Genomic DNA, 57,671 nt, shown 5'->3' on the forward strand with positions numbered 1-57,671 from the left:
ATCAACGTTCCGCCATCCTGACAGGGGGTCCCTTTTGCGCGCCGATAAGGGGTCCCGTTTGCACGCCGATTGACACCGCAGGGATACGAGACCAATCAGTCATGACGGGCCTCCCTGCCGGTGGGGGTAGGACGGGATTTTAACGGAATGCTGCCTGCATCCGGCAAATTTTTACTCGGCGCGAATTTCCCGAATAGGTCCGAACATGTTGATGTTTGCGACCTTCTGCCGCTTTCGGTTACACTGCTGCTGTTCACGGTGATACTCCGGCGGCAGGACATGGTAGACGCCCGGTCCTGCCGCTATTCATGAGGAAAAGATCAGGCGGCGATCCGCTCGCTGGTGCTGTATCGCGCCCCGGTCGCCAGCCATGCCAGCACGTCGCGTTCAGCATACCGGACGATTCGGGTTCCGGGCGGAGCGAAATGGCGAAGGGGAATGCCGCGCCCTCGGTAGCCTTCGAGGGTATCGACCGATACGCCGATAAGCTTGGCGCATTCCTTGGGATCGAGGGGACGCCCTTTGGGCGTATAATTGAACAGCTCGCAAAGCTGCTCGAAAGAGAGATCAGACATGCACGCAACTCCGGTGCGTTCTGCCAATGGCAGTTTCGTCATGCCTCCGAGTTTTGTGTCGTCACCTGCCCCAGTCAGCTTCGGGGGTGTCCGGGGCCTAGGGGGCTTTCACCCTTGCGCCTCACCGGCTTGCGTCTCTGGGATTTTCCTCGTGGGCACGCCCCAGCGCGGCGCCGTCACCCGTGAGTGACGGTGAAAACCTTATGCTACCGGCAGTCAGTCGCGCAAGCTCTTATTTTTGCTTGATAAGCACATGCTTAGGTCGCGAGGTGGACACCTTATAACAGGGCCGTGTGAGTGCGATCGGCACCCCGCCGCCCCTGCACTGGCGGCGCGCTGCGATCGGGGCTGCAACCCCGGCTGTAGCGGCCCCAGCCATGCGTCACCCGGCGGCGTGCAGGGGCACTACGTTCATACCATTCGCCTGCGCCGCTTGCTGCTCAATCCAGTCCGCAATGCGCTGGGTTTCCGGCTTGAGATATTGGAGGCGTGAGGTTTCGAGGTAGTGCTTTGCCGTGACCGAGCCATTGGGAATGTGATTCGTCAGCAACTCAATCTTCGTGAAATCCACGGCGCAGTTGGCAACGCCGATGGTGATGTAGGTCCGGCGCAGATCGTGGTTCATGATCTTCGTCCCGGCGACCTCGCTGATCTTCCGGCGCGTGTCGCGCGGGTCGATAATATGGCCCGACTTGCTCCACGACGCAAAAACATGCGGGTTGCCCTGAACCCGTGCCCGCGACTCCAGCAGCGCGACCGCCTGTGACGACAACGGGAGCCACACGGGATTGCGGTTCTTCGGGTCCGGCAGGTGGAACCATCCCTCTTCCAGATTAACCTGATCCCATGTCAGGGACGCCGCTTCCTTGAGGCGGCAGCCGGTGAGGAGCAGGAACATCGACAGATCGATGGCAGCAAGCGTTTCCCGGTTGTGCGTCTCGCCTCGCCATTGCTCCAGAGCGTTCCACACCGCACCGATCTTGGCATCGGGCACGCGGCTGGTACGCGGCTTCAACCGAATCCAATCGTCCTTGAGCGCGCTGACCGGATTGTGCGTGATGACGGGCAACCCGTCCGACCGCCTATAGCGGCGGCTGGCGAAGTTAATTAGGGCACGCAGAACGGCAAACGCCTGATTTGCTTGGCCCGGAGCACCTACCTTGCCGCGCAGGCCCTTCGTCAGCATCTCGCGATACCGCTTCCGCACATCGTCTTCGGTGATGGAGGCGATGGGTTTGGACAGCCACGCTTCAAAGGTAGTGGTGACATGGCGCTCGATCACGTCCGCGCTCGAACCCTTGAGCTTGCCTGGTCGATCCTTGTAGGCGTCTGCCACATCGCGGAGTGTCACCGCCACGGCGGCGTCGTGCTTCTTGGCATCGCGCGGATCGATCCCCTCGCGCATGTCCTGCAACAGCTTCTGTGCCCGCTTGCGCGCCGCGTCCTCGGTGTAGGTGCCAAACGCGCCGATGGTGAACTGGATCGACTTACCGGCGACCCGGCCCATGACAATGAACACCCGGCGCGGCAGCTTGCCCGGTTCGATTGGCGGAGCGACCCGCAACCCGTAGCCCTTAACCGTCTCATCCCAGTGGACCTGATACCCTTTCTCCGGCGCTCGGACCTTGTCGATAAACGCCTTGGTGAGCTTCACCATATGACCTCCTTTTAGCGCATTTCTAGCACGCGGCACTGTGCTACGACGTGCTGTCACGAGCTTGCAAGGGGGTTATATTATTGATTCATAAGGCATTTTAAGGCATCTGCGTGCAGCTACGAGTTACTGCCGGGTCAAGTGTCCCAAACTTGAAAACCGCCGTGGGTGCAAGCTCACCGTGGGTTCGAATCCCACCCTGTCCGCCAGTTCGATCTTCCCCCTATCGTGGCGCAGCAATCCGGCCCGAAGCGGGATTGCGGCATCATGGGCCGTAAGTGCAGCAAGTCACGGCGGATTTTCTCCGGACCCCAGATTGCGGACCGCTCACAATTCTGACAGCTTCCAGAAACGATTCCCGGTATCGCATATTGCGGCATCCGATCGGAATCCTCGCCTGAGGCCGGATTGAACACGCGGATGAACGACGCCCCGACATACGTCTTCAAACCGCATGAGCGGCCAACGCTGCCCGGATCGCCCGCCAATCCCGACCATCCCCAATCGCGCCGGATGGGCTATTTCGCGATCGGCAGCCTGATCGGCATCACCGGCGGACTGGGCAATGCGCTTGTCACGGTGAACCTCAATTTCGCGCAGGGAACGCTGGGGCTCTATACGAATGAAAGCGCGTGGCTGACCGCCGCCTATTTCATGACCAATGTGACGGCCAATCTGCTGCTGGTGAAATATCGCCAGCAATTCGGCCTGCAATCCTTCGTCCGATATGCGCTTGGCACCTATGCGCTGACCACGCTGCTCCATCTTTTCCTGCACGGCTTCTGGACGTCCGTCCTGGTGCGGGCGATGAGCGGCATCTCCGCCAGCGGCCTGTCGACGCTTACCATCCTCTATTTCATGCAGGGCATGTCCGCGCCCCGGCGCCTTGCCGGCGTCATGATGGGCATTGCCATCCCCCAGCTGGCGACGCCCCTGGCCAGGGCGATCTCGCCCCGCCTGCTCGATTGGGGGGACTGGCACATGCTCTATTGGTTCGAGCTTGGCATGGCGCTTCTCAGCCTTGGCGCCGTGATGACGCTGCCCCTGCCGCCGAGCGACCGCGAAAAAGTCTTCGAACCGCTCGATTTCCTGACATTCTGCCTGTTGGCGCCCGGTCTCTGGCTGCTGATCGCGGTGCTTTCCGAAGGGCGGATCGAGTGGTGGACCGAGCGCGCATGGATGGGATACGCCCTGGCCGCCAGCGTCGCGCTGATCGCGACCGCCCTGATTGTCGAGCATCTGCGGGCAAATCCGCTGATCAACACCCGCTGGCTGGGCCGGCGCGAAGTGCTGCGGCTGATGCTGGTCGCCGCTTCGGTGCGCATCCTGTTGTCCGAGCAGGCCTTTGGATCGGTCGGCCTGTTGACCGTGCTCGGCATGCTGAACGACCAGATGGTCGTCCTCAACCTCATCATCGTGGCGGCGTCGCTGCTCGGCCTTGCGGTCGCGGTGCTGACATTCAGGCCGGACAATGTCTCCCGCCCCATCACCGTCGCGGTCATCCTGATCGCGGTGGGGGCGTTCATGGATGCGGACACCACCAACCTCACGCGGCCCAGCAGCTTCTATCTGAGCCAGGCGATCATCGGCTTTGCCTCCCTGCTGTTTCTCGCGCAGGCGATGGTGATCGGTATTGCGCGCACGCTGCTCGCCGGCAGCAGGCATTTCATCAGCTTCGTCGTGCTGTTTTCGATCAGCCAGTCCATGGGCGGGCTCGCCGGCAACGCCTTGCTGGGCAGCTTCCAGACGGTGCGCGAGAAATTCCATTCGCACGAAATCGTCCAGTCGATCATGATGACCGACCCCCTTGTCGCGGCCCGCATAAGGGGCGGCGCGGTCCTTTATGGCGGCACGATATCCGATCCCGTGCTGCGGAGCGCCGCTGGCGCGGGGACGCTGGCGCAGCAGGTCGCGCGCGAGGCGAATATTCTCGCCTTCAACGACGTGTTCTTGCTGGTTGGCGTGCTGGCCGTCCTGGCCGCGCTATGGGGTTTTGCCATTCGCTGGTCGATCTGGCGGCGCGGCGAGATTTCGCCGATCCTCCTCCTCCAGCAGAAATTGATGCAAGCAGCAGCGCAAACGCCAGAATCGAAGACCAAGGGGCAATAGCATGAACGACAAGGCGACGCCGCAGGAAGAGAGTGCGCTACAGCAGCAGGCGGCGACCACGGCCGAGGCCGATCCGCAGGTCGATCCCTCCCCTTCGGGATGGCGGCCGCCCGCCAAGAACCGGACGACCGTTGTCGCCATCGGCGTGCTCGCCGTGATTGCCGTGCTGGCGATCCTCTATGCCTGGCGGCTGCCACCCTTTGCCGGGCTGAAGGAAGCGACCGACAATGCCTATGTGCGCGGCCGGGTGACGATCATCAGCCCGCAGGTCAGCGGCTATGTGACGACGGTTCCGGCTCAGGATTTCGCAGAGGTGAAGGCCGGGCAGATTCTCGCGACGATCGACGACCGGATTTATCGCGCGCGCGTGGCGCAGGCGCAGGCCAATGTCGCGGCGCAGGAGGCGGCGCTGGCCAACTCGACACAGGCCCAGCGATCGCGCGAGACCGCGACGCAGAGCCAGGACGCAGCGATCGCCACCGCCCGCGCCCAGTTGGAGCGCGCGCGCGCCGACATGCGCCGCGCCGATGCGCTCGTCGCCGATGGTTCCATCTCCGCCCGCGAGCATGACCAGACCAGGGCGGCGCTGCTGGCCAGCGTCGCGGCTGTGCATCAGGCCGAGGCAGGGCGTGCAATCGGTACGCAGGATGTGCGGACGGTCATCGTCGGCCGCTCCGGGCTGGAGGCAGCGGTCGCGGCGGCCAAGGCCCAGCTTCGGCTGGCCCAGATCGATCTCGACAACACCGTGATCCGCGCGCCGGTGGATGGGCAGCTTTCCGAGATCGGGGTGCGCAACGGGGCCTATGTGACGCCGGGCACGCAGCTGCTGTTCCTGGTGCCGCACGATGTGTGGGTGATCGCCAATTTCAAGGAAGCGCAGACCCACGACATGCGCATCGGCCAGCCGGTTTCGTTCCGGGTCGACGCCCTTGGAAATGCCAGGCTGCATGGCCGCATCCAGAATCTCGCGCCGGCCGCGGGTTCCGAATTCGCCGTCATCAAATCGGACAATGCCACCGGCAATTTCGTGAAGGTGGCCCAGCGTATTGCGGTGCGGATCGGGATCGACCCCGGCCAGTCCGTGGCGCGGCGCCTGCGCCCGGGCATGTCGGTCGAAGTGTCGATCAACACGCGCGCGGCGGGCGACGAATGAGCGTGCGGGGCGCCAGCTTGTCGCTGATCGTCATGCTGGCCGGATGCGCCGGCCCGGCGGTGAAGACGGAGAAGATCACGGCGGTGCAGCCTGCCCCGGGCTGGCGCACGCCGATCCAGAACAGCGCGCCCATCGACGCGCAATGGTGGCAGGGCTTCGGCGATCCGGTGCTCGCCGGCCTGGTCGAGAAAGCGCTGGCCCATAATCGCGACATCGCGATTGCCGCGGCAAGGGTGCGGGAGGCGCAGGCCAATGTGCGGCTAGCGCGATCGCAGCTGCTTCCCACGCTCGATGCCGGGGCCGGGGCCGGGCGATCGCGTTCGGTATCGGCATTCGGCACGCCGCTGGAGCAGAACTTCGCCCAGCCCCAGCTTCAGACGGCTTATGAGATCGACCTGTTCGGCCGGCTGGCGGATTCGACATCTGCCGCCCGCAGCGCCTATCTCGCCAGCGAGGCCGCGCGCGACACCGTGCGGCTGGCCATAACCAGTGCAACCGCCAGCCAGTATATCAGCCTTCTGGGGCTCGACGCCCGGCTGGAGATCGCGCGCAAGACGCTGGCGGCAAGGGCCGATTCTCTCCGCATCGCCACGTCCCGCGATCAGGCCGGCTATGCGCCCAAGCTGGAATTGCGGCAGGCGCAGGTGGAATATGACGCGGCGGCCCAGATCATCCCGCAGATCGAAGGCGCGATCGCCCGGACGGAAGACAGCCTCAGCCAGTTGACCGGCGACGTGCCCGGCGCAATCGCGCGTGGCGCCAGGCTGGACGCGCTGGCCACGCCATCCATACCGGACGGCCTGCCATCGCAACTGCTCGATCGCCGCCCCGACATCGCGCAGGCGGCGAACCAGCTGGCGGCGGCCGACGCATCCCTTTCGGCCGCCCGCAAACGCTTTCTGCCACAGATCCGCCTGACGGGATCGGCCGGCGCGGCCTTCTCGTCGGCGCTGGTCGATCCGATCACCATCTGGTCGATCGGCGGCAGCATCCTTGCCCCGCTGTTCGAGGGCGGGCGGTTGCGGGCGCAGGCCGACGTCGCGGCATCGCAACGCGACCAGGCGGCGCTCGCCTATCAGCGCACGGTGCTGACCAGTTTCCGCGAGGTCGAGGATGCCCTGACCACCGTGACGCACCTCGATGCGCAGATGACGCTGGCGCGGCATCAGCGCGACACGCTTGTGGATACATTGCGGCTGGCGACCAATCGCTACCGCGAGGGCTATTCAGCCTATCTGGAACAGCTGGACGCGCAGCGCGGCCTGCTCAATGCCGAGCTTGTGCTGGCCGGCCTCCAGACGGATGTCCTGACGGCGCGGGTGCAACTCTATCAGGCGATGGGCGGGGGATGGAGCGCGGCTTCGCAAGCCGCCGCCACACAGCGCTGAGGACCGTCGATCTTGTCGCACTTCATCTGACCGCCGGCTTGCGCCGGAACGCAAGATCAGTGGTTCCGGCGACTCACGACATTCCGGATGGCGGTGAAGGCGAGGCAGGCCAGAACGATGCTGCCGGAGGTGTAGAGCAGCCATTCCCGGTCTCCGGGTTTGAAATGCGGCTTGCCTGCCGGCCATTCTCCCCGCGAAGCGCCGCCGCCACCGCCCCAGCTGCCTTCGGGAGGGCGCATATCGAGCATCAGACGCACTCCCCGCCAGCGCGCCAAAAACGGCCGATGGCCAGCGCGCCCGTCAACATCTCTCTCCGGTTCATATTCTGTGCTCCCAAGAGAACATCCCTCTTTTTGACATAAGAGCGCGCTACAGGCCAGCAGCTTTGCATTGGACCATGGTCGCGCGCGGTGCCGCGCGACGGCGAAGGCCCTTGCCCTGCCCGCTCCGGACATCAGAGCATGATCCGATCAGATTGGATCGGATCATGCTCTCTTTGTCTTTTATTTCCCGCATTTTCCGGGTCGTCAGGTGTTTCCACCTGACTTGAAAATGCTCTAGGGAAACGCGGTCGCATCGCGCGTGCCGGGGGCAAGGTCTTGATCCGTTCACGATTTGGAACATTCCGTGGGCTGGTACGCCTCGCGCTCTCCTATCCGCAACAGCATCTGGTGCGCGGCGCCGTCCTTCCGCCAGCGCGGGAGGCTGTCACCCGGCTGGTGTTCGTCTGTCACGGGAATATCTGCCGCAGCGCCTTTGCCGATGTGGTTGCGCAGCGCAGCGGCCTGCGCACAGCGTCTTTCGGCCTGTCGACCTCCAGCGGCAAGGCGGCGCACGGCCCGGCCATGGCGGCTGCCTGCTTGCTGGGCCATGATCTTGCCGCGCATCGCACGACCCGCGTCGAAGATTATACGCCTGCGCCGGGCGACCTGCTGCTGGCCATGGAGGTGCGGCAACTGGTGCGGCTTGCCAACGACCCCCGCCTGTCCCACCTGCCGCGGATGCTGCTGGGGGGCTGGGCGCAGCCGCCCTTCCCGCACCTGCACGACCCCTATGAGCTGAGCCCGGCCTATATGGCGACCTGCCTGCGCCGGATCGAAAGCGCGGTGCTCAACCTTGCCGAGGCATTCCCCGGCGCGCGGCTTTCCTGAGCATCAATCCGACATCCGAGAAAAACGGCGCCGGATCGCGAAGGCTCCAGACATAATAGCGGCTGCGCGGGTCCAGGAAACCGAGCATGTAGCGGGCCAGATCGCGGAGCGGGCGCCGACGGAAGAAGGGATCGGCAATGCGGCCGGGCCGGAAGAGCGTGCGCAGCAATCGCCGCGTCTCGGGCACCATATAGCGGGCCTGCAGGCCGGCGCGCGGCGGCGGGGCGGGATCGCAGGGGCCGTCCTGCATCGCCCGCCGCCACAATTCCCACGCGAAATGGGCGCCGCAATGACTGGCGAGCGGCAGGCTGCCCCAGAAGCGGCCATTCACTTCCATCAGCCAATAGGTGCCGGTCGCCTCGTCGAGGCGATATTCGACCATGGCCGGCCCTTCCCAGCCGATCGCCCGGAGCAGCGCGACCGATTTGTCCATCTGCGTCCGGTGGCGGGCAAGCGGCTCGGCCCGGCAGAGCGTGGAGGTACCGCCTTCTGGGGGCCATTCATGCAGCCGGCGATGCTGGAACAGCAGTGTCGGTTCGCCACCGGCCATATGGATCATCTGCCCCAGCCCGACGCCGGGGCAATAGCGCTGCACCAACGGCCAGACGCCCAGCGGCGCATAGCGGGCGAGGATTGCGCGCAGTTGCTGGGCATCCGTCGCGAATTCGGCCTTCACAAAGGGGATGCCAAGCGCATCCAGCCTGTCCATCACCGCCGGCGGATCGGGCCATTTGAGCACGACGGGATAGCTGAGCGTCGCGGCGCGCGCAGGATGATCCTGACCGGACAGGGGGAGCCAGCTTTCCGGCACCGAGAGACCAAGGCTGTCCGCTACCTCCAGGGTCCGGCTCTTGTCGAGCACAAGGCCGAGCGGCCCCGCGCGCGGCGTCAGGATCTTACACCCCGCCACGACCTCCGGCATTGCGGCCAGCGCCAGCAGGTCCCCTTCCGATATCGCGACGAGCGCCCCCGCCCCTGTCTCTGCAATGCGCCCGGGCAGCCAGTCGGCAAGGGCGCGCCCTTCCGGCCTCATCGAGAAGGATGCACAATAGCGGGAGGCGCGCCCGATGGCGTCAGGGCTCCGGCCGATGCCATGCACATGCAGGCCATGGGCGCCCAGTTCACGCACCACGGTCAGGCCGATGGGGGTGTCCACGCCAAGGACGATGACGTTCCTGCGATCCGTCATGCCGGCTTCAACCGATGTTCGTAGCGCCATGTCGCGACCGCCTGCGCCGCGATCCGCAATGCGGTGCGCGCACGGCTGGGGCCAAGCCGCGCGCCCTCCATGCGGCGATCGGCCAATGCCGGGTCCAGATCGCCAAAGCCGGCGGTCTTCAACCCGGGATGCGCGGCGATATGGGCGCATAATGCCTCGAACCGGCGGATCACCGCCCGGTTGGGCCGCTGCCGGTCGCGCGAAAGCATCTCGAAACTGTGCGTCACGATGACGAAGGTTGCTACGCCGGTCGCCGCCGCATGGTCGAGCGCGGCGCGCATCTCCCGGGCGGACATGGCGCAGACCTGCGCGGGGCGGAAACCGCCGGGACGGTCCTCGATCCCCGACACGGGCAGTTCGATGATGCCAAGCCGGCGGGTCGCCGCCATGATCCCGGCATCCACCCCGATGGCGCAACCGCGGCCAAGATAGGCGGGATTGACACTGCTGTCCCATGCGATGCCGAGGGAAGCCAGCGCGCGCAGGCTGTCGTCATTGGCGCCATAATTGCCTGCGCGAAAGGCGCTGGGCGTCGGCGCGCCCGCCTGCACCAGCAGATCGTGGGCCAGGCGCAGCAACAGGGTCTGGTCCGCCAGCGAGAAATCGGCAAGGTTACGGCCCCGCCGGCCGCCAACCGGAGAAGGCGCCGCCCATTCCAGCCATTCGGTGTGGATGTGCAACTGCACCTCATGCCCCCGCGCGACGATCGGCCGGACGATGTCTTCCAGCCATGCCGGGCCATGGGCCAGCGCGGGCATCGGATCGACGAAGAATATGCCTTTCAGGCCATGGCGTTCCAGAAGGTCCATCTGCCAGCCGATCCCCCAGGCACCGCCCTTCGCCCTGCCCCCGATCGAGCTGTCGACATTGGCCCGCGCGGAAGCACCTCGCGCCTGCAAGGCCGCCGAAAGCTCGGTGTCGATGGTGATGAGGACGCTGGTCAAGCCTCTACGCTCCGCAGGATCATGCGGCCGACATAGGGGGGAGAAGTTAAGGTTCGCTGATCCCGCCGCTTGCCACGCACGTTCCGGCATTGCGGCATGATCGCTTAATGCCTGATTCATGTCGAATAAGCATGGGATGCCGCGCATGACGGCGCTACCGTCGCCGCCATGATGGATTGCGCGAAGACATGACCCCTATAGCATTGCTTGCCGTTGCCGCTGCATCCGCCCAGCCCGCGCCCCAGCCGGCAAGGCCCACCTATATGTTCGAAACCGGTACGTCGCTGCTGCAGAAGTGCGAAAACAAGGCGCCGGAATATGCCCTTGCCTGCACGGCGTACATCGTGGGCGCCATAGATGGCATCCGTAAGGATATCTTCATCGGCAGGGCGCAGGCCAATTGCTGGCCGGGGCAGGTCGGGGCGGAAAAGGTGCGCGGTGTCGTGATCGCCTATCTCCGCAAATATCCCGACCAGCGGCGCATGCCTGCCTCCGTGATCGTCAGCATCGCGATGAACGACGCGTTTCCCTGCAATAAATGACGGGCGCCGGGACGGTGTAGCGGCTCCACGCTTTTGCGACTATCTGCTGGCCAAAGAAAATGCCGGCGACGGCATCCCCTCTTCAGGAAAGGATGCCATCGCCGGCCATGATCTGATCCGTTCGCCCCCCAAATCAGGTCCGGACAGGCCGCGAGCCTGTCGAAGGACTGTCCTTCCCTTTCGAAGAAAAGAACAAGGCTTCGACAGGCTCAGCCCGAACGGGAACAGGCGATCCGCATATCTCGCATGATCCGCCCTAAAAGGCCGCGCGCGCCTTACGCACTCTAGATATGCAGCGGCCGTCCATAGGCGGCCAGCACCGATTCGTGCATCGCTTCGGAAATGGTCGGGTGCGGGAAGACCGTGCCCATCAGTTCCGCCTCGGTCGTCTCCAGCGTCTTGCCGATGGTATAGCCCTGGATCATCTCGGTCACTTCGGCGCCGACCATATGCGCTCCCAGCAGTTCGCCGGTCTTTGCGTCGAACACGGTCTTGATGAAGCCCTCGACCTCTCCCATCGCAATCGCCTTGCCATTGCCGATGAAGGGGAACTTGCCGACCTTCACGTCGTAGCCGGCTTCCTTCGCCTTCGCTTCGGTCAGGCCGACGGAGGCCACCTGCGGCCGCGAATAGGTGCAACCCGGAATGTTGAGCACGTCCATTTCATGCGGATGCTGGCCGGCCATCGCCTCGACGCAGATCACGCCTTCATGCATCGCCTTGTGCGCCAGCCACGGACCGGCGGTGACGTCGCCGATGGCAAAGATGCCGTCGACATTGGTGCGGCCATAGCCGTCGACCTTCACATGGCCGCGCTGGTCGAGCGCGACGCCAAGCGCTTCAAGGCCGATATTCTCAAGGTTGGGCACGATGCCGACCGCCACGATCACATGGCTGAAATCGAGCACGCTTTCCTTGCCGTCCTTGTCCTTGATCGTGGCCTTCACGCCCTCGCCCGCCGTATCGATCTTCGACACGCCGGCCCTGGTCATGATCTTGAGGCCGAATTTGGTCAGCTGCTTCTCCATGAAGCTGCTGACTTCGGCGTCTTCGACCGGAAGGATGCGGTCCAGCATTTCCACGATGGTCACATCCACGCCCAGGTCCGAATAGAAGCTGGCGAATTCGAGGCCGATCGCGCCCGAGCCGATAACGAGCAGCTTCTTGGGCATTTCGGCGGGGACCAGAGCGTGGCGGTAGGTCCAGATCTTGTTGCCGTCCGCCTTGGCGAAGGGCAGGTCGCGGGCGCGGGCACCGGTTGCGACGATGATGTTCTTCGCCGCAAGGTCGGTGGTCTTGCCGTCCTTCTCCACCGACAGCTTGCCCTTGCCGGTCAGCGTGCCGACGCCTTCATAGACGGCGATCTTGTGCTTCTTCATGAGGCCGCCGACGCCCTTGTTCAGCTGATCGGCAACGCCGCGCGAGCGCTTCACCACCGCCGCCAGATCGAAGGCGGGCTTTTCCACCGACAGGCCGTAGGCGCTGGCGTGGGTCATGTAATGATAGATTTCGGAGGAACGCAGCAGCGCCTTGGTGGGGATGCACCCCCAGTTGAGGCAGATGCCGCCCAGCTTCTCGCGTTCAACGATGGCAACCTTCATGCCCAGCTGCGATGCGCGGATCGCCGCCACATAGCCGCCGGGGCCGGAGCCGAGAACGATAAGGTCGAATGTGTCAGCCATGGTCTAAACTCATCCCTGGAATGAAAAAGAAGGATCAGGCCGCCGCCTCTGGCAAGGGCGGCACCGAACGGGGCCTGCGATCTTCGGCAATCGCCACGAAGGTGAAGGTCGCCTGCGTCACACGATAGGATTGATCGTCATGCCGGGCACGCCGCCATGCCTCCACGCCGATGCGCATGGATGTGCGGCCGACGCCGACAAGCGAGGCGAACACCGACACCTCGTCGCCAACCACGACAGGGCGCAGGAATTCCATGCCCTCCACCGCGATCGTCACCGCCCGCCCCTTGGAATGGCGGGCAGCGACCGATCCGGCGGCCGAATCCATCAGGCTCATCAGCCAACCGCCGAAGATGTCGCCATAGGGATTGGTGTCGGCGGGCATGGCGATGACGCGCACGGCAGGGTCGACCTGCGGTGGCGCCTCGTCGTTCTGGCTCATCAGGCCAGCATACCCAGCGGATTTTCCACCAGTGCCTGGAATGCCTGCATCAGTTGCGCACCGACGGCGCCATCGATGGCCCGGTGGTCGAAGCTGCCGGTCGCCGTCATCACCGTGGCGATGGCAATCGCGTCATTCACCACATGCGGGCGCTTGTCCCCCGCGCCGACGGCTAGGATCATGCCCTGGGGCGGGTTGATGACCGCATCGAACTGCTTGATGCCGAACATGCCGAGGTTGGAGATCGACGCGGTGCCGCCCTGATATTCCTCGGGCGCCAGCTTGCCGTCGCGGGCGCGCGCCGCCAGATCCTTGGCTTCCGTCGCGATCTTCGAGAGCGCCTTGCCGCCGACATCGGTGATGACCGGGGTGATGAGGCCGCCGGGGATCGCCACCGCCATGCTGATGTCCGCACGCCCGAATTTGATCAGCGTGTCACCGCCGAACTGGACATTGGCGTCGGGCACCTGCGTCAGCGCGACGCCCAGCGCCTTGATCAGCAGATCGTTGACGGACAGCTTGATGCCGCGCCCCGCCAGACCGGCGTTCAGCTCGCCGCGCAGCTTCAGCAGGCGGTCGAGGTTGCAGTCCAGCGTCAGGTAGAAATGCGGGACATTCTGTTTCGATTCGGTCAGGCGACGCGCGATCGTCTTGCGCATGTTGCTGAGCTTGATGCTTTCCGACGGGATGCCGGCGGGCGCCGCAACAGATGCCGGTGCGGCAACCGAGACTGGCGCTGGAGCCGGCGCTGCGGCGGTGGATGCCGCGGGCGCTGCGCCCTCCAGGTCGGCCTTCACGATGCGGCCATTGGGGCCGCTGCCCTTGACCGACGCGAGGCTCAGGCCCTTCTGCTCGGCGATACGCCGGGCGAGCGGGCTGGCCGAAACCCGGTCTCCACCCGCTGGCGCGGCAGGAGCCGAGACAGGCGCTGCGGCAGGCGTCGCAGCCGGAGCAGCTTCGGCCTTGGCCGGAACCACTGCGGCCGCAACCTCCGCCTTCGGGGCGGCGGCTTGCGCGGGCGCGGCCTGGACGGCGCCGGCATCCTCGCCTTCAGCGGCAAGAATGGCGATAACGGTACCAACCTTCACATTTTCGGCGCCCTCGGGCACCATGATCCTTGCGATCGTACCTTCATCGACGGCTTCGAATTCCATCGTCGCCTTGTCGGTTTCTATTTCCGCCAAGAGGTCGCCGGATTTTACCTCGTCGCCTTCCTTGACCAGCCATTTGGCCAATGTGCCCGTTTCCATAGTGGGCGAGAGGGCGGGCATCTGGATATTGATCGCCATGATGGGTGCAGCTCTTTCATGATGATGATCGGGAGAGAACGCCGCCTTAGTTGACGCTTTGCCGCGCCCGGTCAAGGGTGTGGCTTGTGTCAGATCGGACTTTGCCTCACATTTCGCGAAAGAAAAGGCAGGCGCGCGACATGCGGACATATCTGGTAGTGGTGGATGAGACGCGGGAGGCGGAAACCGCATTGCGCTTTGCCGCGCGGCGGGCCGCCAAGACCGGCGGCGCCGTGCATATCCTGGCACTCGTACCGCCATCCGAATTCGTCCAGTGGGGCGGGGTTCAGGCGACCATCGAGGAGGAAGCGCGCCAGCGCGCCGAAGCCCTGGTAACGGGCGCAGCGGGCGCTTTGACGGAGGTTTCCGGCGGCGCCCGGCCGATCATCACCGTGCGCCAGGGGGAGGCCGTGCCGGTGGTGCGCGCGGTGCTGGACGAATATAGCAATATCGCCGCGCTCGTGCTCGGCGCGGCCGCGATCGGCGCGCCCGGGCCGCTGGTCAGCCATTTCGCCGGTGCGGAGGCCGGACAGCTCCCCTGCCCGATCATGGTGATTCCCGGCTCGCTCAGCAATGAGGCGATCGACCGCCTCAGCTGAGACAAGCGTCGACAAGCGCCCTATTTCCTGTGCTTGCCGCGCGGATTGCCACTGTGGCGGATGTTCGCCGGGCGTCCGCGCCGCTGCAGGGGCCGGGGGCGCTTGCCATCGTGCCGCATGGGCAGATGGCTGGCCCCTTCGGGCAACTCGAACCGCAACGCACCGTTGATCGGGTCCGCTTCCACCAGCCGCAGCGGCAGATGCTGGCCCACCGTATAGCGATCGCCGCTATGCGTGCCTTCCAGCGCGCGCCCGGCTTCGTCGAAATAGAAGCGTTCGGCGCCCAGCGTCGATACCGGCACCAGCCCGTCGCCGCCCAGGCCGTCCACCGTCGCGAAGAAGCCGAAATTCTGGACGCCGGTGATGCGGCATTCCACGACCTCGCCGACACGCGTCGCCAGGAAAGCGGCGACATAACGGTCGATCGTCTCGCGCTCCGCCTCCATGGCGCGGCGCTCATGCCGGCTGATGAGTTCGCCAACCTTGCCCATATTGGCGAAATCTTCGCCGCTGAGCGATGACTTCTCCGGGATATCCTTATGCTTGGGCGCGGGCATTTCCAGCCCATGGGCGCCGACCAGCGCGCGATGGACCAGAAGGTCGGAATAGCGCCGGATCGGCGAGGTGAAATGCGCATAGCTGCCCAGCGACAGCCCGAAATGCCCGGCATTTTGCGGGCCGTAATAGGCCTGCGTCTGGCTGCGCAAGATCTGCTCCATGATGAGCGCGCGCGATTCGTGCCCGGCCAGCTTGTCGATCAGGCGATTGAAGGTCGCCGGCTTGATCACCTGGCCCAGCGCGAATTCGATATCGAAGGTCTTGAGATATTCCTTGAGCGCGACCAGCTTCTCCCGGCTCGGCGGCTCGTGGATGCGGTACATGACCGGCGCCTTGCGGGCCTCCAGCGCCTTTGCCGCCGCGACATTGGCGGCGATCATATAATCCTCGATCAACCGATGCGCATCCAGCCGTTCGCGCACCGCGACGCTGACGATCCGCCCGGCATCGTCCAGCACCACCCGCCGTTCGGGCAGGTCGAGATCGAGCGGCGCGCGCGCATCCCGTGCCTTGGCCAGCGCCGCCCAGCAGGCCCAGAGCGGCTTGAGCGCCGCTTCCAGCAGGTCGTTCGGCTCGGCGCCGTCAATCGCCGCCTGGGCGCGCTCATAGGGGATGTTCGCCGCAACACGGATCAATGCGCGGGTGAAGCGCCAGTTCGTCACCCTGCCATGCGCATCGATGACCAGATGGCAGGCCATCGCCGCCCGGTCCTCGTCGGCGCGTAGCGAGCACATGTCGGACGACAGCTGGTGCGGCAGCATCGGGACGACACGGTCAGGGAAATAGACGCTGTTGCCCCGCTTGCGCGCTTCCCGATCGAGCGACCCGCCCGGCCGCACATAATGGCTGACATCGGCAATCGCGACGATGGCGCGGAAGCCGCCGGGGTTGGCCGGATCGTCATCCGCCGCCGCCCACACCGCATCGTCGAAATCGCGCGCGTCGACCGGATCGATGGCGACGATGGGCAGATGGCGCAGGTCCTCGCGCTTGGCCTCGTCCAGCGGCAGGCGCGCGACCAGCGCCGCTTCCTCTTCCGCGCTGTCGGGAAAGGCGAAGGGGATGCCATATTTATGGATGGCGATCAGGCTGAAGCTGCGCGGCGCAAAGGGATCGCCCAATATGTCGGTGACGCGCGCCGAAATGCGCGGCGGCCTCCCCGTGGCCTCCGCCAATACCAGATCGCCCGGCTGCGCCTCGCCCAGGTCGCTGATCGGCGTATCCTTGCGGGTGCGCTTGTCGACGGGGCGGAGCCAGGGCTTGCCACCCTCCCCATTCTCCACCACGCCCAGCAACAGCTCCGCGCCCTTGGCCAGGCGCTTCATCGGGTGCGCGACCCAGCCCCTGCCCGCTTCCTCCGTGCGGGCGAGGATGCGGTCGCCCACCGTCATCGCGCCCATCCGGCTGCCACGCTCGATCACGCGCAGGCGGGGGGCGGGAATGCCCTCGGCCTCCCATCGTTCCGGCACGGCGATCAACGTGCTGCCGTCGACATCGGCGATGCGCAGCACCGTCACCTTGGGGATGCCGCCCATCTTGTGGAAAGCGCGGGCCGGGCCGATATCCAGCAGGCCCTCGTCCGCCATGTCCTTGAGCAGCGCCTTGAGCGCGATCTTCTCCTGCCCTTTCAGGCCGAATGCCTTGGCGATCTCGCGCTTGCCGGCCGGCGTTTCGGAGGTCGTGATGAACTCCATGATCTGCTCACGCGTCGGGAAGCCGGCGGGCTTCACCTTTGCGGGCTTTTGGCGATCGGGCGAGGGTTTCTTGGGAAGGGCCATGAAACTGCTATAGGCATGGCGACGCATGGTTGCGAGTCTCGCCTGTCACCGGCACAACGGCGGCGTGATCCATGACCTCATCATCATCGGCGGCGGCATCAACGGCTGCGCGATTGCGCGGGAGGCGGCGATCAACGGCCTGTCGGTGCTGCTGGTCGAGCGGGACGATATCGCGTCGCACACCTCCTCGGCCTCCACCGGCCTTATCCATGGCGGCCTGCGCTATCTGGAATATCGCGAATTCCGGCTGGTGCGCGAAGCGCTGCAGGAGCGGGAGCGGCTGTTGCACGCCGCGCCGCACCTGATCGCGCCGATGCGTTTCGTGCTGCCGCATGAGCACAGCATAAGGCCCTGGTGGCTGGTGCGGCTGGGGCTGCTGCTATACGACCGGCTGGGCGGCAGGATCAGCCTCCCCCGCTCGCGCGGGCTGCGCCGGGACGACAGCGCCTATCGCGCGCCGCTCCGGCATCGGGGCAAGGGTTTCGTCTATTCCGACTGCCGGGTGGACGATGCCCGGCTCACCCTGGCGAATGCGCTGGATGCTGCGCAGCATGGCGCGGCGATCCGCACCCGGACGGCGGCGATTGCTGCGCAGCGATCCGGTGCAACATGGCAGGTCGCATTATCGGACGGTACGCAGGAGAGCGGCCGCGCGCTCGTCAACGCCGCCGGGCCATGGGTTGCCGAGACGCTGGGGCTGATCGGCGTGCAAAGCCGCAGCGGCGTCCGCCTGATCCGGGGGAGCCATATCATCGTGCCGCGCCTGTATGAAGGCGACCACGCCTATATGCTGCAGCAGCCCGACAGGCGCATCGTCTTCGCCCTTCCCTATCAGCGTCGCTGGACCGTCATCGGCACGACCGACATCGCCGTCGACCGGCCGGAGGATGCCGGCATTTCCCCCGCCGAGACGGCCTATCTGTGCGCCGCGGCCTCATCCGCCTTCACGACAGCCGTCACGCCCACCGATATCATCGCAAGCTATAGCGGTGTACGATCGCTCTATGACGATGGCGCATCGGAAAGCCGGGCCGTGACGCGAGACTATGTGCTGGAACTGGACCGGGATGGCCCGCCCGCCCTCTCCGTCTTCGGCGGCAAGATCACGACGGCGCGCCATCTGGCGGAGACGGCGTTCGACCGGCTTGCGCCAGCCATGGGATGGATGCGCGGGAAAAGCTCGCGGGGGCTCGCCTTTCCCGGCGGGGATATTGCCGACTTCGCCGCATTCCTGGCGGATGTCGCACACCGCTGGCCCTTTCTTGGCGCAGAACGCGCGCTGCGCATGGCCCGCGCCTATGGCACCATGTTGCACGCTATGCTCGCTCAGGTCGCCAGCGAAGCGCAGATGGGCATGGCCTTCGGGGCCGGCTTCACGGAAATCGAGGCGCACTGGATGCACGAACGGGAATTCGCCCTGACCGCCCAGGACTGCCTGATGCGGCGCAGCAAGCTCGGCCTCGCCATGACCGACAAGGAACGCGCCGCCTTCCGGCACTGGTGGAACGACGCCTATCTTTCCACGCAGCCGGCATAGGCTGAATGGCGATCCGGCCTAGTAGGACCGGCCGACCAATACCCGTTCCACCGCAGCATCCCCGGTGAAGACGCAGGCGCCATCCGCCGCCGCCGCATCCATCGGCACGTTGCGCAGCGTCAGCTTCTCGCCCTTAAGCCACGTGACCACCTTGTCCAGCGCCTCGCCCGTCGGCTTGCTCCACTGCACTTCCGCCCAGCCGGGCTTGGGGCCGGCATCGAAATGCGCCTTCAGCGCATCGAGCGACGCGATGCCGCGTGTGATGTTGCTGTCCAACCGCGCACGGGCGTCTTCATGCAGGCTGCGCTGGATGTCCTCCAGCATGGACACGGCGCGGGCGATGAATTCCCCGCGCGGCAGGATGGCGCTGTCGAGCTTGCCCTCGGCCGTATAGAGCCGGTCGCGGCGCAGAACGGACACATTGCCCGCAGCCAGATCGCGTCCGCCGACTTCGACGATGATCGGCGCGCCCTTCTTCACCCAGCCCCAGCGCTTGGTCGCGGCCTTGGCCGGCTTGCGATCGAGATGCGCACGCACGGGCTCGCGGAAAGCGTCGAAGCTGTTCAGTTCGACCGTGATCTCGGCGCAATAGGCCAGGATCGCCTCGTCATCCGGCGTGTCGCGCAGCATGGGCACGATCACGATCTGGTGCGGCGCGATGCGCGGCGGCGCGCGCAGGCCATCGTCGTCGCCATGCACCATGATGACGCCGCCGATCATGCGGGTGGAAACGCCCCAGCTGGTCGTCTGCGCCAGTTCCTGCTGGCCTTCGCTGTTCTGGAAGCGGATGTTCTGCGCGCTGGAGAAGGTCGTGCCCAGGAAATGCGAGGTGCCGGCCTGCAGCGCCTTGCCGTCCTGCATCATCGCCTCGATCGAATAGGTCGCGACGGCGCCGGGGAAGCGCTCATTCTCCGGCTTCTCGCCGGCGACGACGGGCAGCGCCAGGCAATCCTCGGCAAAGCTGCGATAGACTTCCAATATCTTCAGCGTCTCTTCACGCGCTTCCGCCTCGGTGGCATGGGCGGTGTGCCCTTCCTGCCAGAGGAATTCGGTGGTGCGCAGGAACATGCGGGTGCGCATTTCCCAGCGGACGACATTGGCCCACTGGTTGATGAGGACCGGCAGGTCGCGCCAGCTCTGCACCCAGCGGGAAAAGGCGGCGCCGATCACCGTTTCGGATGTCGGGCGAACGACCAGCGGCTCTTCCAGCTTCGCCTCCGGGTCCGGCACCAGCTTGCCGTCCTGCTGGATCAGCCGGTGATGGGTGACGACCGCCATTTCCTTGGCAAAGCCGTCCACATGCTCGGCTTCCTTCTCGAAATAGGAGAGCGGGATGAACAGCGGGAAATAGCAGTTCTCATGCCCCGTCGCCTTGATCTGCTCATCCAGCAGCTTCTGGATGCGTTCCCAGATGCCATAGCCCCAGGGACGGATGACCATGCAGCCGCGCACGCCCGATTCCTCCGCCAGATCGGCCTCGCTGACGACAGCCTGATACCAGGCGGCGAAATCCTGTTCGCGGGTGACGGAAAGTGCGTGTTTCACGGGATATGATGACCTGAATCTGATGCGATGGAAGCCGCCGCAATAGGCGAAGGCCGCACCCCAAGTCGAGCCCGGATGCGGCCTTTCCCTGTCGCTATCGCGCGAAACGGCGGCAGCGCGCGGACATGCCGCGCGTAAATCCGCACAATCGGCCTATTCTACGAGCTTCTCGATCTTGGCGTTCAACGATGCGAGCTGCGCCTTGAGCTGGGCGATCTCATCGTCCTTGTTGTCGGCGGCGGGTGCGGGCGTCGACGCGCCGGGGATGGGCATGCCGGGGATCGGCATGCCGCCCTTGAACGCGCTGGCCGCCGCTTCGAACATCTGCAGGTTGCGCTTGGCCATTTCGGCCAGTGGACCGCCGGCAAAGGCGCCCTGCATCGCTTCCTGGAACTGCTTCTGGTTCTTGCGAAACGCCTCCATCGAGGCTTCCAGATATTGCGGCACCATCGACTGCATCGAATCGCCATACATGGAGATCAGCTGGCGCAGGAAGTTGACCGGCAGCATGTTCTTGCCGCGCTGTTCCTCCTCCATGATGATCTGCGTCAGGACATTGTGGGTGATGTCGTCATTCGTCTTGGCATCGACGACCACGAATTCCCGGCCCTCGCGCGTCATCTGGGACAGCAGGTCCAGCGTGATGTACGTCGATGTTTCGGTATTGTAGAGCCGCCTGTTGGCGTACTTCTTGATGATCACGGGTTCCGAATCGTTACCGGACTTTGCCTTCGCCATATTACAAGCTCCCACCCCACATCCCGTTTGGATAACCCAATGCCTGCCGCACTGCAACATGGGCCTCGCCCACTTCCGCTTTTCCTGAACATTTTATGGCGGGAGACGGAGGGCGATCCCGCGCTGCGGTTGCGTGCGATGGAGGGATTGCGGCGGTATCAGGGCGCTAACCGCCCGCCCCGGCCCCCGATGCCTGCTGCGTCCGCGCAGGTCGGCGCCACGAAATTGCTGCATTATGGATCAGTTAAAGAGGCGACAAACGACAATCGCCGCGCGCCCGTCCTGCTCGTTCCCTCGCTGGTCAATCCGCCATATGTGCTTGATCTGGCCGAGGGCCAGTCCCTGCTCCGCTTCCTGGCTCATGCCGGTCATGACCCATGGCTGATCAACTGGGGCACGCCGGCACAGGAGGATGCTGCGCTGACGCTGGCGCAGCATGTCGAGCAGCGGCTGCTCCCCCTGATCGCGAAACTGCCCGCGCCGCCGGTGATCGTCGGCTATTGCCTGGGGGGGATCATGGCGCTTGGCGCCGCGGCCATCGCCGCAGGGACGGTCGCCGTGGCGACGATTGCCGCGCCATGGGATTTCGGCCGGATGGACGACAGCGCACGCACGCAGGTCGCCAGTCTATGGGCGGAGGCCGCGCCGCTATGCCAGCGCCTGGGCTATGTACCGATGGAAGTGCTGCAATCGGGCTTCTGGAGCCTCGACCCTGCCCGGACGGTCCGGAAATATGCTGCGTTCGCAGACATGGTTCCAGGCTCCGCCGCCGAGCGCGCCTTTCTGGCGCTGGAAGACTGGGCCAATGCCGGGCCGCCCCTCACCTATGGCGCGGCAAGCGAGTTGTTCGAACAACTCTATGGCGCCAACAGCACGGGGCTTGGGACTTGGCAGGTCGCCGGCCGGCCGGTCCTGCCCGAAAGCCTCGCCTGCCCCACCCTTGCCATCAATTCTACGACGGACCGGATCGTCCCCGCCGCCACCGCGCCCATCCTCTCCGAGCAATGGTCGCTGGCGCAGGGGCATGTCGGGATGATCGTGGGAAGGCGGGCATCCGAAATGCTCTGGAATCCGTTGTCGCGGTGGCTGGCAAATCTGGGCGCCTGATGATAATGGCGGGCTGCCTTTCGCATCTGCGAAACTGATCTGGAGCCTCACATCATGACTGACATCGTCATCACCGCGGCCAAGCGTACCGCCGTCGGCAGCTTCATGGGCGCGTTTGGCAACACGCCTGCGCACGAACTGGGCCGTACCGCCATCCTCGCCGCGCTTGCACAGGCTGGCGTTGAACCGGGCGAAGTGGACGAAGTGATCCTTGGCCAGGTGCTCGGCGCCGGGCAGGGCCAGAATCCGGCGCGGCAGGCGGCTGTCAATGCCGGCATCCCCGTGGAGCGCACCGCCATCGGCATCAACCAGCTGTGCGGCTCCGGCCTGCGCGCGGTTGCCCTTGCCGCGCAGTCGATCGGCATGGGGGACACCCGGATCATGGTCGCGGGCGGTCAGGAAAGCATGTCGCTCGCGCCTCATGCGCAGATGCTGCGCGCTGGCGTGAAGATGGGCAATGTCTCGCTGGTGGACACGATGGTCCATGACGGCCTGACGGACGCCTTCAACAATTATCACATGGGCATCACCGCCGAAAATCTGGCGGAGCGTTACCAGATCACGCGTGAAGAACAGGATGTCTTCTCCGTCGCCAGCCAGAACAAGGCCGAGGCGGCGCGCGCCGCCGGCCGTTTCGCCGATGAGATCGCCCCCGTCACCGTCAAGGGGCGCAAGGGCGATACGATCGTAGATCAGGACGAATATATCCGCGTCGGCGCCACCATCGCGGCGATGCAGGGCCTGCGCCCGGCCTTCAAGAAGGACGGCACCGTAACGGCCGCCAATGCCAGCGGCGTCAATGACGGCGCGGCCGCCCTGGTGCTGATGAGCGCCGATGATGCCGCCCGGCGCGGCAGCAAGATCCTGGGCCGCATCGCGTCCTGGGCGACCTGCGGTGTCGACCCGGCCTATATGGGCATCGGCCCGGCCCCCGCTTCGCGCAAGGCGCTGGAAAAGGCCGGCTGGTCGCTGGCCGACCTCGACCTTATCGAAGCGAACGAGGCCTTTGCCGCGCAGGCGCTGTCGGTCGGCAAGGAATTGGGCTGGAATCCGGAGAAGGTGAATGTGAACGGCGGCGCCATCGCCATCGGCCACCCCATCGGTGCTTCGGGCGCCCGCGTGCTCACCACGCTGCTCTACGAGATGGAAAAGCGCGACGCGAAAAAGGGGCTTGCGACCCTGTGCATCGGCGGCGGCATGGGCATCGCCATGTGCATCGAACGCTGACACGCCAAAGGTGCCGGCCTGGGGAACATGCCCCGGCCGGCACATGGCCATGGCTGGCGAACGGACACAGGACAATGCGTGGGGGATATGTGGGGACAATGGCATGATCGAGACGACGCCGACGGACCCTTCCTCCCATATCTATATCTCCCAGCGACTGCGCCTGCACTATGTCGATTGGGGGAATGCCGGGGCGGAACCCGTCATCCTGCTACACGGCGGGCGCGATCATTGCCGCAACTGGGACTGGGTCGCACGCGATCTGTGCCGCGACTATCATGTCATTGCGCCCGACCTGCGCGGCCATGGGGACAGCCAGTGGTCGCCCGATGGCAGCTATTCCCTGCCGGTCCACATCTATGACCTGGCGCAGTTGATCCATCAGCAGGATCTGGCGCCGGTGACGATCATCGCCCATTCCTTCGGCGGTCACATCGCGCTGCGCTATGCCGGAATTTACCCCGAAACGGTCAAGAAGCTCGTCGTGATCGAAGGGCTTGGGCTCCCGGCCAGCGTGGCGGAAGCCCTGGCCGCCATGCCGGTCGATGCGCGCATTCGCGACTGGATCGACGCGCAGCGCACATTGGCGGCGCGCCAGCCACGCAAATATGCGTCCATCAATGAAGCGCTGGAGCGGATGCAGGCCGAGAACAGCCATCTGAGCGCCGCGCGCGCACGCCATCTGACCGTGCATGGCGTCAGCCAGAACGAAGACGGCACCTACAGCTGGAAATTCGACAATTATGTGCGGTCCATCTTTCCGGTGGATATCTCGACCGAGCAGCTCCGCCAGCTCTGGGCGCGGATCGCGTGCCCGACGCTGCTGATCCACGGCAATGAAAGCTGGGCCGAGCATCCCGTCAAGAGCGGCATGGCCGACTGGTTCCCCGATGCCCGCGTGATCGATTACGACCGCGCAGGCCATTGGGTGCATCATGACCGGCATGATGATTTCATGGCCGATGTCCGGAACTTTCTGACCGATTGAGCATGCAGGGCGGCAGGAATATCCCGGCGACGCGTCATCCTGCAGAAATATGAAGAATTTACGCCTGTCAGCCGTTGCCGCTGCGGCTCAACCGGCCTAGACGCAGCGACGAATATTAAGCCCGGAGGACCATGGACGACATTCTTCGCCGCGCCGCGCTGGACTATCACCGGCTCCCCAAACCCGGCAAGCTCGAGATCGAGCCGACCAAACGCATGGTCAATCAGCGCGACCTTGCGCTGGCCTATTCCCCCGGCGTCGCTGCGCCCTGCGAAGAAATTGCTGCAGACCCCGACAAGGCGCGCGACTATACCGCGCGCGGCAATCTGGTCGCGGTGATTTCCAACGGCACGGCGGTCCTGGGCCTGGGCGCCATCGGCGCGCTGGCATCCAAGCCGGTGATGGAGGGCAAGGCCGTCCTCTTCAAGAAGTTCGCCGATATCGACGTGTTCGACATCGAGGTCGACACCACCGACCCGCAGCGCTTCATCGAGGCGGTGGAGCTGCTGGAGCCGACCTTCGGCGGCATCAACCTTGAAGACATCAAGGCCCCCGAATGCTTCGCCATCGAGGCCGAACTCAAGAAGCGGATGAACATCCCCGTCTTCCATGACGACCAGCATGGCACCGCCATCGTCGTCGCGGCGGCGGTGCGCAACGCGCTCGTCATGCAGGGCAAGCCGCTGGAGGAGGCCCGGCTGGTGACATCGGGTGCCGGCGCGGCCGCGCTCGCCTGTGTCGACCTGCTCGTCTCCATGGGCCTGCCGGTCGACAATGTGACGCTGACCGACAAGGACGGCGTCATCCATTCGGGCCGCGAGGGCATGCTGCCCAACATGGCGCGCTACGCCCGCATGACGGACGCGCGCGCCCTGCCCGATGTGCTGCCGGGCGCCGACGTGTTCCTGGGCCTCTCCGCGCCGGGCGTGCTGAAGGCGGAGTGGCTGCCGCTGCTCGCACCCAAGCCGCTGATCTTCGCGCTTGCCAATCCGGAGCCGGAAATCCTGCCGGAGATCGTCAAGGCCCATAGGCCCGACGCCATCGTCGCCACCGGCCGCTCGGACTATCCCAATCAGGTCAACAACGTCCTGTGCTTTCCCTATATCTTCCGTGGCGCTCTGGATGCCGGCGCGACGGAGATCAACGAAGCGATGAAGGTCGCGGCGGCGGAAGCCATCGCCTCGCTCGCGCGTCAACCGGCGCATGAAAGCGTGGCCCAGGCCTATGGTGGCGAGAAGCTGATCTTCGGCCCGGAATATATCATTCCCACGCCCTTCGACCCGCGCCTGATCGTGGAGATCGCCCCCGCCGTGGCAAAGGCGGCGGCGGACAGCGGCGTCGCCCGGCGCCCGCTCGACATCGAAGCCTATCGCAAGACCCTCGAACGGCGCAACGCCCGTTCCAGCCAGGTCATGCTGCCGGTGTTCGAGGCCGCGCGCGGCACCCGCCCGCGCATCGTCTATGGCGAGGGTGAAGACCCCCGCGTGCTGCGCGCCATTCAGGATGCGCTGGACGATGGCCTTGCCCAGCCGGTCATCGTGGCGCGCCGGCGCATCCTGGCGCAGAAGCTGCCGGACCTTGGCCTGCGCTTCCAGCTCGACCGGGATGTCGAGGTCATCGACCCGGAAACCGACCATGAGGTGCTGCGTCCACTGGCCGAAGCCTATCGCCGGATCGCCGGGCGCAAGGGCGTGGCATCGAGCGAGATCGAGCGTCACGTCTATCGCCGCCCGACCATCACGGCGGCGATGCTGCTGCGCACGGGCCATGTCGAAGCCGCGCTGGTCGGCGGCAATTCCGACTATTGGAACCAGATCAAGCATGTCATGCGCATCATCGAGATGGCGCCCGATATCCATCGCGCCTTTGCGCTCAGCGGCCTGATCCTGGATGCCGGCGCGCTGTTCATCACCGACACGCATCTCAACCCCGATCCGAGCGCCGAGCAGATTGCGGAGATGACGATCCTGGCCGCGCAGGAAATCCGGCGCTTCGGCCTGGAGCCGCGTGCGGCGCTGCTCTCCCATTCCAACTTCGGCTCGTCCATGAGCCCCAGCGCGCGCAAGATGCGGCATGCTCTGAGCCTCATCAGGGCGGCGGCGCCCGATCTGGCCGTGGATGGTGAAATGCATGCCGATGCCGCCCTGTCGCAGCCCCTGCGCGAGCGGCTGGTGCCCGACAGTGGCTTCGAAGGCGCGGCCAATCTGCTCGTCATGCCCAATCTGGATGCGGCAAACATCACGCTGACGGCGCTCAGCGCATCGTCCAGCTCGCCCACCATCGGCCCGATGCTGATCGGGCTGGCGCAACCGATCCATGTGCTGACACCGGGCATCACCGCCCGCGGCATCCTGAACCTCACCACCATCGCGGCGGCCGAGGTGACGCGCACCGAGCGGACGGCCTGACCGAAACGGCAGAACGAAGAGCGCCGCCAGCCCCTCAGGGTTTGGCGGCGCCTTTCATTTTATAAGAGGTCGTACTCCTGCGAAGGCAGGAGCCCAGAGCCTCTGCAAAGCAATGCCACCCTGGGCTCCTGCCTTCGCAGGAGCACCGCGAGGCAAGGTTTGTGGGGAGGCGTGAATGATCCGATATCACCCACGCCTCCAACAGGCTCAGGCTGCGGCCTGTTCCTCCACCGGCAGGCGGATCATATAGTCGAAGGCGGAAAGCGCGGCTTTCGATCCTTCGCCCATTGCGATCACGATCTGCTTGTAGGGCACCGTCGTCACGTCGCCGGCGGCGAAGATACCCGGCTGCGACGTTTCGCCGCGATGATCGATCTCGATCTCGCCCCGTTGCGACAGCGCCACCGCATCCTTCAGCCATTCGGTATTCGGCACGAGCCCGATCTGGACGAAAATGCCCTCCAGCTCGACCTGGTGCTCCACATCATTGCTGCGGTCCTTGTAGCTGAGGCCCGTCACCTTCTCGCCATCGCCATGCACTTCGCTGGTCAGCGCCGATGTGATGATCTTGACGTTCGGCAGGCTGGCGAGCTTGCGCTGCAGCACCGCGTCGGCACGCAGCTGGCTGTCGAACTCGATCAAGGTCACATGGGCGACGATGCCGGCAAGGTCGATCGCCGCCTCGACACCGCTATTGCCGCCGCCGATCACCGCCACGCGCTTGCCCTTGAACAGCGGGCCGTCGCAATGCGGGCAATAGGCCACGCCCTTGTTGCGATACTCGTCCTCGCCCGGCACGTTCATCTGCCGCCAGCGCGCGCCGGTGGAGAGGATGACGGTGCGGGCCTTGAGCGACGCGCCGTTCGCCAGCTTCACTTCATGCAGGCCGCCCAGCACGCGCGCGGGGATCAGCTTTTCGGCGCGCTGCAGGTTCATGATGTCGACATCATAGTCGCGCACATGCTGCTCCAGATGCGCCGCGAGCTTGGGCCCTTCGGTGTGCGGCACCGAGATGAAATTCTCGATCGCCATGGTGTCGAGCACCTGCCCGCCGAAACGCTCGGCCGCGATGCCGGTGCGGATGCCCTTGCGCGCCGCATAGATCGCCGCCGCGGCGCCAGCGGGGCCGCCGCCGATCACCAGCACGTCGAAGGCTTCCTTCTTCGCGATCTTTTCGGCCGCGCGCTTTTCCGCGCCGCTGTCGATCTTCGCGACGATCTGCTCCAGCTCCATCCGGCCCTGGCCGAAGGGTTCGCCGTTCAGGAAGACGGTGGGCACGGCCATCACCTTGCGCGCCTCGACCTCGTCCTGAAACAGGGCGCCGTCGATGGCGGTATGGGTGATGCGCGGGTTGAGTACGCTCATCAGGTTCAGCGCCTGCACCACGTCGGGGCAGTTCTGGCAGGAGAGCGAGAAATAGGTTTCGAAGGCGAAATCGCCGTCCAGATCCTTCACTTGCTGGATCACGTCCTGCGCGGCCTTCGACGGATGACCGCCGACCTGGAGCAAGGCAAGCACCAGCGAGGTAAACTCATGCCCCATGGGAATGCCGGCAAAGCGCACGCCGATATCGGTGCCGACCCGACGGATCATGAAGCTGGGCCTGCGCTTGTCATCGTCCTTGCGCACCACCGACACCTTGTCGGAAAGCGACGCGATATCATTGAGCAGGCCTTCCAGCTCGACCGACTTGGCGCCATCGTCCAGCGACGCCACCAGCTCGATAGGCTGGGTGATATTCGTCAGATAGCTTTTCAGCTGTCCCTTCAGATTTGCGTCCAACATCGTCTTTGCTCCTCAGGCGCCTTGGGCGCACAAAGCCGGGCCGGGAACGGGATGACCCGAAGGCGCCCGGCACGACATATCATGTCCGTTTCGATACCCGCCGGACCGGGCCTGCGCCCATGGTCCGGCGGAACCGTATAGCGTCAGATCTTGCCGACGAGGTCCAGCGACGGGGCCAGGGTCTCTTCACCCTCTTCCCACTTGGCCGGGCACACTTCACCGGGGTGAGCGGCCACATATTGGGCGGCCTTCACCTTGCGCAGCAGCTCGGTCGCGTTGCGGCCGACGCCTTCCGAAGTGATTTCCATGAACTGGATCACGCCTTCGGGATCGACCAGGAAGGTCGCACGGTCGGCAAGGCCGACGCCCGGGCGCATCACGTCGAAATTGTTGGTGATCGTGCCCGACTGGTCGCCCAGCATGAAATAGCTGATCTTGCCGATCGCCGGCGAGGTGTCATGCCATGCCTTGTGGCTGAAATGCGTGTCGGTCGACACCGAATAGACCTCTACGCCCAGGCCCTGCAGCGTGGGATAGATGCTGGCCAGGTCTTCCAGCTCGGTCGGGCAGACGAAGGTGAAGTCGGCCGGATAGAAGAAGAAGATGGCCCACTTGCCCAGCACGTCCTGCTCGGAGACGTCGACAAACTTGCCTTCCTTGTAGGCGGTTGCCTTGAAGGGTTTGATGGTCGTGTTGATCAAGGCCATAGGGGGCTCCGTATGTGGTTGTTGATTGGAGCCCCCATGTAGTCTGCCGACCCGCCCAAGGGAAATTGACAATCCTGTTCGCTGAGACAGGGAAAATCGATCAATGGCAGTCAAACCGTCATGGAAATCCATCATTGCAGCGCGCGCCGCCGCACTGCACAACGGCCATGATCGCATTCAACCCTGGACCCTATGATGCCCCATTTGCGCACGCTCCTTCATGCCTGCATCACGGCGCTCCTGTGCCTCGCCGCGCCGCTGGCGGCGGAAGGAAGCGCGGCGGACCCGCAACGCTTCACCATCGCCGTCATCCCCGACACCCAATATTATGTCGATTTTACCCATCAGACGGAGGCCGGCTTTCCCTTCGACGCGCGCGAGATGTTCTATGACCAGATGCGCTTCATCGCCGACAATGCGCGCTCGGCGGGCGGCCAGATCGCCTTTGCAACCTGCGTGGGCGATGTATGGCAGCATGCGCTGGGCACCATCGACCAGCCGCATCGCGACAAGGGGCTGAAGGCGCTGGACATGGTGCCGCGCGACGCGCTGCCGCCGGGCGATGAGCGGACGAAGACCATCGAACTGCCCGTCGCCCGCAAGGGTTTTGCGATGATCGCGGGCAAGCTGCCCTTCGCGGTGGTGCCGGGCAATCACGACTATGACCATAATTGGCAGGACAGCCGCTACCTGCCCGGATCGTCGACCCGCCCCCCGACGGACCCCGCCCTGCCCTATGGCCTGCTCCATTATGGCGGGCTGGAGAATTTCAACAGCGTCTTCGGAGCGACCACCCCCTTCTTCAAGGGGCAGAAATGGTATGTCGCCGCCTATCATGGCGGAGCGGACAGCGCGCAGGTCTTCACCGCAGGCGGCTATCGCTTCCTGCATATCGGGCTGGAACTGGCGCCGGAGGACGATGTCATCCGCTGGGCCCAGGGCGTGATCGACGCACACAAGGGGCTGCCCACCATCATCACCATCCACAATAATATCAGCCCCGATGGGGTGCGAACCGACATCCCCATCGTCGATTTCAAGCTGACTCACCCGGAGCATAACGACCCGGAGGAGTTATGGGCGAAGCTGATCGCGCCCAATGACCAGATTTTCCTGATCCTTTCCGGCCATCAATATGGCCAGGCCCATATTCTCGACCGCAACCGCGCCGGGCATGAAGTGCATCAGGTGCTGGCCGACTATCAGGAGCGCCACCAGACGCTGACCACCGCCGACCCGGACAGCAAGCGCGGCCATGTCGGCATAGGCGACGGCTGGCTGCGGCTCATGGATTTCGACATGCGCGGCACGGTACCGCGTATCGGCGTTCGCGCCTATTCCACCCATTACAAGGCCCAGTCCGGCCAGTTGCCCGCCTATGCCGCCTTCTACAAGGCTGACGAGAAACCCAGGCTGTCGGACGCCGCCTTCTTGGCGGAGGATGGCTTCGATATCGACCTTGGCGATTTCCGGGCACGCTTTGCGGCGGCCCGGCTACGCTGAAGCATTCCGAAGTCGGCTGGAACAGCCGACGGCTCGCAGGATACGGAAAACAAAAGACAATCACGGCGGTGAATGATTCCATCTCATCGTCCACCGCCTAAGGGCGGTTCAGTCTTCGCCGATCTCTTCGGGCAGAATCTCCGTGTCGATCGTCTTCTGCAGGTCAGCCCCATAGCGGTTGCCCTTTACCGCACCGGGCGAGAATATGGCGTCCACCCGGGCGAGCAAGGCAGCGTCGAAAGACATGGTCGCCGTCGCCAGATCCTCTTCCAGATGGGCGATGCTCCGGGTGCCGGGAATGGGGATGACGTCTTCCCCCTGCGCCAGCACCCAACCGATCGCAAGTTGCGCCGGGGTGCATCCCGCGTCCCGGGCGAGATCGGCGAAGGCGGCGTAGAGCGTCAGATTATGGACGAGATTTTCTCCCTTGAAGCGCGGCAGGATGTTGCGCAGATCGCCGTCCTCGAAATGATCGTCGCGGACGGCCCCGGCCAGAAAACCGCGCCCCAGCGGAGAAAAGGCGACAAAGGCGATGCCGTTGTCCCGACATGCCTGCAGCGCCCCGGCTTCCGGGTTGCGGACCCATGGCGCATATTCGCTCTGCACCGCGGTGATCGGCGTGGCGGCGCAGGCCCGGCGGATCGTCGTGCCGGACATTTCGCTGAGGCCGATGCCGCCGATCTTCCCCGCCTCGCGCGCGCGGGCGAGCGCCCCCACGGACTCCTCCACCGGCACGGCCGGGTCCAGACGATGGAGATAATAGAGATCGATATGATCGGTGCGGAGCCGCACAAGCGCCTCGTCCAGGGTCTTCAGGATGCTTTCGGGCCGGCCGTCCAGCACCTGCTGCCCGTCGCGCCGGTCGAGCACGCATTTGCTCGCCAGCGCGAATTCCTGCCGGCGGTGCATCACGGCCTTGCCGATCAACAGTTCATTGGTGCCCGCCCCATAGACCGCGGCGGTATCCAGAAACGTCACGCCAAGGTCGAGCGCGCGGTTGAGCAGGGCCGTGCCCTCCTCGTCGCTTACAATATGGCCGTAAATGCCGTGGCTGAGGTTCATGCAGCCAAGGCCGATGGAGGAAACGGCACGGTTGCCGAGCATGCGGGTGGGTAGCGTGGCCATGGTGGGGGCTCCTGTATGCGGTAGGTCTGATTTCGGGCTGTTCAGAACAGATGCAGCCATTGCCCGATCAGGCGGGCCGCAACGTAGAGGATCAACAGCGCCGTCACGCGCCGCACCAGCGACGCAGGCAGCAGCCGAATGCCGACATGGCTGCCGATCTGCCCCCCGACAAGCACGGCGATGGCCAGCAGCCAGTAGCCTTCAAGCGCCTGCGCCCGTCCCGGATCGCCGAGCTTCATCAACTGGCCGACCAGCCCGGCAATGCTGTTCACCAGGATGAAGACGCTGGCGGAGGCAGCGATCCGCTTCGCCCGGGCCCAGCCGACAAGGTGCATGATGGGCGACAGGAAGATGCCGCCGCCAATGCCCACCAGCCCGGACAGGAAACCCACCCCCGCGCCTATGAGCGGGGTCAATATCCGGCTCTGCGTTTCGGGCAGGTCGTCCTGGCGCTCGGGCTGGAACAGCAGCAGCAGTCCGGCTGCGGCCAGCGAAAGCCCCAGCAATCCCGTAAAGGCGCTTTCCGAGATCGGCGTGCGCCCGCCCGCCCAGGCAAGCGGCGCAGACAGGATGAGGATCGGCCACAGCCGCCGCCACGGCACCAGCCCCGCACGGTGAAAACGGATCGTGCCGCCCACCACGACGATGATGTTGGCCAACAGCGCAATCGCGGGCAGGATGCGATAGTCGACCCCCCACAGCGCAAGCAGGGCATTATAGGTCGAACCACCGCCGAACCCAACCGACGCATAGAGCAGCGCCGTCAGTCCGAAAAGTGCTGCCAGCAGGGTCATGCCCGTTCCGGGCGGCTCAGCTCAGCGCGCCGTGGCAATGCTTGTACTTCTTGCCCGATCCGCAGGGGCAGGCAGCGTTCCGGCTGATTTCCTGATCGGCGAAAGGATCGTCGCCAGCCGCCACAGGGGTCGCGCGCAGCATCGGCGGCAGCATGGTCGTCACATGGCCGCTCGCGCCATCGCGGTCGGCGGTATCGTCAAGGCCGGTGAACGGGTCGATATGGCTGGTGATGAAATCCGGCAGCACCGGCAGGTCGAATTCCGGCGCCGGCTCATCGAAGCGGAACTGCACGCGCGCGATGGTGCGGGTCACATCCTCGCGGATATTGGCCAGCATCCGCTCGAACAGCGCGAAGGCTTCCTGCTTATATTCGTTGAGCGGCGTCTTCTGCGCATAGGCGCGCAGATGGACCACCTGCCGCAACGCATCCAGCGTCGCCAGATGTTCCTTCCAGTGATGGTCCAGGCTCTGGAGCAGGATGCTCTTTTCGACCATGTGCCAGTTGTCGGCATCGATCGGCCCGGTGCTCTCGGCGACCTGCGCATCGGCCAGCGCGGCCAGTCGCTCCTCGATCATCTCGGGGTCGACGGCGTCTTCCTGCAGCCAGCTGTCGACGTCCGCCTCGACATTCAGGATGTCGGCGGCGCGGGTCTTGAGCCCTTCCACGTCCCACTGTTCGGGATAGGTGCCCGCCGGGCAGCTCGCGCCGACGATGTCGTTCACCGTTTCGCGGCGCATGTCGACCACCACGTCATCGACGGTGTCGGCGTCCATGATGTCGCTGCGCTGTTCATAGATGACCTTGCGCTGGTCGTTCATCACATCGTCATATTCGACGACCTGCTTGCGGATATCGTAGTTGCGCGCCTCGACCTTCTTCTGCGCGGTCTCGATCGCCTTGGTCAGCCATTTGGACGGGGGCAATGCCTCGCCATCCTCCAGGTTGGAGCGGATCATCTTGGCGAACATCGTATCCGGGCCAAAGATGCGCATCAGGTCGTCGTCAAGGCTGAGGTAGAAGCGCGACAGGCCCGGATCGCCCTGACGGCCCGAACGGCCACGCAGCTGATTGTCGATGCGGCGGCTCTCATGCCGCTCGGTGCCCAGCACGAACAGGCCGCCGGCAGCCAGCACCTCCGCCTTCTCGGCGGCGATCTCGGCCTTCATCCGTTCGATGGCGGCATCGCGCTCCGGCCCCTCGGGCATGTCGCGCAATTCGTCTTCCATGCGGAACTCAAGATTGCCGCCCAGCTGGATGTCGGTGCCGCGACCGGCCATGTTGGTGGCGATCGTCACCGTGCCCTTGCGGCCGGCCTGCGCGACGATATGCGCCTCGCTCTCATGGAAGCGGGCGTTCAGCACCGCATGCTGCACGCCTTCCTGGTGCAGGAATTCCGACAGCATTTCCGATTTTTCGATGGAAACGGTGCCGACCAGCACCGGCTGGCCCTGTTCGGCATGCACCTTGATCGTCTTGGCGATGCCGCGGAACTTGTCTTCCAGATTCTTGTAGAAGCTGTCTTCCTCATCCACCCGCTGGACCGGCCTGTTGGTCGGGATGGTGACGACGTTCATCTTGTAGATTTCGAAGAATTCGGTCGCCTCGGTGGAGGCGGTGCCGGTCATGCCCGCGATCTTGGGATACATGCGGAAATAATTCTGGAAGGTGACGGAGGCCAGCGTCTGGTTCTCCGGTTCGATCTGCACGCCTTCCTTGGCCTCGACCGCCTGGTGCAGGCCGTCCGACCAGCGGCGCCCGTCCATCATGCGGCCGGTGAACTCGTCGATGATGATGACCTTGCCGTCCTTGACGATATAATCGATGTCGCGGCGGAACATGGCCACGGCGCGCAGCGCCTGGTTCACATGGTGGACGACCTGCGTATTCTCGAAATCGTAAAGGTTGCTGCCTTCCAGCAGTCCGGCCGTTTCCAGCAGGCGCTCGACCTTCTCCGTGCCGTCCTCGGTCAGGGTGATGGAGCGCTGCTTCTCGTCCTTCTCATAGTCATTCTCATCGAGCTGCTTCACGATCGCGTCGACGCGGACATAAAGTTCCGACTTGTCGTCGGTGGGGCCCGAGATGATGAGCGGCGTGCGCGCTTCATCGATCAGGATCGAGTCCACCTCGTCCACGATCGCGAAGTTGAAGGGGCGCTGCACCATGGAGCTGCGCTCATATTTCATGTTGTCGCGCAGATAATCGAAGCCAAGCTCGTTGTTCGTCGCATAGGTGACGTCGGCGTCATAGGCGGCGCGGCGATCCGGCTCGTTCATATTGGGCACGATCACGCCGGTCGTCAGCCCCAGGAAACGATAGACCTGCCCCATCCACTCGCAGTCGCGCGCGGCGAGATAGTCGTTGACGGTGACGACATGGACGCCCTTGCCCTCAAGCGCGTTGAGATAGGTGGCGAGCGTCGCCACCAGCGTCTTGCCTTCGCCCGTGCGCATCTCGGCGATCTCGCCCCGATGCAGCACGATGCCGCCGATCATCTGCACATCGAAATGGCGCATGCCCAGCACGCGCACGGCCGCTTCACGCACCACGGCAAAGGCTTCGGCCAGCAGGTCGTCCAGCGTTTCGCCAGCGGCCAGGCGCTCGCGGAAAATCACCGTCCGGCCGGCCAGATCCTCGTTCGAAAGCGCCGAAACTTCGGGCTCGAACGCGGCGATCGCATCCACTGTCTTCTGCAGCGACTTGACGTAGCGCTCGTTTGAAGAGCCGAAGATGGTTTTGGCCAATGCGCCGAACATGCGGTTTCCTAAGTTTCTGGGGCACGCGGCACCCCTGCAAACGCCGCGCAGACATGCGCCGCGATGTAGGAGTGCATCGGGGGATAGTCAATTCCGCCGGAGGCGATCACCGGCCGGGAAAATACGTTCTACAGCACGTCGCCGAACATGAACCACAGCAGCGCGAACCACGCCAGCAAACCGACAATGCCGATGGGTACGGCGGCGCGACGTTTCACCGCCTCCATCCAGCCATCCTCTTCGTCATTCCCCTGCCCGTGCATATCGTTCATTTTTCCCCGCTTAATCATATCGACCCGTCTTGGCAAAAATCCGGACGCCCCGGCACATCCCATGCCACCATCAATCCGGCCGGACTCATTCCGGAATGCGCCACGTCACCCTGCGGTCTGCGATCGCCTCTGCCCGTCGCCCGGCGCCGTCACGCGCCGGGATGTAGCGCGCGCGATCCGTGATGGCCCGACAAGCGGCTTCATCCAATATGCCGTGGCCGCTGCTCTTGACGACATGGCACCGCACCACGCGCCCTCGCCTGTCGATGGTGAAGCGCACGGCGCTGGTCCCCTCCCAGCCATTGCGCAGCGCCTCTGCCGGATAATCGTCGCTCATCAGCCAAGATGAGGCAGGCGCTTTCGGCTCCGGCGGACGGGGGCCGTCGGCAATATCGTCCATATTTTCCCGGCCCAGAAGCGCCACAAGCGGGGCCGGCAGCGCAAAGCTGCCCAATTGCGGCAGTGCCAGCGCCACCAGCACACCTACAATCACGATCGCCCCGATCGCCATCAGCGCTTCCAGCATGCGTGCCCTTATCTGCGATTGCATCACATCTTTCCCCCGGTTCCCCCGTGACTTGCCCGATTGCACGGCGGCCTGCAAATCTGCGGCATCGGGCGTCGGGAATGATTGACCCCTCGCCCATTTCCGCTATCCCGCTGAGCCATGACGACGCGCTCCCCTCTCGCCCCCGCGACCTTCCCCGAACTGCCCGCCATCGGCGGCGTCACGCTGCGCACGGCGCGGGCGCGATACAAGAATTGGGATCGCTGCGACCTCACCTATGTCGCGCTGGCGGAAGGCACCGCCGTCGCCGGTGTCACGACCCAGAGCAGATGCCCTTCGCCCGAGGTGGAATGGTGCCGCGATGCGCTGCCCCTCGGCCATGCCCGCGCGCTGGTGGTGAATGCCGGCAACAGCAACGCCTTCACCGGCAATCGCGGCCGTGCCGCCGTGGAAGCGATAGCGGCACGCGTCGCCGCGCATCTCGATTGCCAGCCGAGCGATGTGTTCGTCTCCTCCACCGGCGTGATCGGCGTGCCCCTGCCCATCGACAAGGCCGAAGCGGGGCTGGATGCCGCCTTTGCGGCCCCCCCCTGCAACTGGGAAGAGGCCGCCGCCACGATCATGACGACGGATACCTTCCCCAAGGCGTCGGTTGCCCGCGCCGTGGTGGATGGCCGCACGGTGACGCTGGTCGGTATCGTCAAGGGCTCCGGCATGATCGCGCCGGATATGGCGACGATGCTAGGCTATATCTTCACCGATGCGGCCGTGGACCCGGTCTTCCTGCAGCAGATGCTGTCGGCGGCCAATCGCAGCAGCTTTTCCTGCATCACGGTCGACAGCGACACGTCCACGAGCGACACGGTGCTGGCCTTCGCCACCGGGGCGGCCGGCAATGCGCGGCTCGCCTCTTTCGAGGATGCCGGCGCGGACGCCTTTACGGCGGCGCTCTCGCAGGTCTGCCGGGAGCTGGCGCATCTGGTCGTCCGCGATGGCGAGGGCGCGTCGAAGTTCATCAGCATCACGGTCGAGGGTGCTGAAAGCAACGCCAGCGCCCATCGCATCGCCCTGTCCATCGCCAATTCGCCGCTGGTGAAGACCGCCATTGCCGGCGAGGACGCCAATTGGGGCCGGATCGTCATGGCCGTGGGCAAGGCGGGCGAACCGGCCGAGCGCGACAGGCTCGCCATCCGCTTCGGCGCGACTCAGGTGGCGAAGGACGGCCTTGCCGTCGAGGGCTATGACGAAGCGCCCGTCGCCGCGCATCTCCAGGGGCAGGAGATCGACATCGGCGTCGACCTGGGCCTGGGCGAGGGCCGCGCGACCGTTTGGACCTGCGACCTCACCCACGGTTATATCGCGATCAACGCCGACTACAGGAGCTGACCCCATGGCGCTGCATGAGCTTTACCGCCCGGTCGCGGCGCTGATGGCGCGTGTCGCGGCGGATGTCGTCCTGCCGCGTTACCAGAATCTGGCCGCGCATGAGATCAGCGAAAAGGCCGCCGACGACTATGTCACCATCGCGGACAAGGAAAGCGAGCAGCGCCTCAACGAAGGGCTCCTCGAAATCCTGCCCGAAGCGGGGCTGATCGGCGAGGAGGCCTGCGCGGCGGACCCGTCCATCCTCGATGATGCCGGCATCGGCCTCAAATGGATCATCGACCCGGTCGACGGCACCGGCAATTTCGCGGCGGGCCACCCGCCCTTCGGCATCATCGTGGCGCTGGTGGACAATGGCATGCCGCTGGCCGGATGGATATTCGATCCCCTCTCCGGCCGCGTCTGCCATGCGGCGCGGGGCGGCGGCGCCTTTGTCGATGAAGGACAGGTCTTCGCGACGGAAGCCAATGCCGACAGGCCGGTCGTCGCCCTGCCCGTCTATTTCCTCTCAACCGAACAACAGGCCGCGATTGCCGCGCGCGCTGGCGACCGCTTCACGCTGGTCGACATCCCCCGCTGCGCCGCCGAGCAATATCCGCGTCTGGCGCTGGGGCAGAATGACATCGCGCTGTTCGAACGCTCCCATGCCTGGGATCATGCCGCCGGCGCGCTGTTCCTCAACGAAGCGGGTGGCCGCCTGTCGCGCCGCGATGGCAGCCCCTATCTGGTCGGCGGCGCGCCCGGCGGCCTGATCGGCGCTTCCTCCCCGCGCATGTGGGACATGGCCGCGCGCTATCTCCTTTAATCCCGTTTCATCCAGGACAGGACCATTCATCCATGCTGACCATCTGGGGACGCCTCAATTCGCATAACGTCAAGAAGGTCGCGTGGCTCGCGCAGGAGCTGGATCTTCCCTTTGTGCGCCATGATGTCGGCGGCCAGTTCGGGATGGACGACGCCTATCTGCGCCTCAATCCCAATGCGCTGATCCCGACGATCGAGGATGACGGCGTGATATTGTGGGAATCCAACGCCATCCTGCGCTATCTCGCGGCACGTCATGGCGGCGAGATATTCTGGCCCGCCGACCCGGCGAAACGGGCTATCGGCGACAAATGGATGGACTGGCAGTTCAGCTTTGCCGATGCGCAGCGCGACCTGTTCGTCAACCTCATCCGCCGCGCGCCGCAGGATCGCGATCGGCAGGCGATAGCGCGCTCCATCGCGGCGGTGAACAGGCAGATCCTGCTGGTGGAAGAGGCGCTTGCGAACAGCGCCTGGCTGTCAGGCGAGGCATTCGGCATCGGCGACATCCCGATGGGCGTCTATGCCCATACCTATTTCTCGCTGGTGCAGGAGCGCCCGGCGCTGCCCCATAGCGAACGCTGGTATGAGGCGCTGAAACAGCGGCCGGGCTATGCCCGGTCGGTGATGATCCCGCTCACCTGAGCGGCAAGCGGGATCATCTTGGCAGCAGATTAAAGCTCGCCTTCCAGCCAGCCCTTGAGCTGACTCTTGGGAGCGGCGCCCACCTTGGTCGCGGCGACCTGACCGCCCTTGAACAGGATCATCGTGGGAATGCCTCGCACGCCATATTTCGTCGGCGCGTCCGGATTTTCGTCGATATTGATCTTGGCGATCGTCACCTGCTCACCCAGTTCGTCGGAAATCTCTTCCAGCGCGGGGCCGATCATCTTGCACGGGCCGCACCATTCGGCCCAGAAATCCACCAGTACCGGCTTGTCGCTTTCCAGCACGTCGGTCTGGAAGCTGCTGTCCGAAATCGCCTTGGTCGCCATCGAAATACTCCTTCAAGTTGCGCATTATCTAAGGTGGAGGTGCGCCGGGCTCAACGCCTTAGAGCAACAAATTGTCCTGCGCGGGCGCAAAGCCCGGCTTGTGCGGGGCCAGCAGCGCCGGCGGCAGGACGATCAGCGCCGGCGCTGCGGTGTAGAGCAACGCGGCCTCCACCGCTTTTCCGGGGAAAATGACCTCCAGCGCCGCGACATAGGCCGCCATCTGGCGCAGATGCGGCAACGGCACCTGATCGGCGCTGGCCGGCACCCGACGCCCGGTCTTGAAATCCACGACCTGCACCTTGTCCGCGCCGACGCACAGCCGGTCCACCGTGCCCGCGATCACCGCTTCGCCCACCACTGCGGCGATGGGCGCTTCGGCCAGCGCCTCCGGGGAGAAGAGCGCCGCGAGGTCCGGCACTTCGATCACGCGCAGCACCTGGCGGACGATGGCGGCGCGGACCTCGCCGTCACCGACGCCGGCGGAGCGTTCCAGCCAGCGGAGCGCCGCGCCCTCCCGCGCCGCTGACGGGATCGCCGGCAGCCGCTCGAACAGTGCATGGAGCAGGCGCCCACGCTCTGCCGCCTGTCGCATCGCGGCGCTGGGTGGCGGATCGGGCGTATCGTCCTCCGGCTGGGCCGATGGCGCGAGCGGGCGCGGCGGACGCGCCTCGATCGGCGCTGGCGCGCGCAGCCATGCCGGTTCTTCCACCGCGTCATTCGCATCCTGCGCCCGCGGCTGGGCCGGACGGGCCCGAAGGCGCTCGCGCCCCCGCCAGCGCCTGACCGCGCCCCACATCGCATCCGCTTCCCATTCCGCCCCCAGATCGGCCATCGCCCGGTCGATCTGCGCATGCCAGCTCGCTTCGGCGGCAACCCCCTTCGCGCGCGGGGCCAGCGCACCGGCGACGACCAGCCGTTCTTCCGCGCGCGTCATGGCAACATAAAGCAGCCGCCAGTGCTCCTCCCGCTCCTCGCTCGCCGCCTGTTCCGCCGTCTCGCCCACCGGGCCGAAACGCTCGCTCTTGCGCGGCGCGACGACCGGCAGGCCCTCCCAACTGAGCGCGTCCGCGCGATTGCCCGCATCGGGGTCCTTTGCCGCGTCGGCCAGGATGACGAGCGGCGCCTGCAGTCCCTTGGCGCCATGGACGGTGAGCAGCCGCACTGCGTTGCCCTGCGCGGCGGCATCGCGCACGATATCCACATCGCCCCGGTCGAACCAGTCGATGAACCGCTGGAGCGAGGGCTGGCCATCCGACTCGAAGGCGAGCGCGGCATTCAGCAATTCCTCGATCGGATCGCGCGCCTCTATGCCCAGCCGGCCGATGAGCTTGCACCGCCCGTCCATCGCACCGGACAAGATGCCTTCCAGATAGCGATAGGGCGTGGTGAAATCGGCGACGCGCAGCAGATCGTAGAGCGGCGCCAGCACATCGTCGGCCACGCTCGCGCGCAGATGGCGCCAGAGCCCGCCCTTGCGCCCGGCGGCGCGATCCATCAAATCCTTCTGGCTCCAGCCGATGAGCGGCGAGACCAGCAGCCCGGCAAGGTTCAGGTCATCCTCCGGCTGGACGGCGAAACGCAGCGCCGACAACAGGTCGCGCACCGCCAGCGGCGCATTCAGCCGCAGCCGGTCGATGCCCGCCACCGGCACGTCCGCTTCATACAGCCGCGCGACGATCAGCCGCGCCAGTTCCGTCCGGCTGCGCACAAGGATCATGATGTCCCCCGCGCGGATCGGCCGGCCCTTGCTTTCCAGCATCGTTTCGCTGTCGATCCAGTGCCTGATCTGGTCGGCGATGCGCTGGGCCAGGATGCGGTCCTGCTCGGCGTTCCAGTTCTCCTCGCCACCGGCTTCGCCTTCGGAAGCCGGGGCGCCCTCATCCTCCTCCCCGGCAATGGTGGAGACAGGCTTCCACAGCAGCACTTCGCCGGGAAATTCATTGGCGCTGAAATGCCGGATTTCCAGCGATTCCAGCCCCAAGGACTCCGGTCGTAACGTGGCGACAGTCGCATCCACCACGTCCAGCACCGCCGGGGTCGACCGAAAGCTGCGGTCGAGCGACAGGTTGTGGAAATTATGCCGGGCAAAATCGGCGAACACGCCGAAGCGCTGGCGCGCCCGCTCGAACTCGCGCGGGCTGGTGCCCTGAAAGCCGAAGATCGCCTGCTTGAAATCGCCGACGGTGAAGATCGTCCGTACCGTATCGCCGCGCGCACCCTCGCCCGCAAAGAAGTCGGCGCTGATCGCTTCGACAATCTCCCATTGCGCGCGATTGGTGTCCTGCGCCTCGTCGATCAGGATATGGTCGACCTGCTGATCCAGCTTGTACCTGATCCAGTCGGCCATGCCGCTATCCTGCAGCAGCGATGCCGCCCGCGCGATCAGGTCATCGAAGTCGACCGCGCCGGCATGCCGCTTGGCCTGCGCATAGATGCGGGCATAGGCGCGCCCGGCATGTAATGCCTGGGCAAGCATGTCGGCATAGGCCGCCCGGTCGCGCAGCGTGCAAAGCTCCTTGCACCGCTCCGCCAGCCGCGCCGCAATCTCCACATAGCCGGGTTCGGCGGCAACGAGCTTGGGCGATGCCTTGCGCGGTTCCCCCTTGTCGGTGCAGAAGATACCAAGCAAATCCTGGAGCAGTGCCGCCCGGCCCATGGCGTCGGCCGCGCGCCACGCCGCAATGCGGTCCAGATGACCGTCCGCCGTCGCCGTGCCCCACGCCCGGTTGGCGGCCACGATCCGGTCGAGGCCAGCCATGTCGAACCTGTCGTCGGCACAGTGCGCCGCGATGTCCGCCTCGATATCGCCGGTGGGCAGGTCGAATGCCGTGAACAGCCATGTCCGGATATCGTCCGGCAGGGCCGTGATGACGTCATAGCTGCGCGACGCGCGGATGAGGAAGGCTTCGGCTGCCGCCTCGCCCAGCCGCAAACTCAGCGCCTGAATGGCGGCGATCAGTGCCATATCGCCCTGCGCCTCAGCATCCGTCACTATGTCGGCCAGTGCCGAACGGGCCATCATCTGCTGCTCGCGCGGCTCCAGCGGCCGGAAACCCGGCACCAGCCCGGCCTCGACCGGAAAGGCGGACAGCAGTTGCTGGCAGAAGCTGTGGATGGTCTGGATGCGCAGGCCGCCGCCCGTCGCCTCCAGCACCTCGGCGAACAGGCGACGGGCGCGATCCTGCCGCTCCTGCCCCCAATCCTCGCCCAGCGCGCGCAGGTCGATGGCGAGCGACGGCCCGTCCATCTGCACCCACAAAGCCAGCCGGTTGTGGATGCGCTCCGCCATTTCCGCCGCGCCCGCCTTCGTGAAGGTCAGGCACAGGATATTCTCCGGCGGCACGCCGGCCAGCAGCAGGCGGTAGACGCGCGCCGTCAGCACATGCGTCTTGCCGGTGCCCGCGCTGGCGGAAAGCCAGACATGATCGCCAGGGCTCGTCGCCTGCGCCTGCGCGCCGGCCAGCGGTTGCAGCGCCCCCCCAGCCATTCCCCCCTCAGCCATTGTCGCCGCTCCCGCGCCCATACCATTCCTCAAGCCGCATCAGCTGGTCGTAATCCGTATAGCGCGGCAGATCGGGGTTGACGGTGGCGGTGAACGGCGCCGATCCGGTGAGCCAGCTATCGGCAGCCTCCGCAAAGGCTTCGGCGGCAAAGGCGGTGAACCGATCGGTCACGATCTTGTCGCGCTTACCGTCCGGGTCGACCGGGCTTTCGCGATAGCCAAAACCGCCCTGTTTGTTGCGCCCCAGCGACCAATATTCGAACGCGGCCGACCGCACGCACTCCCCCAGCGCGGCAAAGCCGCCACGCTCGGCGATCATGCCCAGCAGGCCCAGTTGCAATGAATAGCCGGCCTTCACCATCCTGGCGCTGGGGGGCTTGCCGCTTTTATAATCGACAATGGCGATCGCGCCGCCGGGCAGGCGGTCGATGCGGTCGGCGGTGCCCTTCAACGTCACGCCGGCGATCTGCGCCCTGCCTTCCGTTTCGATGAGGGCGATGCGCCGCCCCTCCTGCATGTCCGCGCGGGTCCGCTCCGCGATCCATGCGATGGCCTGCATGAGGCGCGGTTTCCAGAGCGTGCGCATCAGCGGATGCGCCTCCGCCTGCGCGAGGAGCTGTTCGGCGCGCGCGGCCAGCCGGTCGGGATCGCAGCCATCTTCCTGCGCCCAGAGCTGCAATATCTGATGCACCGCCGTCCCGCGCCACGCCGCGCTGGGATCGGCATCCACGGCGTCCAACCGGGACAGGCCCAGCACCTTGCGCGCGTAAAAGGCATAGGGATCGGCGCGCAGCCGGTCGACATCCGTCACCGCGACCTCTCGTGGCCGCAAATTGCTGGCCGGCACGGGCGCGGGGCGGGATTGGGGCCTGATTTCGCTGGCATGGTCCAGCCCGCGCGCCAGGGCGAGCAGCGGCCCGGCATCCGCCTCCCGCCGTGCCCATTGCGGGCCGGACATCGCCTTCAGCCGCAGCCAGAAACGGGAGGCCACCGCCGGCCCCGCCGCTTCCCGCCGCGCGCGGGTGATCAGCACGCGCGGCGCGCCCAGGGCGCTGGCAAAATCATGCGCGGACAAGCCGATGCGCCGCTCCAGGCTGGGCAGGCCCAGTTCCTGCCTGATGCGCGGCGCCAGCCATGGGTCGGGCGTGGGCAGCGGCGGCCAGCTGCCTTCATTCAGGCCGGACAGGATCATCAGGTCCGCCTGCTGCATCCGCGCCTCGATCAGGCCATAGATGGCGATGCGCGGATGCCCGCCCTGGGGCGGGCGAACGGCCACGCCCTCCAGCATCCGTTCGACCAGCGCGGGGAAGGAGGCGCGATCCGCCTCGCGCGGGCCTTCATGCGCGGCGGCTTCGATCTCGGCGAACAGTGCGGCGGCGGCGTGGCCCTGATGCCCGGCCCAGACCGCATCACCGCTGAGCGCGCTGGCCGCCTCCCGCAATGCCGCCGTCATGGCGCCCAGCCCCTCGGCCACGCCGGCGAGCGGGGCAAGGATGTCCCGGACCTCCGCCCACCATGCCCGCGCCGCCGACCGTTCGGCATGCAGGCGGTCACGCCCATCCGTCACCGGCGCCAGCCGCGCGTCGATGCCTTCCAGCCCGGCGGACGGGCGAGGGCCGCGCAGCAGCAGGTCGAGCCGCCGCACCTCCTCCAGCCAGCCCTGCCGCCGCTCGCCCCGTCGGACCAGCGGGTGTTTCAGCAGTGTCAGCAAGGCCACCGGCGCGAAATGTTCGGCAACCACGGTGGCCAGCGCCGTCAGCAAGGTGCCGGGCGGCAGCTGGGACAGCGGCTGTCCGGCGCTGTCGTCCGCCGCAATGCCCCAGCGCGCCAGATGCGCGGTCACGCGGGTCGCCAGCGCCCGGTCCGGCGTCACCAGCGCGGCGGTCCGTTCCGGCGTTTCCAGCACTTCGCGCAGGGCGATGGCGATGGCCTGCGCCTCTTCGCCGGGGGTCGCGACTTCCAGTGCGGCGACGCCGGCAAGCGAGCGATCCGCCGTCTCCAGGTCGCGCCATTTGCCCGTCAGCGCCGGCACCAGCATGGCGTTGGAGATGTTGCGCCCGCGCGCTGCCCGTGCATCATGCCCGCCGCCCCAACGCCACAGCGCCACCTCCTCACGCGCCAGCCCCATGCGGTCGAGCAGCAGCTTCATCGCATATTGCGGATGGGTTTCATGCGCCCGGCGACGGCGGCCGGTGATCGGATCGGGCGGAAAGGGGCCGATGGCATCCCATTCTTCCACCGTCATCTGCTGGTCGAGGTCCGCCAGCACCACCATGCCCCGATCCATGCGGGAGACCGTGCGCAGCAATTGCGCCACCGCCGGGGCGACCGTGCCGACACCGCCCACGGCGACGACAAAACCTTCGGGCGGCGTCTTGGCCCAGCGGGCGGAGACATGCGCGAACAGCCGGTTGCGCCGGTCCGCCAGGTCGATCTGGCCACGCACAGCCAGTTCGCGCGGCCAGGCGTCGAGAAGAATCCCGAACAGTTCCAGCGACTTCTGCCAATGTGCTGAAAGATCACCGACAATCTGGAGATCGCGGATCGCCTGCGGCGGCACCTGCTCGACATGCATCTGGTCCAGCGCGTCGCCAAGCGCCTGCCCTAGCCGCATCGCCTCGCCCGCGTCGACCGGCTGACCGGCGCTGCGCCGCGCCGATTGCACCAGCCGGGCAAGGATCATCTGCCGTTCCATGGGCGGGCAGGCCGGCGGGATGTCCGCATCCTCGCCAACGGGGTCGAGCGCCGCGCCCAGCCGTTCGCCCAGGTCCGGATCGCCCAGCGGCACCAGCCGGGGGAGCAGCAAGCCTCCTCCTGCCCGGCGCACGAACGCGTCACGGATGGAGCGGCTGGCACGATTGTTCGGCACCAGGACGATGCCGCGCGCCAGCGACAGCGGATCGCCGGTGGCTTCCGTGCCGAAGCGCGCCAGCAACCCCGCCGCCAGCGCGTCGGCAAAGGCGCGATGGGCAGGAATGCTATGCACCGATGGGCGTTGGGCGCCTGCCCCCTCGCCCATCGCGGCCTCAGCCATGACGAAGATCGGCCTCTACCACCGGGATGGCCTGCGGCGTGCCGACATCGAACCACAGCCCCTGATGCGACACGCCATAGGCGCGGCCGGCCGCAATCGCCCGGTTCCACAGGACATTGGTGGAAAAGGCCGGGCCGGGCGGATCGACCAGCAGTCGCGGCGACAGGATCTGGACGCCGGTGAACACGAAGGGCGCAACCCTGCCCGGCCGCCTGCGGCTGAGCTTCCCCATCGCATCCATGTGGAAATCGCCGGGGCCGTTATGACAGGTGGCGCGGGCATGGGGCACCAGCAGCAGCAGCGCGTCCATCCGGTCGTCATCCCACAGGTCGCGCAGCAAGGCGATGCTGTCGCGCGGCCCGTCGATCCACAGATTGTCGCTGTTGGCACAGAGGAAGGCCTGATCGCCCAGCAACTCGCGCGCCTTCATCAGGCCGCCGCCGGTTTCCAGCAATTGAGACCGCTCATCGGAAATGAGCAGCCGCATGGGCAGATGCCGGGCGCGCAGATGCGCTTCCACGGTGTCGGCGAGATAATGGACGTTGACGACCACGGTTTCGATGCCGCCCGCTTGCAGACGGTCCAGCGCATGGTCGATCAGCGCCTTGCCCGCCACCTTCACCAGCGGCTTGGGCCGCGTCGCGGTTAGGGGGCGCATCCGCTTGCCCAGGCCCGCCGCCATCAGCATGGCGGTCGTGATGCCGCCCCCGTTGCCATTGCTCATGCGCGGGGCACGCCCGCCAGCGCATCATAGCGCTTGTCCGGTGGGATATTGGCCGCAAACCACGCGGCCACCGGCGCCAGCGCCGGATGGGCGAGGTCGCGCTCCACAAGACCCCACATGCGCGGCAGGAAATCCAGATAGCGGGGTTTTCCATCGCGCTGCCACAGGCGCGTGAAGATGCCGATGATCTTCGCGTTGCGCTGCGCGCCCAGCACCGCATAGGCGGCATCGAAATCCCCCGTCGGCTGCGCCAGCACCTTGTACCGGGCCAGCATGGCCTGCTCGACGGCGGGGGAGACGTCGCGCCGTGCGTCCTGCAGCAGCGAGACGAGGTCATAGGCCGGATGGCCCACCAGCGCGTCCTGGAAATCCAGCAGGCCAAGGCCATGGGCGGCGCCCCGACGGTCGATCAGCATGATGTTTTCGGCATGATAATCCCGCAATACCGTCACCCTGGGCGCATCGTCCCGCTCGACAAGGGGCAATACCGCATCCCATGCCGCGATATAGCCGTCCACATCCACGGACAGGCCGGCCGCCGGGCAATACCATTCGGTCAGCAGCTGCGCCTCGCGCTGATAAACCGCCCGGTCATAGGGCGGCGCATCCACAGGCGGCAGGCGATGCAGGTCCGCCAGCAGCGACACCGCCCGGTCATAGATCGCCAGTTCGTCGGCCGGGCTGGCATCCACATATTCGCGGACACGGATGTCGCCGAAATCCTCCAGCAGCACGAGGCCATGGTTCAGATCGCGGCCATAGATCGCCGGCGCGGCAAAGCCATGCGCCACCAGATGCTCGGCAATCGCCAGAAAGGGGCGCGGGTCTTCGTGCGGCGGCGGCGCATCCATCAGCACGGCACGCCGATCCCCGTCCACGACGCGGAAATAGCGGCGGAAGGAGGCATCGCCGGCAAGCGGCAGGATATCCGCCCCTGCCCAGCCCGCGCTGGCGAGGAACAGAGGGGCGGCGTCGGGGGGGGTCATGATCGGAAGGGCCATCGCTGTCTCCAAGCCTCCGGCATCCGCGCTGTCAAGCGTCGTCCGCCATCCGGCAGCACCGCGATGTCGAGGATGAGTGCGTGGGGCCACAGCCTGTCGCCCAGCCGTTCGGGCCATTCGATCAGCAGAACGCCATCGGCCAGATAATCGTCCAGCCCCAGTTCCTCGGCATCTTCCGGCGCATCCAGCCTGTAGAGGTCGACATGGGCGACCGGCAGGCGGACGAGCGACGGATCATAGGGCTGGACGATCGCGAAGGTCGGGCTGGGCGCTTCCTCGGCCAGGCCCAGCGCGGCCAGCATCCCGCGGGCGAATGTGGTCTTCCCCGCGCCCAGATCGCCGTTCAGCGCGATGACGTCCCCCGGGCGCAGGGCATCGGCCAGAACGCCCCCTGCCCGCAGCATGGCCTCTTCTCCCGCCAGGATCAGCGGCGGCGCCTCAACCACGGGGCAGTTCCATCGTCACCAATGTCCCTTCCCCGGGCTCGGACATGACGCTCAACGTCCCGCCATGGGCCTCCACCAGCTGGCGGGCCAGCGGCAGGCCGAGGTCGAGCGTCTCGCCCCGGTCGGGCCGCGCATCGAGGATCATCCCCGGGCCGTCATCGGACACGATCAGGCGCGCCATGCGCTGGTTGCCGTCGCCATGCAGCAGTACCCGGGCGCCGGTCGGCAGGGTGCGCACGGCATTGCCCAGCAGCTTGTCGAGCGCCTGCGCGATCCGCCGCGCATCGCCGGTCATGCCGCCCAGCGAGGGCTTGAGGTCGACCACGAGGTTCAGGCCGCGTTCCTTCGCCTCCGCCGCGATCCGCTCGGCGCTGTCCCGGGCGAGGGCCGCCAGGTCCACAGGCGCCAGCTCCAGCTCCAGCGCCCCGGCCTCGCCCTGCGCCAGATCCAGCACATTGTCGATCAGCATGGTCAGCTTGTCCGTGCTCTGGGTGATGGCATCGACATATTCGGCGGCGGTCGGCGGCAGTTCGCCCGCATAACCCTTCTGCATCATCTCCGCGAAGCCGGCGATGGACGTCAGCGGGGTGCGCAGGTCGTAGCTGATATTGCCGAGGAACGCCGTCTTGATCCGGTCCGCCTCTTCCAGCGCCTCGTTCCTGTCGCGCAGTACCTGCTCCATGCGGCGGCTGTCGGTCACGTCGAGCATGGTGAACAGCGCATTGCCGTCGGGCAAGGGGATGGCGGCGAAATCGAAACTGGTGCCGTCGGCAAAGGCCACGCGGCCGCCGCGCTGCTTGCGCTCCAGCGTGGCGGCCCGCACCAGTTCGCGCACGATGCTCGCCTGATGCGGCTTCACCAGACGTTTGGCGACCTTCTGCATCAGCACGTCGATGCGCGGATGGGCCGCCAATATGTCCTCATCGACCTGCCAGATCTTGCGGAACCGGCTGTTCCACAGATGCAGCCTGCCGTCGGACGAGAAGACGCCGATGGCCTCGAACAGATTGTCGAAGGTCGCGGTGCGCACCCGCAGCAGCGTGTCGCGCGCACTGGAAAGCTGGACCGCCTCCGTGCGATCCTCGAAGATCATGAGCAGGCCGCCGTCGGGCAGCGGCTGGGCAAAGACGCGCAGATGCGTGCCGTCCGCCAGCAGCCAGTTCTCCTCGCGCGCTTCGGGCGACAGGAACCAGTCGCGCCGCTCCGCGCGCCATGCCGGAAAGTCGCGATGCTCGGGCATGCGCCCGGCCTCGCGCATCCGGTCCAGCACGCGCTCGAACTCGGGCTGCTCGGCCAGATGGTCGGGCTGTAGCCCGAACAGGCTCATGAACGGCTGGTTCCAGAAGCGGATGGTGCGATCGGCCCCGAATTGCGCCACGCCGGCAGACAGGCGATCCAGCATGTCGCGCTGCGCCGCCGCCATCCGGCGGTTTTCCGCGCGCGCCTGCTCCAGCTCATACATGTCGATGGCAAAGCCGGCGATCCCGGCGGCCCCCAGTGGCACATCCACCACGCGCATCACGCGCCTGATCCCGTCGATCGTCGCGGGGACCAGCCGGGCAAGCGGCTCGCCGGATTCCGCCGCCCGCGCCGCCGCCGCCATCGGCGATTGCCCGTTCACAGCCTCCACCAGTTCGATTCCCTGGGCGATCACCGCCTGCGCCGATTCGGCGTCCACCGCCTTCACATAGGCGCTGTTGATCAGCGCAAGGCGCAGGTCGGGCCGCCTGTGCCACATCGGCAGCGGCGCCGATTCGATCAGGCCCGAAAGCGATTCGAGCGCGGAGCGCAGCTGCTCGCGCTCTGCCTGCAGGTTATTGATTTCCGACTGGCTTTCGGTAGCGTCGAACACCCAGAGGATGACACTGCCCGGCGCCGCAAGATCGGACGAGGCCGGGGCGCCCCGGATCATCATCGTCCGCGCGGAGCCCACCGCCTTGACCGGACGGGCAAAGCTCTTGCCCGCCCGCTGTGCCGAAGCGATGTCGCGCGCCAACGCCTCGGCATCCTCGGGGCGCAGCTCGCCGTCCTTGGCGGTCAGTTCCGACGCAAAGGTCAGCGGTCGCTCGCGGCCGATCCAGCTGGCCAGCCGTTCGCTCCCTTCCAACCGTCCATCCGGGCGGATCATCACCGGCAGCGCGGGCGCCGATTGCAACAGGCTGCCCAGCCGTTCCGCCTGATTGCGCGCGCTCGCCCCCGCGCCACGCATGCGCATGCCGCTGTAAACCGCCCAGACCGAACCCGCGAGCCACAGCGCCAGCAGGCCGCCAGTCACAAGCATCGCCATGGTCGAAAGCCCGAGCATCGGTTCTATCGCACCCATTCTGCACAGGGGTTGCCCGCGCGCGCGTCCGTTCCGCCCCTGTCCATCCTGCCCTGCATGGGGTGGGACTAGCCTAAAGCCCCGCCAGCGGGAAGGCGCAGATGCACACAAAAAGAGGAGGATGCGACAGATGCCGCATCCTCCTCCCTTTATTCACGATGGACGCCGAAGCGCGATCAGTAGCGATAATGATCCGGCTTGAACGGGCCTTCGGTCGACACGCCGATATAGGCAGCCTGCTTCTCGGTCAGCTTGGAGAGCTTGACGCCCAGCTTTTCCAGGTGAAGCGCGGCGACCTTCTCGTCCAGATGCTTGGGCAGCACATAGACGTCGTTCTTGTAGGTCTCGCTCTTGGTCCACAGCTCGATCTGCGCCAGCACCTGGTTGGTGAAGCTGGAGGACATGACGAAGCTGGGGTGGCCGGTGGCGCAGCCCAGGTTCACCAGGCGGCCCTTGGCAAGGACGATGATCTGCTTGCCGTCGGGGAATTCGACCAGATCGACCTGCGGCTTGATCTCGGTCCACTTCATGTTGTTGAGGCCGGCGATCTGGATCTCGCTGTCGAAGTGACCGATGTTGGACACGATCGCCATCGGCTTCATCGCGCGCATGTGATCGACGGTGATGACGTCGGCATTGCCGGTCGCGGTCACGAAGATGTCGGCGCGGGTGGCCGCTTCTTCCATGGTCACGACTTCAAAGCCTTCCATCGCCGCCTGCAGCGCGCAGATCGGGTCGACTTCGGTCACGAGCACGCGGGCGCCGCCATTGCGCAGCGACTGGGCACTGCCCTTGCCGACATCGCCGAAGCCGGCAACGCAGGCGATCTTACCGGCGAGCATGACGTCGGTCGCGCGACGGATCGCGTCGACCAGCGATTCCTTGCAGCCATAAAGGTTGTCGAACTTTGACTTGGTGACGCTGTCGTTCACGTTGATCGCCGGGAAAGGCAGCTTGCCGGCCTTCGACAGCTCGTACAGGCGGTGGACGCCAGTCGTGGTCTCTTCCGACACGCCCTTGATGGCTTCGACCGTCTTGGTCAGGAAGCCAGGGCGTTCGGCCAGAACGCGCTTGAGCACGGCGACGAAGATTTCCTCTTCCTCGTTGGTCGGCGTGAACAGCTCTTCACCGGCCTCGACGCGCGCGCCCCACAGGGCAAACATGGTGGCGTCGCCGCCGTCGTCCAGGATCAGGTTGCAGGTCTCGCCATTGCCGGTCCAGTCGAAGATGCGCTCGACATAATCCCAATATTCCTGGAGCGTCTCGCCCTTGACGGCAAACACGGGAATACCGGCGGCGGCGATGGCGGCGGCGGCATGGTCCTGCGTCGAGAAGATGTTGCAGGTCGCCCAGCGCACTTCGGCACCCAGCGCCACCAGCGTCTCGATGAGCACGGCGGTCTGGATCGTCATGTGCAGCGAACCGGTGATGCGCGCGCCCTTCAGCGGCTGCGCTGCGCCGAATTCCTGGCGCAGCGCCATCAGGCCCGGCATTTCGGTTTCGGCGATATCAATTTCCTTGCGGCCGAAATCGGCGAGGCTCAGGTCCTTGATGACATAGTCGGTCGTGATGGCGGCAGGTGCGGTGGCCACGCAATATCTCCATGATTGTGCCCATGTCGGGCAAGATGGCCGCCGATCATGCATGACTGGCGGCGATTGGCGCTTCTCTACCAACCCCGCCGACGCGAATCAACTCAATATAAAGATTTCTTTATGTGGCTTCATATAGCCTCGCGCCTGTGCCGTCCGCGCGCTCAGGCCGACCCGGCCTGCCCGACCAGATGGCTGGCATCGATGCCACTGGCAGCGAACGCCGCCTCCCAGCGCCGGGATATCGGCAGGTCGAACATCCCGGCGAGCGAATCGCCGCCCAGGAACCAGCCGTGCCCGGTCATTTCCCGCTCCAGCTGCCCCGCCCCCCAGCCGGCATAGCCAAGCGCGATCAGATAATGGCGGGGACCATCGCCGCGCGCGATCGCCTGCAAGATGCCGAGCGACCCGGAAAGCCCCCAGCTGCCGCCGGCAGCCAGCACGCCGTCGCCCTGCCAGTCCAGGGAATGCAGCACAAATCCCCGCTGCGGCTCCACCGGCCCGCCGCGCAGGACCGGCGTATCGGGAATGCCGCCCGGATCGATCGCGAAGCTGCGCAACAGTTCGTGGATGCCAAGATCGTCCACCGGCGTGCCGATATCGATCCCCAGCGCGCCATCGCCGTCATGGGCGCACAGCGCAATGACGGCACGATCGAAATTGACGTCGCCGATGCCGGGCATCGCCAGCAGCAAATGGCCAGGATAGAATGTGGGCAGGTCCATGGCGCCAACATAGGCGCTACACGGCCCCGGGCCAATGGCCGCCATGCACGAAGCCATGCATTGGCGCGATGCGGCTTGACAGAATAGCGATGAGGGACGACCTGACCCTTGCCATGGGGCAGGTCCGCGCACCGTCGAGCCCCCGATTATCAGCCCCAGAGAAAGGATGCCGCCAATGACGATCGCAAAGGGCGACACGCTGCCCCAGACCACATTCACCACCATGACCGCCAACGGGCCGGAGCCGGTGGAAAGCGCCAGCTATTTCGCGGGCCGCAAGGTCGCTCTGTTCTCCGTGCCGGGCGCCTTCACCCCCACCTGCTCGGCCAAGCATCTGCCCGGCTTCATCGACAAGGCCGCCGAGCTGAAGGCCAAGGGGATAGACGAGATCGCCTGCACCGCCGTCAACGACGCCTTTGTCATGGGCGCATGGGGCAAGGGCGCCGGCGCCGAGGGTGCCGTCACCATGCTGGCGGACGGCAATGGCGCCTTCGCCAAGGCTGTCGGCCTGGAAATGGACGGCAGCAAGTTCGGCATGGGCACGCGCGGCCAGCGCTTCTCGATGATCGTAGACAATGGCGTCATCACCGAACTGAACGTCGAGGCGCCGGGCGATTTCAAGCTGTCGTCCGCCGAATATATGCTGGGCCAGCTTTAACGCCCCCAGCGCTGACTGCGATGCGGCGCCGAGGCGGCGGGGATAGGCCCCGGCGCCTCGGCTTCGTTCATTTCGGCGGCATATGATAAAATTTGTTACGCCCCTCTCTTTCTGCCGGCATGTTTCCGCGATATCAGGGGAGATGACACAGAATTTTGGCCATGCGATCGTCGCGCAGCTCGACGCGATCTACCAGCAGTCGATCGCCTCTTTGCGCGAAGCGATGCAGGAATATGCCCGCAGCGGCGCGACCCCGCCGCCCAGCACGCGGGGCGACCGCACCTTCTGCTACCCCGAATTACGGATCATCCATCGTGGCGAAGGCGACATGCCGCCGCCGGGCCGATCCTTCGCACGGCTTTCCAATCCCGGCCGCTATGTGACGACAGTCACGCGACCGGCGATGTTCGCCGATTATCTGGCCGAACAGATCGACCTTCTGGTGCGCGACTATGGCGTCGCGGTGGAAGTGGGCCGCAGCGCCCAGCAAATCCCCTTCCCCTATGTACTCGACGGGCTGGACATGAGCGCGCTGGACGGCGTGCCGCCCACGGAGCTGGCCCGCCATTTCCCCGCGACCGAGCTGGCCGAAATCGGGGACGAGATCGCCGACGGCCTGTTCACGCCGCCTTCGGGCACCGTGCGTCCGCTCGCCCTGTTCGACGGGCTACGCACCGATTTCTCGCTGGCCCGGCTCAAGCACTATACCGGCACCCCCGCCGAGCATGTGCAGCGCTACATCCTGTTCACCAACTATCATCGCTATGTGGACGAGTTCGTCGCATGGGCCTGCGCGGAACTGCAGAAGCCCGACAGCCGCTTCACCGCGCTGTCCGGGGCCGGCGGCGTCTATGTGACGCCCGAAACCGCCGATCCGGCGCAGATGATCGCCGACAGCGCGTGGCGCAGGCACCAGATGCCGGCCTATCACCTGATCGCGCCGGACCGCAGCGGGATCACGCTGGTCAATATCGGCGTCGGCCCGTCCAACGCGAAGACGATCTGCGATCATCTTGCCGTCGTGCGGCCGGAAGCTTGGCTGATGATCGGCCATTGCGGCGGCCTGCGCCCCAGCCAGCGGATCGGCGACTATGTGCTCGCCCACGCCTATCTGCGCGACGATCATGTGCTGGACGACGTGCTGCCGCCCGAAATCCCGGTGCCGGCCATCGCCGAAGTGCAACTCGCCATGGCGCACGCCGCCGAGGAGATATTGGGTGACGGCAATGGCGACATGAAGCGCCGCCTGCGCACCGGCACCGTGGTCACGACCGACGACCGCAACTGGGAACTGCGCTATTCCAAGTCCGCCCTGCGCTTCAGCCTGTCCCGCGCGGTCGGCATCGACATGGAGTCCGCGACCATCGCGGCGCAGGGCTATCGCTTCCGCGTCCCCTATGGCACGCTGCTCTGCGTCTCCGACAAGCCCATCCATGGCGAATTGAAGCTGCCGGGACAGGCCAACCGCTTCTATGAAGAGGCGATTGCCGGGCATCTGCGCATCGGCCTGCGCACCTGCGAACTGCTGCGGGAAGCGGGCGCCAGCCTGCACAGCCGCAAGCTGCGCGCCTTCAACGAACCACCCTTCCGCTGATCCACCGACCGGGGCGAGCGGATCAGCCGGCGAGGAAGTCGGCGATCGTCTGCCCCAGTTCGGGCCTGGTGACGCAGCTCATATGGGTACCGGGCACCCAGTGCAGCGCCGCGTCGGGCAGCGCCTCGACCAACGCCTCGGGCGATCCATTGTCCCGATCCTCGGTGCCGCAGACGACCGCCACCGGCATGGCCACGCCGGCAAGCCCGGTCGGATCGACATCGCCGAAGCTGCGCAGCAGCAATGCGGCGGCAACCGGATCGACCTTCATCGATTTCATGAACTGGGCGCTCAGCCAGCGCGGATCGCCGCGCTTGATCGTGTCGCGTTCCGCGATGACATCCAGGAAGAAGTCCCGCCGCTTCGCCCAGCCGGACAGCCCCTGCAGCCCCATGCCGCCGAGCACCACGCGGCGCGGTTTCAACCCTTGTTCCAGCAACAAGACGCTTGTCCGGGCACCCAGCGAAAAGCCGCCCAGGTCGAAATCCGCAAGGTCAAGGGCATCGACCAGCGCCAGCACGTCCTTCGCCAGCACATCGGGCGGATAGTCGGCGGGGTCATGCGGCGCGGCGCTTTCCCCGTGGACGCGGAAATCCGGCATGACGACCCGGAAGCCGCGCGCCGCGATCGTCGCGGCATGGCCATATTTGATCCAGTTGGTGTTGGCGTTCGAGAACAGGCCATGCAGCAGCAGCACCGGCCGCCCCTCGCCCAGTTGATGCACCGCCAGCGGCGTACCGCCAAAACCCTCGACCATCGCCGTCGTCACTTCATGCACGATATCGTCCCTATCGTTTCAATGTGGCAGCTTCGCTGTTGCCGCGGAGCGATATGCAGCGAACGCCATGATGTCGAGCGCCGGCTGCGCAGAAACATGAAACGGCGCCCCGACCCAAAGGCCGAAGCGCCGCATATCCCGATGCAATCAGGAGTTGGCGGCGATGGAAATGTCCACCGCCGCCATCATGATATTCAGCCCTTTTTCAGGTGCCGGCGGCCCAGAAGCTCCGCGATCTGCACCGCGTTCAGCGCCGCGCCCTTGCGCAGATTGTCGCTGACGCACCACAGCGCCAGGCCGTTTTCCACGGTCGGGTCTTCGCGCACCCGGCTGACGAAGGTCGCATAGTCGCCCACGCATTCCACCGGGGTGACATATCCGCCGTCCTCGCGCTTGTCGACCAGCATGATGCCGGGCGCCTCGCGCAGGATCGACTGCGCCTTCTTCGCCGAAATCTCGTGCTCGAACTCGATATTCAGCGACTCGCTATGGCCGACGAACACGGGCACGCGCACGCAGGTCGCCGTCACCTTGATCTTGGGATCGAGGATCTTCTTGGTCTCGACCACCATCTTCCATTCTTCCTTGGTGTAGCCATCGTCCAGGAAGACGTCGATGTGCGGGATCACGTTGAAGGCGATCTGCTTGGTGAACTTCCTGGCTTCCGCCGGATCGCCCACGAAGATGTTGCGCGACTGCTCGAACAGCTCGTCCATGCCCGCCTTGCCCGCGCCGGACACCGACTGATAGGTCGAGACGACGACGCGCTTGATCGTCGCGGCATCATGCAGCGGCTTCAACGCCACCACCATCTGCGCGGTCGAGCAGTTGGGGTTGGCGATGATGTTCTTCTTCTTGTAGCCGTCGATCGCGTCCGGGTTCACCTCGGGCACGATCAGCGGCACGTCCGGGTCCATGCGGTAGAGCGACGAATTGTCGATCACCACGCAGCCGGCCGCCGCCGCCTTGGGCGCATATTCCGCCGTCGGGCCGGAGCCCGCCGCGAACAGCGCCATATCCCATCCGGTGAAATCGAAATGTTCGATATTCTTGCATTTCAGGGTTTTGCCGGTGTCGCCAAAGTCAATCGACAGGCCGGTCGAGCGCGGCGATGCAACAGCGGCAATCTCGTCGATCGGGAATTCCCGCTCGGCCAGAATGGTCAGCATTTCGCGGCCCACATTCCCCGTGGCACCAACGACGACGACCCGGTAACCCATCATAATCTCCAGACAGTCAGATTGAGGAGCATGGCGCATAGCGCCCTTGGACGGATTGTCCAGAGCAGCTTTGCTTCACTATCGCATAGAAGCGGTTCGGGCGCCCTGTCATTTCCTGATCGACAAGGCGCCCGAAATTTTATTGCGTCGGCGTGGCGGGCGCCGTGCCATCGGCGGGCATGGGCGCCGCCACCGGTGCCGCAGCGACCATCCCGCCCTTCTTCAGCACCTTTTCGTCCAGGAAATCCTCGATGGTCTTCCACAGATGCACGCTGATCCCAGGCCCGCCGACGCGATGCGTCTGGCCGGGATACAGCATCGTCTGGAACGGCACCGCGCCCTGCTGCATCTTCGTCATGAAGCGGGTCGAGTTGTCCAGCACCACATTGTCGTCCGACATGCCGTGGAGCAGCAGCAACGGGTCGCTGATCTTCGTCGCGTCCAGCAACGCGCCCGACGCCGGATAGGCGCTGTCCTTCGCCTTGGGATCGCCCAGATAACGTTCGGTATAATGGGTGTCGTACAGCGTCCAGTCCGTCACCGGCGCACCGGCAATCGCGGCGGCGAAGACGCCATGCGACTTTTCCAGCAGTTTCAGCGACATATAGCCGCCATAGGACCAGCCGAAGGTCGCGATCTTGCTGGCGTCCACAAAGGGTTGCGTGCGCAGGAACTCGGCGCCGGCCAACTGGTCCTCGACCTCCACCGTACCCATGGCATGCCAGATCTGATCCTCGAACTCCTTGCCGCGATTATAGGAGCCGCGATTGTCGATCTGGAAATAGATCCAGCCCTTGTCGACCAGATATT

47 protein-coding genes (1 of these 47 running past the window's edge) are annotated in these 57,671 nt (G+C 65.7%); 17 read left to right on the forward strand and 30 right to left on the reverse strand.

The features are described from left to right. Positions 1-320: 320 nt before the first annotated feature. Together WFP78_RS19550 and WFP78_RS19555 are read right to left on the reverse strand one after the other, a co-directional pair. Positions 321-575 carry a helix-turn-helix transcriptional regulator gene (locus WFP78_RS19550; RefSeq protein ID WP_336965975.1) on the reverse strand — a complete coding sequence of 85 codons (255 nt, stop codon included), beginning with the start codon at positions 573-575 and terminating at the stop codon, positions 321-323. A gap of 382 nt (positions 576-957) precedes the next feature. After that, a complete protein-coding gene (locus tag WFP78_RS19555) occupies positions 958-2,232 on the reverse strand; it encodes a tyrosine-type recombinase/integrase (protein WP_336965978.1) in 1,275 nt (424 codons plus the stop codon). Between the two features lie 417 nt (positions 2,233-2,649). Between WFP78_RS19555 and WFP78_RS19560 the strand changes: the two genes are divergently transcribed. Genes WFP78_RS19560 through WFP78_RS19570 form a run of 3 tightly spaced genes read left to right on the forward strand, consistent with a single transcriptional unit; the run spans position 2,650 to position 6,879 of the window. Next, positions 2,650-4,338 (forward strand): MFS transporter, encoded by a 1,689-nt coding sequence (locus tag WFP78_RS19560; RefSeq protein ID WP_336965979.1) that lies wholly within the window; start codon positions 2,650-2,652, stop codon positions 4,336-4,338. Position 4,339: 1 nt separating this feature from the next. After that, entirely contained in the window at positions 4,340-5,491 is a 1,152-nt protein-coding gene (locus WFP78_RS19565) for an HlyD family secretion protein (protein WP_336965980.1), read from the forward strand. Then, the gene (locus WFP78_RS19570) at positions 5,488-6,879 is read left to right on the forward strand and encodes an efflux transporter outer membrane subunit (RefSeq protein WP_336965982.1); all 1,392 of its coding nucleotides are present in this window, start codon (positions 5,488-5,490) and stop codon (positions 6,877-6,879) included. The genes WFP78_RS19565 and WFP78_RS19570 overlap by 4 nt, the downstream gene beginning before the upstream one ends. Positions 6,880-6,935: 56 nt before the next feature. Here WFP78_RS19570 and WFP78_RS19575 read toward each other — a convergent pair whose 3' ends face one another. Further along, positions 6,936-7,127 carry a hypothetical protein gene (locus tag WFP78_RS19575; RefSeq protein WP_336965984.1) on the reverse strand — a complete coding sequence of 64 codons (192 nt, stop codon included), beginning with the start codon at positions 7,125-7,127 and terminating at the stop codon, positions 6,936-6,938. 351 nt (positions 7,128-7,478) lie between these two features. Here WFP78_RS19575 and WFP78_RS19580 point away from each other — a divergent pair, with 351 nt between their 5' ends. Next, positions 7,479-8,030 (forward strand): arsenate reductase/protein-tyrosine-phosphatase family protein, encoded by a 552-nt coding sequence (locus tag WFP78_RS19580; RefSeq protein WP_336965986.1) that lies wholly within the window; start codon positions 7,479-7,481, stop codon positions 8,028-8,030. On the opposite strand, the gene WFP78_RS19585 is transcribed toward WFP78_RS19580, so the two are convergent. Together WFP78_RS19585 and WFP78_RS19590 are read right to left on the reverse strand one after the other, a co-directional pair. Next, positions 7,990-9,219, reverse strand: a complete 1,230-nt coding sequence (locus tag WFP78_RS19585) for a carboxylate--amine ligase (protein WP_336965988.1) — start codon at positions 9,217-9,219, stop codon at positions 7,990-7,992. The two genes, WFP78_RS19580 and WFP78_RS19585, sit on opposite strands and share 41 nt — an antisense overlap. Beyond that, positions 9,216-10,193: a polysaccharide deacetylase family protein gene (locus WFP78_RS19590; protein ID WP_336965989.1), complete on the reverse strand. Its 978-nt coding sequence runs from the start codon at positions 10,191-10,193 to the stop codon at positions 9,216-9,218. Before WFP78_RS19590 ends, WFP78_RS19585 begins: the two co-directional genes overlap by 4 nt. Positions 10,194-10,381: 188 nt before the next feature. Between WFP78_RS19590 and WFP78_RS19595 the strand changes: the two genes are divergently transcribed. Beyond that, positions 10,382-10,735 carry a Rap1a/Tai family immunity protein gene (locus tag WFP78_RS19595; protein ID WP_336965991.1) on the forward strand — a complete coding sequence of 118 codons (354 nt, stop codon included), beginning with the start codon at positions 10,382-10,384 and terminating at the stop codon, positions 10,733-10,735. 284 nt (positions 10,736-11,019) lie between these two features. Here the strand turns inward: WFP78_RS19595 and lpdA are convergent, their stop codons facing one another. The 3 genes from lpdA to WFP78_RS19610 are packed head-to-tail and all read right to left on the reverse strand — an operon-like array spanning position 11,020 to position 14,148. After that, positions 11,020-12,417 carry a dihydrolipoyl dehydrogenase gene (gene lpdA, locus WFP78_RS19600; protein ID WP_336965993.1) on the reverse strand — a complete coding sequence of 466 codons (1,398 nt, stop codon included), beginning with the start codon at positions 12,415-12,417 and terminating at the stop codon, positions 11,020-11,022. 34 nt (positions 12,418-12,451) lie between these two features. Continuing rightward, the gene (locus tag WFP78_RS19605) at positions 12,452-12,859 is read right to left on the reverse strand and encodes an acyl-CoA thioesterase (protein WP_336965995.1); all 408 of its coding nucleotides are present in this window, start codon (positions 12,857-12,859) and stop codon (positions 12,452-12,454) included. Further along, on the reverse strand, positions 12,859-14,148 hold the full coding sequence (locus WFP78_RS19610) for a pyruvate dehydrogenase complex dihydrolipoamide acetyltransferase (RefSeq protein ID WP_336965997.1): 1,290 nt from the start codon (positions 14,146-14,148) through the stop codon (positions 12,859-12,861). The genes WFP78_RS19605 and WFP78_RS19610 overlap by 1 nt, the downstream gene beginning before the upstream one ends. 140 nt (positions 14,149-14,288) lie before the next feature. Between WFP78_RS19610 and WFP78_RS19615 the strand changes: the two genes are divergently transcribed. Next, positions 14,289-14,747, forward strand: a complete 459-nt coding sequence (locus WFP78_RS19615) for a universal stress protein (protein ID WP_336965999.1) — start codon at positions 14,289-14,291, stop codon at positions 14,745-14,747. Positions 14,748-14,767: 20 nt separating this feature from the next. On the opposite strand, the gene rnr is transcribed toward WFP78_RS19615, so the two are convergent. After that, a complete protein-coding gene (gene rnr / locus WFP78_RS19620) occupies positions 14,768-17,083 on the reverse strand; it encodes a ribonuclease R (protein ID WP_336966001.1) in 2,316 nt (771 codons plus the stop codon). A 25-nt stretch (positions 17,084-17,108) separates the two neighbouring features. Here rnr and glpD point away from each other — a divergent pair, with 25 nt between their 5' ends. Next, complete coding sequence (gene glpD, locus WFP78_RS19625; RefSeq protein ID WP_336966003.1) at positions 17,109-18,620, forward strand: glycerol-3-phosphate dehydrogenase; 1,512 nt, start codon at positions 17,109-17,111, stop codon at positions 18,618-18,620. A gap of 18 nt (positions 18,621-18,638) precedes the next feature. On the opposite strand, the gene proS is transcribed toward glpD, so the two are convergent. Next, positions 18,639-20,165, reverse strand: a complete 1,527-nt coding sequence (proS, locus tag WFP78_RS19630; protein ID WP_336966006.1) for a proline--tRNA ligase — start codon at positions 20,163-20,165, stop codon at positions 18,639-18,641. A 153-nt stretch (positions 20,166-20,318) separates the two neighbouring features. Then, entirely contained in the window at positions 20,319-20,903 is a 585-nt protein-coding gene (gene phaR / locus WFP78_RS19635; protein ID WP_336966008.1) for a polyhydroxyalkanoate synthesis repressor PhaR, read from the reverse strand. A gap of 39 nt (positions 20,904-20,942) precedes the next feature. Between phaR and WFP78_RS19640 the strand changes: the two genes are divergently transcribed. The 4 genes from WFP78_RS19640 (at position 20,943) to WFP78_RS19655 (ending at position 26,633) form a co-directional block, all read left to right on the forward strand. Then, a complete protein-coding gene (locus tag WFP78_RS19640) occupies positions 20,943-22,010 on the forward strand; it encodes an alpha/beta hydrolase (RefSeq protein WP_419723004.1) in 1,068 nt (355 codons plus the stop codon). 54 nt (positions 22,011-22,064) lie between these two features. Then, positions 22,065-23,237, forward strand: coding sequence for an acetyl-CoA C-acetyltransferase (locus WFP78_RS19645; protein ID WP_336966012.1), 1,173 nt, complete (start codon positions 22,065-22,067; stop codon positions 23,235-23,237). A gap of 103 nt (positions 23,238-23,340) precedes the next feature. Then, positions 23,341-24,225: an alpha/beta fold hydrolase gene (locus WFP78_RS19650; RefSeq protein ID WP_336966013.1), complete on the forward strand. Its 885-nt coding sequence runs from the start codon at positions 23,341-23,343 to the stop codon at positions 24,223-24,225. A gap of 131 nt (positions 24,226-24,356) precedes the next feature. Further along, a complete protein-coding gene (locus WFP78_RS19655) occupies positions 24,357-26,633 on the forward strand; it encodes an NADP-dependent malic enzyme (RefSeq protein WP_336966015.1) in 2,277 nt (758 codons plus the stop codon). 207 nt (positions 26,634-26,840) lie between these two features. Here WFP78_RS19655 and ahpF read toward each other — a convergent pair whose 3' ends face one another. Next, complete coding sequence (ahpF, locus tag WFP78_RS19660; RefSeq protein WP_336966016.1) at positions 26,841-28,418, reverse strand: alkyl hydroperoxide reductase subunit F; 1,578 nt, start codon at positions 28,416-28,418, stop codon at positions 26,841-26,843. Between the two features lie 143 nt (positions 28,419-28,561). Then, complete coding sequence (gene ahpC / locus WFP78_RS19665) at positions 28,562-29,125, reverse strand: alkyl hydroperoxide reductase subunit C (RefSeq protein WP_336966017.1); 564 nt, start codon at positions 29,123-29,125, stop codon at positions 28,562-28,564. A gap of 195 nt (positions 29,126-29,320) precedes the next feature. Here ahpC and WFP78_RS19670 point away from each other — a divergent pair, with 195 nt between their 5' ends. Continuing rightward, positions 29,321-30,628 carry a metallophosphoesterase family protein gene (locus WFP78_RS19670; RefSeq protein ID WP_336966019.1) on the forward strand — a complete coding sequence of 436 codons (1,308 nt, stop codon included), beginning with the start codon at positions 29,321-29,323 and terminating at the stop codon, positions 30,626-30,628. A 108-nt stretch (positions 30,629-30,736) separates the two neighbouring features. Here WFP78_RS19670 and WFP78_RS19675 read toward each other — a convergent pair whose 3' ends face one another. The 5 genes from WFP78_RS19675 to WFP78_RS19695 all read right to left on the reverse strand — a co-directional run bounded on the left by WFP78_RS19675 (position 30,737) and on the right by WFP78_RS19695 (position 36,124). Beyond that, positions 30,737-31,753 carry an aldo/keto reductase gene (locus tag WFP78_RS19675; protein ID WP_336966021.1) on the reverse strand — a complete coding sequence of 339 codons (1,017 nt, stop codon included), beginning with the start codon at positions 31,751-31,753 and terminating at the stop codon, positions 30,737-30,739. Positions 31,754-31,794: 41 nt separating this feature from the next. Beyond that, positions 31,795-32,547, reverse strand: a complete 753-nt coding sequence (locus WFP78_RS19680) for a sulfite exporter TauE/SafE family protein (RefSeq protein ID WP_336966023.1) — start codon at positions 32,545-32,547, stop codon at positions 31,795-31,797. A gap of 16 nt (positions 32,548-32,563) precedes the next feature. Further along, the gene (gene secA / locus WFP78_RS19685) at positions 32,564-35,302 is read right to left on the reverse strand and encodes a preprotein translocase subunit SecA (RefSeq protein ID WP_336966025.1); all 2,739 of its coding nucleotides are present in this window, start codon (positions 35,300-35,302) and stop codon (positions 32,564-32,566) included. Positions 35,303-35,430: 128 nt separating this feature from the next. Beyond that, complete coding sequence (locus WFP78_RS19690; protein ID WP_336966027.1) at positions 35,431-35,574, reverse strand: hypothetical protein; 144 nt, start codon at positions 35,572-35,574, stop codon at positions 35,431-35,433. A gap of 85 nt (positions 35,575-35,659) precedes the next feature. Then, a complete protein-coding gene (locus tag WFP78_RS19695; RefSeq protein WP_336966029.1) occupies positions 35,660-36,124 on the reverse strand; it encodes an energy transducer TonB in 465 nt (154 codons plus the stop codon). A 117-nt stretch (positions 36,125-36,241) separates the two neighbouring features. Between WFP78_RS19695 and argJ the strand changes: the two genes are divergently transcribed. Genes argJ through WFP78_RS19710 form a run of 3 tightly spaced genes read left to right on the forward strand, consistent with a single transcriptional unit; the run spans position 36,242 to position 38,914 of the window. Next, positions 36,242-37,468, forward strand: a complete 1,227-nt coding sequence (gene argJ, locus WFP78_RS19700) for a bifunctional glutamate N-acetyltransferase/amino-acid acetyltransferase ArgJ (protein ID WP_336966030.1) — start codon at positions 36,242-36,244, stop codon at positions 37,466-37,468. A 4-nt stretch (positions 37,469-37,472) separates the two neighbouring features. Continuing rightward, positions 37,473-38,270 (forward strand): inositol monophosphatase family protein, encoded by a 798-nt coding sequence (locus tag WFP78_RS19705; RefSeq protein ID WP_336966032.1) that lies wholly within the window; start codon positions 37,473-37,475, stop codon positions 38,268-38,270. A 32-nt stretch (positions 38,271-38,302) separates the two neighbouring features. Then, the gene (locus WFP78_RS19710) at positions 38,303-38,914 is read left to right on the forward strand and encodes a glutathione S-transferase family protein (RefSeq protein WP_336966034.1); all 612 of its coding nucleotides are present in this window, start codon (positions 38,303-38,305) and stop codon (positions 38,912-38,914) included. A gap of 29 nt (positions 38,915-38,943) precedes the next feature. Here the strand turns inward: WFP78_RS19710 and trxA are convergent, their stop codons facing one another. From trxA to WFP78_RS19755, 9 genes are all read right to left on the reverse strand, one after another. After that, complete coding sequence (gene trxA / locus WFP78_RS19715) at positions 38,944-39,264, reverse strand: thioredoxin TrxA (protein ID WP_336966036.1); 321 nt, start codon at positions 39,262-39,264, stop codon at positions 38,944-38,946. A 58-nt stretch (positions 39,265-39,322) separates the two neighbouring features. After that, positions 39,323-42,766, reverse strand: coding sequence for a double-strand break repair helicase AddA (gene addA, locus WFP78_RS19720; RefSeq protein WP_419723005.1), 3,444 nt, complete (start codon positions 42,764-42,766; stop codon positions 39,323-39,325). Then, positions 42,759-45,785, reverse strand: a complete 3,027-nt coding sequence (gene addB / locus WFP78_RS19725; protein ID WP_336966062.1) for a double-strand break repair protein AddB — start codon at positions 45,783-45,785, stop codon at positions 42,759-42,761. The genes addA and addB overlap by 8 nt, the downstream gene beginning before the upstream one ends. Before the next feature lie 7 nt (positions 45,786-45,792). Next, positions 45,793-46,524, reverse strand: coding sequence for a nucleotidyltransferase family protein (locus tag WFP78_RS19730; RefSeq protein WP_336966040.1), 732 nt, complete (start codon positions 46,522-46,524; stop codon positions 45,793-45,795). After that, entirely contained in the window at positions 46,521-47,510 is a 990-nt protein-coding gene (locus WFP78_RS19735) for an aminoglycoside phosphotransferase family protein (RefSeq protein WP_336966064.1), read from the reverse strand. Before WFP78_RS19735 ends, WFP78_RS19730 begins: the two co-directional genes overlap by 4 nt. Next, the gene (tsaE, locus tag WFP78_RS19740; protein WP_336966066.1) at positions 47,507-47,929 is read right to left on the reverse strand and encodes a tRNA (adenosine(37)-N6)-threonylcarbamoyltransferase complex ATPase subunit type 1 TsaE; all 423 of its coding nucleotides are present in this window, start codon (positions 47,927-47,929) and stop codon (positions 47,507-47,509) included. Before tsaE ends, WFP78_RS19735 begins: the two co-directional genes overlap by 4 nt. A gap of 34 nt (positions 47,930-47,963) precedes the next feature. After that, positions 47,964-50,276, reverse strand: coding sequence for a PAS domain-containing sensor histidine kinase (locus WFP78_RS19745; protein WP_336966041.1), 2,313 nt, complete (start codon positions 50,274-50,276; stop codon positions 47,964-47,966). A gap of 194 nt (positions 50,277-50,470) precedes the next feature. Beyond that, positions 50,471-51,886: an adenosylhomocysteinase gene (ahcY, locus tag WFP78_RS19750; RefSeq protein ID WP_336966043.1), complete on the reverse strand. Its 1,416-nt coding sequence runs from the start codon at positions 51,884-51,886 to the stop codon at positions 50,471-50,473. Between the two features lie 164 nt (positions 51,887-52,050). Beyond that, entirely contained in the window at positions 52,051-52,611 is a 561-nt protein-coding gene (locus tag WFP78_RS19755) for a YqgE/AlgH family protein (protein ID WP_336966044.1), read from the reverse strand. Between the two features lie 175 nt (positions 52,612-52,786). Here WFP78_RS19755 and WFP78_RS19760 point away from each other — a divergent pair, with 175 nt between their 5' ends. Both WFP78_RS19760 and WFP78_RS19765 read left to right on the forward strand, forming a co-directional pair. After that, positions 52,787-53,269, forward strand: a complete 483-nt coding sequence (locus tag WFP78_RS19760) for a peroxiredoxin (RefSeq protein ID WP_336966046.1) — start codon at positions 52,787-52,789, stop codon at positions 53,267-53,269. 142 nt (positions 53,270-53,411) lie between these two features. Beyond that, on the forward strand, positions 53,412-54,863 hold the full coding sequence (locus WFP78_RS19765) for an AMP nucleosidase (protein ID WP_336966048.1): 1,452 nt from the start codon (positions 53,412-53,414) through the stop codon (positions 54,861-54,863). Between the two features lie 22 nt (positions 54,864-54,885). Here WFP78_RS19765 and WFP78_RS19770 read toward each other — a convergent pair whose 3' ends face one another. From WFP78_RS19770 to WFP78_RS19780, 3 genes are all read right to left on the reverse strand, one after another. Continuing rightward, on the reverse strand, positions 54,886-55,632 hold the full coding sequence (locus WFP78_RS19770) for an alpha/beta fold hydrolase (protein WP_419723008.1): 747 nt from the start codon (positions 55,630-55,632) through the stop codon (positions 54,886-54,888). Between the two features lie 203 nt (positions 55,633-55,835). Beyond that, entirely contained in the window at positions 55,836-56,861 is a 1,026-nt protein-coding gene (locus WFP78_RS19775) for an aspartate-semialdehyde dehydrogenase (RefSeq protein ID WP_336966049.1), read from the reverse strand. Positions 56,862-57,000: 139 nt separating this feature from the next. Continuing rightward, on the reverse strand, positions 57,001-57,671 hold the final stretch of the coding sequence (locus WFP78_RS19780) for a S9 family peptidase (RefSeq protein ID WP_336966069.1). Its footprint extends 1,591 nt past the window's final position; only the last 671 of its 2,262 coding nucleotides appear in the window; the start codon falls outside the window, past its right edge — the gene reads right to left on this strand; its stop codon occupies positions 57,001-57,003.

The organism is Sphingobium aquiterrae (assembly GCF_037154135.1).
Taxonomy (GTDB): Bacteria; Pseudomonadota; Alphaproteobacteria; order Sphingomonadales; family Sphingomonadaceae; genus Sphingobium; species Sphingobium aquiterrae.

Bases quoted from the DNA above. Each gene is read 5' to 3' on its own strand.
- WFP78_RS19550 (WP_336965975.1), bottom strand. From the start codon at position 575: ATGTCTGATCTCTCTTTCGAGCAGCTTTGCGAGCTGTTCAATTATACG.
- WFP78_RS19555 (WP_336965978.1), bottom strand. From the start codon at position 2,232: ATGGTGAAGCTCACCAAGGCGTTTATCGACAAGGTCCGAGCGCCGGAG.
- WFP78_RS19560 (WP_336965979.1), top strand. From the start codon at position 2,650: ATGAACGACGCCCCGACATACGTCTTCAAACCGCATGAGCGGCCAACG.
- WFP78_RS19565 (WP_336965980.1), top strand. From the start codon at position 4,340: ATGAACGACAAGGCGACGCCGCAGGAAGAGAGTGCGCTACAGCAGCAG.
- WFP78_RS19570 (WP_336965982.1), top strand. From the start codon at position 5,488: ATGAGCGTGCGGGGCGCCAGCTTGTCGCTGATCGTCATGCTGGCCGGA.
- WFP78_RS19575 (WP_336965984.1), bottom strand. From the start codon at position 7,127: ATGCTCGATATGCGCCCTCCCGAAGGCAGCTGGGGCGGTGGCGGCGGC.
- WFP78_RS19585 (WP_336965988.1), bottom strand. From the start codon at position 9,219: ATGACGGATCGCAGGAACGTCATCGTCCTTGGCGTGGACACCCCCATC.
- WFP78_RS19595 (WP_336965991.1), top strand. From the start codon at position 10,382: ATGACCCCTATAGCATTGCTTGCCGTTGCCGCTGCATCCGCCCAGCCC.
- lpdA (WP_336965993.1), bottom strand. From the start codon at position 12,417: ATGGCTGACACATTCGACCTTATCGTTCTCGGCTCCGGCCCCGGCGGC.
- WFP78_RS19605 (WP_336965995.1), bottom strand. From the start codon at position 12,859: ATGAGCCAGAACGACGAGGCGCCACCGCAGGTCGACCCTGCCGTGCGC.
- WFP78_RS19610 (WP_336965997.1), bottom strand. From the start codon at position 14,148: ATGGCGATCAATATCCAGATGCCCGCCCTCTCGCCCACTATGGAAACG.
- WFP78_RS19615 (WP_336965999.1), top strand. From the start codon at position 14,289: ATGCGGACATATCTGGTAGTGGTGGATGAGACGCGGGAGGCGGAAACC.
- rnr (WP_336966001.1), bottom strand. From the start codon at position 17,083: ATGGCCCTTCCCAAGAAACCCTCGCCCGATCGCCAAAAGCCCGCAAAG.
- glpD (WP_336966003.1), top strand. From the start codon at position 17,109: ATGGTTGCGAGTCTCGCCTGTCACCGGCACAACGGCGGCGTGATCCAT.
- phaR (WP_336966008.1), bottom strand. From the start codon at position 20,903: ATGGCGAAGGCAAAGTCCGGTAACGATTCGGAACCCGTGATCATCAAG.
- WFP78_RS19640 (WP_419723004.1), top strand. From the start codon at position 20,943: ATGCCTGCCGCACTGCAACATGGGCCTCGCCCACTTCCGCTTTTCCTG.
- WFP78_RS19645 (WP_336966012.1), top strand. From the start codon at position 22,065: ATGACTGACATCGTCATCACCGCGGCCAAGCGTACCGCCGTCGGCAGC.
- WFP78_RS19650 (WP_336966013.1), top strand. From the start codon at position 23,341: ATGATCGAGACGACGCCGACGGACCCTTCCTCCCATATCTATATCTCC.
- WFP78_RS19655 (WP_336966015.1), top strand. From the start codon at position 24,357: ATGGACGACATTCTTCGCCGCGCCGCGCTGGACTATCACCGGCTCCCC.
- ahpF (WP_336966016.1), bottom strand. From the start codon at position 28,418: ATGTTGGACGCAAATCTGAAGGGACAGCTGAAAAGCTATCTGACGAAT.
- ahpC (WP_336966017.1), bottom strand. From the start codon at position 29,125: ATGGCCTTGATCAACACGACCATCAAACCCTTCAAGGCAACCGCCTAC.
- WFP78_RS19670 (WP_336966019.1), top strand. From the start codon at position 29,321: ATGCCCCATTTGCGCACGCTCCTTCATGCCTGCATCACGGCGCTCCTG.
- WFP78_RS19675 (WP_336966021.1), bottom strand. From the start codon at position 31,753: ATGGCCACGCTACCCACCCGCATGCTCGGCAACCGTGCCGTTTCCTCC.
- WFP78_RS19680 (WP_336966023.1), bottom strand. From the start codon at position 32,547: ATGACCCTGCTGGCAGCACTTTTCGGACTGACGGCGCTGCTCTATGCG.
- secA (WP_336966025.1), bottom strand. From the start codon at position 35,302: ATGTTCGGCGCATTGGCCAAAACCATCTTCGGCTCTTCAAACGAGCGC.
- WFP78_RS19690 (WP_336966027.1), bottom strand. From the start codon at position 35,574: ATGAACGATATGCACGGGCAGGGGAATGACGAAGAGGATGGCTGGATG.
- WFP78_RS19695 (WP_336966029.1), bottom strand. From the start codon at position 36,124: ATGCAATCGCAGATAAGGGCACGCATGCTGGAAGCGCTGATGGCGATC.
- argJ (WP_336966030.1), top strand. From the start codon at position 36,242: ATGACGACGCGCTCCCCTCTCGCCCCCGCGACCTTCCCCGAACTGCCC.
- WFP78_RS19705 (WP_336966032.1), top strand. From the start codon at position 37,473: ATGGCGCTGCATGAGCTTTACCGCCCGGTCGCGGCGCTGATGGCGCGT.
- WFP78_RS19710 (WP_336966034.1), top strand. From the start codon at position 38,303: ATGCTGACCATCTGGGGACGCCTCAATTCGCATAACGTCAAGAAGGTC.
- trxA (WP_336966036.1), bottom strand. From the start codon at position 39,264: ATGGCGACCAAGGCGATTTCGGACAGCAGCTTCCAGACCGACGTGCTG.
- addA (WP_419723005.1), bottom strand. From the start codon at position 42,766: ATGGCTGAGGGGGGAATGGCTGGGGGGGCGCTGCAACCGCTGGCCGGC.
- addB (WP_336966062.1), bottom strand. From the start codon at position 45,785: ATGGGCGAGGGGGCAGGCGCCCAACGCCCATCGGTGCATAGCATTCCT.
- WFP78_RS19730 (WP_336966040.1), bottom strand. From the start codon at position 46,524: ATGAGCAATGGCAACGGGGGCGGCATCACGACCGCCATGCTGATGGCG.
- WFP78_RS19735 (WP_336966064.1), bottom strand. From the start codon at position 47,510: ATGACCCCCCCCGACGCCGCCCCTCTGTTCCTCGCCAGCGCGGGCTGG.
- tsaE (WP_336966066.1), bottom strand. From the start codon at position 47,929: ATGCTGCGGGCAGGGGGCGTTCTGGCCGATGCCCTGCGCCCGGGGGAC.
- WFP78_RS19745 (WP_336966041.1), bottom strand. From the start codon at position 50,276: ATGCTCGGGCTTTCGACCATGGCGATGCTTGTGACTGGCGGCCTGCTG.
- WFP78_RS19755 (WP_336966044.1), bottom strand. From the start codon at position 52,611: ATGGACCTGCCCACATTCTATCCTGGCCATTTGCTGCTGGCGATGCCC.
- WFP78_RS19760 (WP_336966046.1), top strand. From the start codon at position 52,787: ATGACGATCGCAAAGGGCGACACGCTGCCCCAGACCACATTCACCACC.
- WFP78_RS19765 (WP_336966048.1), top strand. From the start codon at position 53,412: ATGACACAGAATTTTGGCCATGCGATCGTCGCGCAGCTCGACGCGATC.
- WFP78_RS19775 (WP_336966049.1), bottom strand. From the start codon at position 56,861: ATGGGTTACCGGGTCGTCGTCGTTGGTGCCACGGGGAATGTGGGCCGC.